The 57,671-nt window shown below is 47.0% G+C and carries 40 protein-coding genes (1 of these 40 running past the window's edge); 8 read left to right on the top strand and 32 right to left on the bottom strand.

Going from position 1 to position 57,671, the window contains the following annotated elements:
• The 9 genes from ACRBG0_RS07520 to ACRBG0_RS07480 all read right to left on the bottom strand — a co-directional run.
• A protein-coding gene (locus ACRBG0_RS07520) for a right-handed parallel beta-helix repeat-containing protein (protein ID WP_431486293.1) crosses the window boundary here: on the bottom strand, positions 1-636 show its 5' portion. 21 nt of this gene lie to the left of the window's left edge; 636 of the gene's 657 nt are visible here — the first part of the coding sequence; it begins with the start codon at positions 634-636; its stop codon lies off the left edge, out of view.
• Positions 637-1,174: 538 nt separating this feature from the next.
• Complete coding sequence (locus ACRBG0_RS07515; RefSeq protein WP_431486292.1) at positions 1,175-2,221, bottom strand: succinylglutamate desuccinylase/aspartoacylase family protein; 1,047 nt, start codon at positions 2,219-2,221, stop codon at positions 1,175-1,177.
• A 43-nt stretch (positions 2,222-2,264) separates the two neighbouring features.
• Complete coding sequence (locus tag ACRBG0_RS07510; RefSeq protein ID WP_431486291.1) at positions 2,265-2,744, bottom strand: hypothetical protein; 480 nt, start codon at positions 2,742-2,744, stop codon at positions 2,265-2,267.
• A gap of 403 nt (positions 2,745-3,147) precedes the next feature.
• Entirely contained in the window at positions 3,148-4,110 is a 963-nt protein-coding gene (locus ACRBG0_RS07505) for a c-type cytochrome (RefSeq protein WP_431486290.1), read from the bottom strand.
• A gap of 24 nt (positions 4,111-4,134) precedes the next feature.
• Entirely contained in the window at positions 4,135-4,614 is a 480-nt protein-coding gene (locus ACRBG0_RS07500) for a YybH family protein (protein WP_431486289.1), read from the bottom strand.
• Positions 4,615-4,833: 219 nt separating this feature from the next.
• Entirely contained in the window at positions 4,834-7,734 is a 2,901-nt protein-coding gene (locus ACRBG0_RS07495; protein WP_431486288.1) for a response regulator, read from the bottom strand.
• A gap of 162 nt (positions 7,735-7,896) precedes the next feature.
• Entirely contained in the window at positions 7,897-10,077 is a 2,181-nt protein-coding gene (locus ACRBG0_RS07490; RefSeq protein ID WP_431486287.1) for a hypothetical protein, read from the bottom strand.
• Positions 10,078-10,305: 228 nt separating this feature from the next.
• Positions 10,306-10,809, bottom strand: a complete 504-nt coding sequence (locus tag ACRBG0_RS07485) for an NADAR family protein (protein WP_431486286.1) — start codon at positions 10,807-10,809, stop codon at positions 10,306-10,308.
• Between the two features lie 89 nt (positions 10,810-10,898).
• Positions 10,899-12,284, bottom strand: coding sequence for a hypothetical protein (locus ACRBG0_RS07480; protein ID WP_431486285.1), 1,386 nt, complete (start codon positions 12,282-12,284; stop codon positions 10,899-10,901).
• A gap of 417 nt (positions 12,285-12,701) precedes the next feature.
• Between ACRBG0_RS07480 and ACRBG0_RS07475 the strand changes: the two genes are divergently transcribed.
• Positions 12,702-16,727 (top strand): DUF7619 domain-containing protein, encoded by a 4,026-nt coding sequence (locus ACRBG0_RS07475; protein WP_431486284.1) that lies wholly within the window; start codon positions 12,702-12,704, stop codon positions 16,725-16,727.
• 73 nt (positions 16,728-16,800) lie between these two features.
• Here ACRBG0_RS07475 and ACRBG0_RS07470 read toward each other — a convergent pair whose 3' ends face one another.
• The gene (locus ACRBG0_RS07470) at positions 16,801-17,292 is read right to left on the bottom strand and encodes a hypothetical protein (RefSeq protein WP_431486283.1); all 492 of its coding nucleotides are present in this window, start codon (positions 17,290-17,292) and stop codon (positions 16,801-16,803) included.
• A gap of 114 nt (positions 17,293-17,406) precedes the next feature.
• On the opposite strand from ACRBG0_RS07470, the gene ACRBG0_RS07465 reads away from it, so the two are divergent.
• Positions 17,407-17,832 carry a hypothetical protein gene (locus ACRBG0_RS07465; RefSeq protein WP_431486282.1) on the top strand — a complete coding sequence of 142 codons (426 nt, stop codon included), beginning with the start codon at positions 17,407-17,409 and terminating at the stop codon, positions 17,830-17,832.
• Positions 17,833-17,853: 21 nt separating this feature from the next.
• On the opposite strand, the gene ACRBG0_RS07460 is transcribed toward ACRBG0_RS07465, so the two are convergent.
• Together ACRBG0_RS07460 and ACRBG0_RS07455 are read right to left on the bottom strand one after the other, a co-directional pair.
• A complete protein-coding gene (locus ACRBG0_RS07460; protein WP_431486281.1) occupies positions 17,854-18,552 on the bottom strand; it encodes a LytR/AlgR family response regulator transcription factor in 699 nt (232 codons plus the stop codon).
• The gene (locus ACRBG0_RS07455) at positions 18,549-20,273 is read right to left on the bottom strand and encodes a histidine kinase (RefSeq protein WP_431486280.1); all 1,725 of its coding nucleotides are present in this window, start codon (positions 20,271-20,273) and stop codon (positions 18,549-18,551) included. Before ACRBG0_RS07455 ends, ACRBG0_RS07460 begins: the two co-directional genes overlap by 4 nt.
• A 155-nt stretch (positions 20,274-20,428) precedes the next feature.
• Between ACRBG0_RS07455 and ACRBG0_RS07450 the strand changes: the two genes are divergently transcribed.
• Positions 20,429-22,819: a TonB-dependent receptor domain-containing protein gene (locus tag ACRBG0_RS07450; protein WP_431486279.1), complete on the top strand. Its 2,391-nt coding sequence runs from the start codon at positions 20,429-20,431 to the stop codon at positions 22,817-22,819.
• A gap of 69 nt (positions 22,820-22,888) precedes the next feature.
• On the opposite strand, the gene ACRBG0_RS07445 is transcribed toward ACRBG0_RS07450, so the two are convergent.
• The 6 genes from ACRBG0_RS07445 to ACRBG0_RS07420 form a co-directional block, all read right to left on the bottom strand.
• Positions 22,889-23,992: a ligand-binding sensor domain-containing protein gene (locus ACRBG0_RS07445; protein WP_431486278.1), complete on the bottom strand. Its 1,104-nt coding sequence runs from the start codon at positions 23,990-23,992 to the stop codon at positions 22,889-22,891.
• 111 nt (positions 23,993-24,103) lie between these two features.
• A complete protein-coding gene (locus ACRBG0_RS07440; protein WP_431486365.1) occupies positions 24,104-24,931 on the bottom strand; it encodes a DMT family transporter in 828 nt (275 codons plus the stop codon).
• Between the two features lie 149 nt (positions 24,932-25,080).
• Positions 25,081-25,485, bottom strand: a complete 405-nt coding sequence (locus ACRBG0_RS07435) for a hypothetical protein (protein WP_431486277.1) — start codon at positions 25,483-25,485, stop codon at positions 25,081-25,083.
• 11 nt (positions 25,486-25,496) lie between these two features.
• On the bottom strand, positions 25,497-26,474 hold the full coding sequence (locus ACRBG0_RS07430; RefSeq protein WP_431486276.1) for a succinylglutamate desuccinylase/aspartoacylase family protein: 978 nt from the start codon (positions 26,472-26,474) through the stop codon (positions 25,497-25,499).
• On the bottom strand, positions 26,449-27,462 hold the full coding sequence (locus ACRBG0_RS07425) for an ATP-grasp domain-containing protein (RefSeq protein WP_431486275.1): 1,014 nt from the start codon (positions 27,460-27,462) through the stop codon (positions 26,449-26,451). Before ACRBG0_RS07425 ends, ACRBG0_RS07430 begins: the two co-directional genes overlap by 26 nt.
• Entirely contained in the window at positions 27,459-28,739 is a 1,281-nt protein-coding gene (locus ACRBG0_RS07420) for a hypothetical protein (RefSeq protein ID WP_431486274.1), read from the bottom strand. Before ACRBG0_RS07420 ends, ACRBG0_RS07425 begins: the two co-directional genes overlap by 4 nt.
• A gap of 373 nt (positions 28,740-29,112) precedes the next feature.
• Between ACRBG0_RS07420 and ACRBG0_RS07415 the strand changes: the two genes are divergently transcribed.
• The 3 genes from ACRBG0_RS07415 to ACRBG0_RS07405 all read left to right on the top strand — a co-directional run bounded on the left by ACRBG0_RS07415 (position 29,113) and on the right by ACRBG0_RS07405 (position 35,042).
• The gene (locus tag ACRBG0_RS07415) at positions 29,113-31,830 is read left to right on the top strand and encodes a S8/S53 family peptidase (RefSeq protein ID WP_431486273.1); all 2,718 of its coding nucleotides are present in this window, start codon (positions 29,113-29,115) and stop codon (positions 31,828-31,830) included.
• 221 nt (positions 31,831-32,051) lie between these two features.
• On the top strand, positions 32,052-33,326 hold the full coding sequence (locus ACRBG0_RS07410; protein ID WP_431486272.1) for a T9SS type A sorting domain-containing protein: 1,275 nt from the start codon (positions 32,052-32,054) through the stop codon (positions 33,324-33,326).
• Between the two features lie 126 nt (positions 33,327-33,452).
• Positions 33,453-35,042 (top strand): M28 family peptidase, encoded by a 1,590-nt coding sequence (locus ACRBG0_RS07405; protein ID WP_431486271.1) that lies wholly within the window; start codon positions 33,453-33,455, stop codon positions 35,040-35,042.
• 152 nt (positions 35,043-35,194) lie between these two features.
• Here the strand turns inward: ACRBG0_RS07405 and ACRBG0_RS07400 are convergent, their stop codons facing one another.
• The 8 genes from ACRBG0_RS07400 to ACRBG0_RS07365 form a co-directional block, all read right to left on the bottom strand.
• Positions 35,195-35,704 (bottom strand): GNAT family N-acetyltransferase, encoded by a 510-nt coding sequence (locus ACRBG0_RS07400; RefSeq protein WP_431486270.1) that lies wholly within the window; start codon positions 35,702-35,704, stop codon positions 35,195-35,197.
• A 99-nt stretch (positions 35,705-35,803) separates the two neighbouring features.
• On the bottom strand, positions 35,804-36,913 hold the full coding sequence (locus ACRBG0_RS07395; protein ID WP_431486269.1) for a glycoside hydrolase family 26 protein: 1,110 nt from the start codon (positions 36,911-36,913) through the stop codon (positions 35,804-35,806).
• A 252-nt stretch (positions 36,914-37,165) separates the two neighbouring features.
• On the bottom strand, positions 37,166-38,755 hold the full coding sequence (locus ACRBG0_RS07390) for a glycoside hydrolase family 43 protein (protein WP_431486268.1): 1,590 nt from the start codon (positions 38,753-38,755) through the stop codon (positions 37,166-37,168).
• 451 nt (positions 38,756-39,206) lie between these two features.
• Complete coding sequence (locus ACRBG0_RS07385; protein WP_431486267.1) at positions 39,207-40,754, bottom strand: sugar porter family MFS transporter; 1,548 nt, start codon at positions 40,752-40,754, stop codon at positions 39,207-39,209.
• Positions 40,755-40,816: 62 nt separating this feature from the next.
• Positions 40,817-42,436, bottom strand: a complete 1,620-nt coding sequence (locus tag ACRBG0_RS07380; protein WP_431486266.1) for a sodium:solute symporter — start codon at positions 42,434-42,436, stop codon at positions 40,817-40,819.
• 103 nt (positions 42,437-42,539) lie between these two features.
• Positions 42,540-43,865, bottom strand: a complete 1,326-nt coding sequence (gene xylA, locus ACRBG0_RS07375) for a xylose isomerase (RefSeq protein ID WP_431486265.1) — start codon at positions 43,863-43,865, stop codon at positions 42,540-42,542.
• 289 nt (positions 43,866-44,154) lie between these two features.
• Entirely contained in the window at positions 44,155-45,636 is a 1,482-nt protein-coding gene (locus ACRBG0_RS07370) for a xylulokinase (protein WP_431486264.1), read from the bottom strand.
• A 194-nt stretch (positions 45,637-45,830) separates the two neighbouring features.
• Positions 45,831-47,801 carry an FGGY family carbohydrate kinase gene (locus ACRBG0_RS07365; RefSeq protein WP_431486263.1) on the bottom strand — a complete coding sequence of 657 codons (1,971 nt, stop codon included), beginning with the start codon at positions 47,799-47,801 and terminating at the stop codon, positions 45,831-45,833.
• Positions 47,802-48,023: 222 nt separating this feature from the next.
• Here ACRBG0_RS07365 and ACRBG0_RS07360 point away from each other — a divergent pair, with 222 nt between their 5' ends.
• Positions 48,024-48,707 carry a Crp/Fnr family transcriptional regulator gene (locus ACRBG0_RS07360; protein WP_431486262.1) on the top strand — a complete coding sequence of 228 codons (684 nt, stop codon included), beginning with the start codon at positions 48,024-48,026 and terminating at the stop codon, positions 48,705-48,707.
• 402 nt (positions 48,708-49,109) lie between these two features.
• Here the strand turns inward: ACRBG0_RS07360 and ACRBG0_RS07355 are convergent, their stop codons facing one another.
• From ACRBG0_RS07355 to ACRBG0_RS07335, 5 genes are all read right to left on the bottom strand, one after another.
• Positions 49,110-49,742, bottom strand: coding sequence for a hypothetical protein (locus ACRBG0_RS07355; RefSeq protein WP_431486261.1), 633 nt, complete (start codon positions 49,740-49,742; stop codon positions 49,110-49,112).
• 88 nt (positions 49,743-49,830) lie between these two features.
• Entirely contained in the window at positions 49,831-51,156 is a 1,326-nt protein-coding gene (locus ACRBG0_RS07350) for a hypothetical protein (RefSeq protein WP_431486260.1), read from the bottom strand.
• A 114-nt stretch (positions 51,157-51,270) separates the two neighbouring features.
• Complete coding sequence (locus ACRBG0_RS07345) at positions 51,271-51,840, bottom strand: YceI family protein (RefSeq protein WP_431486259.1); 570 nt, start codon at positions 51,838-51,840, stop codon at positions 51,271-51,273.
• Between the two features lie 302 nt (positions 51,841-52,142).
• Entirely contained in the window at positions 52,143-52,277 is a 135-nt protein-coding gene (locus tag ACRBG0_RS07340; protein ID WP_431486258.1) for a hypothetical protein, read from the bottom strand.
• A gap of 204 nt (positions 52,278-52,481) precedes the next feature.
• Positions 52,482-54,212 (bottom strand): WG repeat-containing protein, encoded by a 1,731-nt coding sequence (locus tag ACRBG0_RS07335; RefSeq protein ID WP_431486257.1) that lies wholly within the window; start codon positions 54,210-54,212, stop codon positions 52,482-52,484.
• Positions 54,213-54,549: 337 nt separating this feature from the next.
• On the opposite strand from ACRBG0_RS07335, the gene ACRBG0_RS07330 reads away from it, so the two are divergent.
• Complete coding sequence (locus tag ACRBG0_RS07330; RefSeq protein ID WP_431486256.1) at positions 54,550-56,334, top strand: OmpA family protein; 1,785 nt, start codon at positions 54,550-54,552, stop codon at positions 56,332-56,334.
• A gap of 172 nt (positions 56,335-56,506) precedes the next feature.
• Here the strand turns inward: ACRBG0_RS07330 and ACRBG0_RS07325 are convergent, their stop codons facing one another.
• Positions 56,507-57,427, bottom strand: coding sequence for a mechanosensitive ion channel family protein (locus tag ACRBG0_RS07325; RefSeq protein ID WP_431486255.1), 921 nt, complete (start codon positions 57,425-57,427; stop codon positions 56,507-56,509).
• Positions 57,428-57,671 lie beyond the last annotated feature (244 nt).

Here is a 57,671-nt window from a genome sequence, read left to right as displayed (position 1 = left end):
CATCACCAAACCTTGCAGCTGCGTATCCATAGCAATTTGCTCATCGGGAGGCCAACCCATCATTCCGCCTTTTTCAACATGGCTGAAGTAGATAACGTTGCCGTTGCCATTCTCTTCGAAAATGTTCCCGTCCAGTAATAGGGATGGGCCTTGATAAATAATGCTGTATTCACTGTTTTCGTGAATAAAATTATTCAATACGCGCAGGTTATCCACATTGTAGGAAGCGATGCCTACGATGCCGCTACCGTTCAGGTCGCAGCCTTCTACCAATATATCCGAGCTATTTTCAAGCAATAAAACGTTGCCTGTACACCCTACCGGGCCTGACGGTTCTATGTGAGTTGCTTTGAAATTGATCAATCGAATGTTACTGCAATTAGCCACATGAATCACATGATCTGAAAGCGAATTCACGGTAAGCGTTGAACCATTACCATCAATGGTAATATCCTGTTTTCCATCCAGCAAGATCGTTTTGTCCAGTAGGTAATCTCCTTGCTTTAGTTTCACAGAGGTACCGGAGGTCAGTGTATTCAAAGACATTGTTAAATTGTCCGTCACCAGTAAGCCTGCACTACCGCAAGAGGCAGCCAATAAGGAAGCAACAAAAATAAAAAGGACTATTTTTTTCATAACAATTGGAAATTTACGGCAAGGTAGAAGATTACGAAGAGCTTGTTGCGGAATTTCGCAAACTGACGGTAAAGCAGTGTGAAGTTTTTTGGAGCATTCAGCGACGGAGTTAGTAAAACCAGCTTTTGGCATCCCCGCCACCTGCGGGGCGGCCGGGCTATCCGGCACCCTGCGGGATGCCTCCTATCCCTGGCTGTGCTCGCTCCGCTGCGCCGCGCTCCCCTATTCGGTCCGCACAGATTTGGACGCCCTACCCTATCCCCTAGGGTGTCCAATCTGCTGATAAATTGGCGTGACGATTTTTCAAATAAACGCTCCTGTTAGTCCCCAGACTAACATGCTATATCCCGCTGGTCTCCCGACCAGCATTGCACATACGCTGGTCGGGATAGTCTGGAAACTACAAGGAGCCTTCGTTTTTTTCATCTCTATCCTCTGTCATAATGATCCCACATAGTGATCCCTTCGGGCTACCAGAAATCTCCTGTCCGACTAGTCAGGCGGGTTCTACTCCTTTCGCCAACTGGCGACGCCCAACTCATCGCAATATCCCCAAATGAATGATCCGCCCGCCGGTCATGTTTACCGGATTGGTACTTTTGCCAATCACAACACCTGCCTCGGGGGCCAAGTAGGTCTCGATTACATCCCCAAAAGCATTCTTCAGAACACCGATTACCTCCCCTTTTTCTACTCGCTGCTTTAATTCCACGGGAATATCTAGTAAGCCTCCTTGTGTTGTATAAATCCAATAGGATTTCTTACACACAATGGCCGCATCTGGCTCGTCTTTCGCTGGTGAAGACATCATCTCCAACCATGCTAAAGTGTTTAAAATGCCATCCACTCCTCGCCATGTCATTTCCGGCTGGTACACTTGAGGGTCTCCGTATTCTACCGTAATGGTCGGAATACCATTCAGTACAGCTTCGGCGCGTAAGGTACGAGGGCTACCAGCGCCAGCACCAGCTGATGGGATGCCTTTATTATCGAGAATAATATCCGCATACTGCAAAACGGCCATCTGTGCCAAGGTCTCATCTGCCATATCTGCGCGGACATACATGCTGTTAATTCGGCCAAAACTAGCCGTGTGCATATCAATTTGGTAATCAAAATGCCGGACAATCTTATCAAAGATTCGAAAAGCGTATTGTTGGCTGCGGTTACCATTCTCTTTACCTGGAAAATTGCGATTGAGGTCTTCATCATCAATAAAGCGGCGGCTGTCCAGGTTCAAACTGACCACATTGAGGCCGGGGACGCCAACGACCGTGCCGCGCAAGTTGTCTAAATCTATCTGCTTGAATACCTCCTGAATGATCGGAATACCATTCAATTCATTGCCGTGGATCGCGGCGGTCAATCCCAGCACAGGCCCTTCTGCCCTACCTTTCGCCACCATAATGGGCACGTACACTGGTTGGCCCAATCCATTATCCACCAAATGGAGATAGTATTTACTGACCTTCCCCTCTGGAACCACAGCGAGATCTAGCTGATCGATGATTTGAATATCGCTCTGGCTATTTAAAAAACCAAAAAGACACCCCACACACAGAAACAACAACATGTACTTTTTCATAGCAGCAAATTCTAGTTCGGAATAATACAAAAACAAGCTCTTGTCACCATTTCAAAATCCAAACTTTTCTCATTGAAGAATAAGAATATTCATTAACTGAAAACAATTGAATTACACCATTATTCTTCGCAGATATAGTTCCATCTGAATAAGATGCATCTATTTCAGATATCCTACTTAAAATGTCAAGTGGACCTTCGTTCATATCTCCAGTATATTTTAGAGAGTAGGATGGGGGGATCTTGAACAGGAATTCATTATCAAGTCCAATCTTGAGTGAATCACAGTAGTTAAAGCTACAGGTTTCACTTTTATCATCACTTTTAAAAATCGTGAAGCCGCAATCATTATAGACAATACATTCAATTATGGTATCCTTCAATCCTCTCCACTCATCAGTTTCTTCCATTAACATGGCTATATCAACGTAACAATCAAGTTCATTTCTAATCTCAATAGTATGCCAATGTTCACAACATGTAAATAATACCAAAAGGGTTCCAACAAAAAATAATTTTTTCATCTTTTCAGAATCGTTAAGCTTTCTTGGTATTGCGCAGAAAATAAATCGCCTTTTGTTTTCATGCTCTTAATGACGGCTCAGTTTATTTTTTCACACAATACTTACGGTCTCATTTCCTAGAATGAAGATAGCCTAGTGCCTGTTATTTTTTTAAAAAAACATGAGTCATCCCGAATTTTGATGGTCATCAAAATCCGTGCTGACCAACCGCAAAACCTATAGTTAAAGAAGAAACCCCACGATTTCTATTAGTGAAATCATGGGGTTTTCTACAAAAGTCAGATAAATCAATCTTTTCAGCTATTTAATGACTCTTTCTAAGTTAAAGTCAGGCTGGATTTTGGCCTTAGCCAAAATTCGGGATGACTCATGTTTGCTTTTCAGCTAAACTATTCGCACATAATTATTGCTGTACCAGCCCTGACGGAGCGTTATTGTCCTGAATGGGGACCGTTTTCAAGTAAGCCCAAATCGCTGCAACCTCATCATCGGTAAGAGATGTAAAAGGCGGCATTGTTGACGAGAGCATCCGCCCATCGGGCCGGCGGGCCTGTCGGATAGCTTTGCCAAAATCATCCAGGGTCCACTCGCCCAAGCCATACTCCGGGTGCATGGTCAGGTTGGCAGAGATGGTTAAGGGGCCAGCCACACCTCCTACCGGGTTGCCACCACCATAATAACCCTCTGAGAGCGAAGGCTCATGATCATTATTCGTTTCAAAAGAAGCCGAGTGACACTGGTAGCAATTGAATACCGCATCCGCAAGGTATTTCCCACGCGTGACCAAGTCATCCAAAGGAGGAGAAGGCACCGGGCCTTCGGGCATCGGCCCAGGCTTAAAGACCATCCTCGTCAGTGCTTTCGCCAGAAAGTTCAACTTGTTGTCGGGCCAGTACTTTTCTACGGGTTGCACCAAGGGCGCATCCGACCTCAGGTAAGCAATTACACTGTACAGATCTTCATCTGACATTTTAAAATACGGCGTCATAAACGGCAACAACTGAGACCCATCGGGTTTAATACCGGTTCGGATAAGATGAACCAATTCTTCGTCGGTATAACGCCCCAAGCCAGCCTCGGGATGGTTCGTAAGATTGGCCACATAGACATCCCCAAAGTCCTTCTCAGGTAAGGGGCGCCCCGCCAAATTTCCGTCCTGATTGCGATGGCAAATCACACAATTCATGGATACGATGCGAGCACCTTGCGCCAGAGCAAGAGAATCGCCATAAGGAATCGTTACATTTTCAGGCAACCGAACCTCATAAACAGGAAGTGGAGCCAGAGAATTGTAGGTTGCAGCCAGGGCTATAAGCACCGCCACCCCACCCAACATCCACAATAGAATTTTGAATAACTTAGACATAATGATTGCGTTTGGATAAAGAAATTACCCTTCGGTGGGTGGTGCAAAGGAAACTACAGGGGTTACCTGAAAACCGTGGATTACCCAGCGGTTGTTTCCATCCATTTTAAGAATCGCCATCACTACACCTTTAATAGCACTTACTTCCTCTCCGGCAGCATTGGTACTGTTCGCATCAACATTCAAGGTTACTGCGGCAATGGTAGGACTGAGGTACTGTACCTTTTCTGCTGAAAAAGAAGCGTGCCCCGTTTGTCCTTCCAGGCTTTTGAAATAGCCTATATGTGATTGAATCATCGCTGGCCGGCCCTGCATCCGCATTCCCATCGGATTAATCAGTTCGCCATCTTCCGCAAAGTAATTTCCATAACCGACGGCATCGTAGGCAAAGAAGGTCGTAATAGCCTCTTGGACCGTCGCTACTGCGGGATCGCTCTGCTGTGCGGATAAACCAGTAAAAAGAGAAGTGCAAAAGACGAGCGTAAAAACAATGATGTTCTTCATGACAAAGTGATTTTAGGTTAATAAAAAAGAACACCACAAAGATGGGGGCAGCACCAAGGCTACCGCTAACAGTCTCGTCGCAAATCTTGACTCATTTGTCGCAAAACGGGGTAAAACGTTTATTATCAGCTATTTTTCTGCCACGGAGGCACGGAGACACGGAGGTTTTTTCCTTTCCTTACGGAAGAAAACAGGAATAGACAAGGAAGCACCAGAACCCTACGACCCCACATCACTCGGCAAGACCCCGAAAGCGGTCTTAAAGGATTTGGAAAAATAAGAGAGGTTACCAAAGCCTACCGCCAGAGCAATTTCTGAGACGCTGCCTGCTCCTTGTTCCAAAAGACTTTTCGCCCTTTGGAGACGAAAATCACGGATGATCACCGTTGGCGATTGGTCCGTAAGGGCTTTCAATTTGCGGTGCAGTTGGCTACGACTGAAGGCTACCGCAGCCGCTAGGTCTTCTACCGAAAACTGCTCATTATCGAGATTCGCTTCAATGGCAGCTTGGACTTTTTGAAGGAATTGCTCATCCGCAGAGGTAACTGCTATTTCAGCGGGTTGCAATACCATGGTACGCCCATAGCGCTCGCGGAGTTGTGCCCGCTGTCGGATAAGGTTCTGCACTCGCAGCTGTAGCTCTCTTCCATCAAAAGGCTTGGTCAGGTACTCGTCAGCACCGGTTTCCAGGCCAGCCAGCTTATGGTCTTGGCCCGCCTTGGCAGTGAGGAGAATAACGGGAATGTGACTGGTTCGCTCGTCAGATTTCAAAGCTTGGCACAGTTCAAAACCATCCATTTTGGGCATCATCACATCGCTCACAATCAGGTCAGGGGTGTTTTCGATGGCCAGATCAAGGCCTACTTGCCCATTTTCTGCGGTGATGATGTGGTAATTACGTCCCAGTTGTTCGGCGATATAGTTCCTTAGGTCAACATTGTCCTCTACGATCAAAACCGTCGGTACTTCATCGTTTACACCTACAGCGATAGCACCACTGGTGGCTGGCGACGGGAAACCAGGAAGCGCCAAAGGAACAGCCTCTGCCAAATCTTCCTCCAGTGCCGCTGTATCCAATTGCGGAAAATGCTCCGGCAAGAAAGGCAACAGCAATAGGAAGGTCGTCCCCTTTCCTTCTTCGCTCTTTACTTCTATCTTCCCATCCAGCATCGTCACCAGCTCCTGCACCAGCGCCAAACCAATACCGGTACCGCGTGCTTCGGTACCTTCTATCTGGTAGAAACGGTCGAAAATGCGATCCAGGTCTGCGGCTTTTATCCCTGGGCCAGAATCAGCAACGAGCATTTGCAGGCCCTCTGCTTTGGCTTCCGCCTTAAAAGTAACCCGCCCACCTTCCGGCGTAAACTTAAAGGCATTGGAAAGCAGATTGACCAATATCTTCTCCCATTTATCGCGATCAAAAACTGCTTGTGGCAGCTGTTCAGGGAAGCTTATTTCATAATCAATATGCTGCCGTTCGGCCAGGCTTTCAAAAGAATAAACCAGCGCCCGCAGCAGCGGCAACAAATCCCCCTTTTGCAAATGAAGCTGCACCTGGCCGCCATCAATTCGTGATAAATCCAGCAGCTGGTTTACCAACAACAAAAGACGTTGCGTACTTCGTTCGATCAATTGCAGGTAACGGGTCTTCATCGTCACTTCTTCCGGCACTTGCGCATCAAGTCGTCTATTAATTCCTTCAAGAGCTTGCTGCACAGGGCCTAAAATGAGGGTCAGCGGCGTGCGAAATTCGTGGCTGATATTCGCAAAGAAGGTAGATTTAAGTTGATCCAGGCTTCTCAATTTATCGGCTTCAGCACGTTCTAGCTGAACCTCCAAGGCAGCCTCGCGGACACGGCTTCTCTGCCGGTTACGGACGAACTGAAAAACGCTCATCAGTACCAACGCGAAAAGAGCGGCACCTAGCAAGGTGTAGTTCCGCAACCGATTTTGCCGATTCAATTCCAAGGCCTGTTCGGCCAACTGGGTCTTTTGTTGTTCATTTTGATACTTCCGCTCCAGCCCGGCAATGACCTCCAGGTTTTGCTCTTGTAGCAGGCTGTCTTGCAGTACTTTTTGCTGCTGCAAATGAACGTAAGCCTGCTGGTAATCTCCTCGCTGTGCGTAGAGCCTAGCCAATATTCCATGAGCATCCTGGGCCAGGTTCAATGGCCCATTTTCGCGCGTCATTTCCAGGCTACGGTTGAGGTAATCAATGGCTTCGTCATAACGCCCTAGGTTAAGGTAGGTTTCTCCTATCGCATTGTAATTCGGAGCGAGGTACTGTATGCGGTCTGTGTCTTCAAAATATTTATTGGCCTTTAGCAAATAAGGAATTGCTTCTTCATTTTTTCCGGCAATCAACAGGGCATTGCCCGTATTTTGATAAGCAATTGCAGCACTTCCAGCATCCTCTCCCAACTGTGCGCTTTCCAGTGCCAAATGGTGGTAAAACAAGGCACTGTCTAATTGATCATTAGTAGAAAAAAAATTCCCCAGATCAGTATAGGCATAATGCCATTCTGAGGGGTCTATATGTTGCTTGCGCAAAGCCAAACCTTTTCGCAAGTAGAAAAGGGCTTGTTCAGGCTGCTCACTTAGGTCAAATGCTTCCCCAAGGTCATTGTACACACGTGCCAGCCACTCATAGTTTTCTTCTGCCTCTAGCACTTCCACTGCCTTTAGCAAGTGTACAATTGCCAGATCCAGCTTGCGCATAACCGAATAGGTCGCCCCCATTGCATGGTGAATCGCTCCTACCGCAAACGTATTCCCGAGCTGCTGCTGAACTAAAATATGCATACTATCCTCTATCAAAGACTCCGCCATTCGGTCCATATTGTAAAACGCATAACTCCGGATTTCATGGGCGAAAGCCTCCCCTTTCAGGAATCCAATGGCTTTGGATTCGGCCATAATCTCATTGGCAATCCGTAGCGAGGTATCGCGCATATCGTATTCACGGGCCAGGCTCAGCTTTAGCCGAATCCGGGTTTCTGCATCTGGCTCGGTAGTCAACTCCTGTAACAAGCTATCACGATAGCTGGTCTGTCCGCTCAGGCTATTCCTAAACAGAAGGCTAAAACTTATCAGTAAAAGTAGTAGGGTAGGTATTTTCATAACGTAGCTCTTAGTTTTCAGCGATGCCTTCAGCTGATATCTCTCAACTAAATTACGTTAATCCTTAAACTATTAACTACATAAACACCAAAGGTTTATACCACATAGCCACATGAATTTTCAAAAAATGATGTGACTATGTGGTAAAAAACGTTTAACAAACTATACCGGCTCCAGCGCAAATGCTGCCAAATCCGAAGCATCAAAGCTATTCAGGATCGAGGTGCCGTTGGTATGTAAACCATCTACATGGAGGTGTTCCGCGAAAGCGGCCTTGTCTGGGCAAGTACCTAGCAGGGTAGCTACCTTGACTTTGTTGCGGTAAATGTCGTCTGCCCCCAGGGTGTAGTTGCTGGTCGAACCAATCACCATTCCGCCAGTATCAGCGCTGACCAGTGGGTCGCTGCTGTTGCCCCGTGCCACATTGAAACTAAAGGTGGCAAAATCATTGGGGTGGCTCGCCCTAATCCGGAAGTTGACATCAGAGCTGGCTTTGTCGTTGTATTTCACAAAACCACACTCGGTAGACGAAGCTCGCCCGTCCACTTCTACATTGTAGATCGTTGCGGTACTTTTTTGGTTATCAACCCGCACTTTCATGCGGAAGGGCCGGAAGCTGTCCTCTCCAGCGGATAACAGATAAGCACTATTGGCAGGCTGCGACTCCCCGATATTTGCCGGGTTCGAGATTTGATTCACGGTGTCGGCTACATTCTGGCGTACGCCCGCTGCGTTGAAAAACTCCAGCTTGAACTCGTAGAGGCCGTCGCCCTTCAGCGAGGTGGTATCTACGATCATAGTCACCGTATTCTGGTTCCATTCTGCCGTTGGGTTGTTGGCCACATCGGCTCCTTTTGGTGACACGGGTGGTATCTTGTACCCATGTTCACTACCAATAGGAAACGGCCCCATCGGGAAGTGTTGCGTCTGGAAAGTCGTAATCACGCCGCTGGTTACCTCTATGGTATAAGCTTTGCTCATCGTACGGGTATCCAGTGGTGCCCATTGCTGGTCGGAAACCGAGGCACTGATGAGTTTATCGTTGTGCGTCTTGCGGTACGACCACCGGTAATGAGTGACGTTGCCACTAGGAAAGCCGCTGCCAAACTGCACCACCAAGGCCAGGTTGCTCGCAAATGGACGTACATGCTTGTTCGCTAATCCATATCCCAGGCCACTGGTAGCGTAACGGGTCAGGCCCGCCGTACGGAAAGTCCTTCCCTGCTGGGAGATACTGGCTGCCAACTGCTGCTCAATGTGGCTCACTTGTGCGCCCCAGCCGATGGTTTTCACCCAGGCGACTTCGCCTGCCAGTGGCTCGAAGCAGCCCATCGGTACGCGTGGATCGGTAACGCGGATGTTTACCTCTTTGCCACATTCGTAATTCCAATGCGTATAGCAGGGGATCGGCGGCTTGTATACAGTGGTGAGTTCGCCGTGAATTTCGTACTCCACCCAGAAGTAGAGGTCGGCTTTTTCTTCAAAAATCTGCTGCCAGAAGCAAGCCTCAAAGCGGCCATTAAAGTCGGTACGCACAGTTGTAATCTCGTCGCAACGATAGAACCAGGGCCAGAACATGGGCCACAAGCACAGGTAAGGCATGAATACCGCCCGTTGGTCTACGATGAGCTTGCGCATCTGCTCGGCACTGGCATTGTTCAGTTGTAGGCGTACCTCCTGAGGCAGGTTAATGGTTGCCAAACTAGCCGCTTGCTGCTGAATAGGCTGCCCGCCGATGGACCTAAGTTCTTGCGAAGCCAACCGTGCAAACGGGCGCGGAGGCAGTGGCAAAGGTTGCTCTTCGAAAAGTGGGGGATCAATAATCGGGTACGGAATTGGAATAGGGATGCGTTCCAGGAGGATATCGCGAAAACGATCCAGAATATGATCAGGTACCAGAGGCACCAATCGCAGGAAAGGGTCTACCTCACATATATGCACGAGGGCATTGCACAGGGGCATATCTTGCCAGCTGCCGTCAATCAAGAAGCGCTTGGTCACGCGGCCCTGCGTACAGCAGCGGTACCACCACCAGCGCTGAACCAGCTGATCGGGAACACGAGAAATATCGATTTCATTCTTCTTACCCAGCCGAATGGTGGGTTCATAAGCTTGTAGGCGCTCTGCGGCGGCCAAACTTTTGGGTTCCAGCCCTTTGGGCGGTTCCGGCATCACAAAGACCCGCGCATACCGCAGTTCTTCGGGTTCCAAGTTGAAATAAAGCTTATCGCCTTTGGGGTGGGTGCGAGCCAGCAGGTGACCATCTCGGTTATACGCCAACGCGATTAATCCTTCGGGCAACTCCACGCAGGAGTCGTCCTTAACTACAGGTTTCTTAGCCATGGTTTTTGGGTTTTAAGGTTTATCCCTTTATACCCCAAAAGCAGGCTGCGTTACCAATCAGCAGTATATTTATTTTGCATCCCCCCGGCCTGACGGCGGGGCCGGGCTGTTCGCACCCCACAAGGGGGATGCTGCCATCCCTGGCTGTGCTCGTCCCTGCGCTGAGCTTCCCTCCTACGTCGGTACGCGGGTTTTGGATTAAAGCTAGGGCAAATTCATGAATTTGCCCTAGCCCAACCGCAGCAAGCGACGAAAGAAGCTTATCACCCTTTTAACCATTATTTGCGGCAGATTTTTTCTCGATTCCTCCTCCTCCAATTCCTCCCGAATAGCCATTATCAATAGGCCTAAAGTGTTTTCACCGGTATTCGTTTTTAGATCTACGCCCCAGAAGGTATCACCCCACCAATTGCCCTCTTGAATGAAACTGTCGCCGGTTTCTAGTAGTAATCCTCGGTAGGGTTCTTGCGAAAATTTCACCTCTAACAACTGGCCCATCACCTCCACTTTGACCGATTGCCAATCCTCCCTAAGTTCAATTTCCTTACTTTTCTTCTTTACGGTGCCCGCAGAATTATTCGAGTCCGCACAGAATTTTTTCCATTCCATGTCATTGGATTTAGCGCTCATGTAGGCGTGTTCAACGGAAGCAAATAGCATTCCATTGAAATGAATCTCGCAGGGTGCAAAATTACTTAACCATTTATGTTCCTTTTTAAATTCTCTAATCATGATTTATCATTCTAATACCTAAACAGCTCTAAGAGAGCTGTATCCAAAGCCAGGAACAACAAGCTTTCTTTTTTGGTTCCTTGAAGAAGCTACCCTACCTGCCGCAAAAACCACTCCTTTTCGCCAAAAACTTCCGCATCTTCGATGCGCTGACGGAAGGCGGTGCGGGCTGCTTTGTCCATCGCGGGGAGTTGAAGTAGTTGGCGGGTAAAAGCCAGCAGGTGATGGTAATGAGCCTTGCGGTATCCCAGGTCTTTGCTACGTTGTAGGTAAACACGGAGGCTTTCCAGCAGACTTTCCAGCGGGTTGTATTCCCCCAACTCGTAGTAAATCTTGAGTTGTAGCACGCGAGCGCCCAGGTAAATAAAAGACGCTTTGGTGTCTACTAGCACTAGCTGCCGGAGACTTTCTTCCTGCTCGCCTTGCTCGTAGTAGATTCTCCCCAGGCAGAAATGATAGAGCGGCACCCGGAATTCGGGCTTCAACGAGGGTTTGTACTCCTTTACGAAGCCGACAGCCCATGGGTAATCACCCAGTATCGCGGCCAAGACAACAATGTTGACATAAGTGCTTTCCAGCAGTACACCATCGTCGAGAAGGTAGCCTTGTGCCAAGCTTAGGCGGTAGAGGGCAAAGGCCTCCTCTGCGTAGATTTTAGCTCCGGTGTTGAGTTTGCGGATGTAGACATTGATGACGAAGGTATACAGGTCGCGCATCTCATAAGGTGGAAAATATTGCTGGTAACTTTCAATGGCTTCCCGAAATCGGCTGAAATAGGTTTCTTCCTCTTTGGCATTGATGGCGCGATAGCAGTAATAATAGATGGCGATGGCTGGCACCTGCAAATAAGTAGGATGGCTCTCGACATAAGCCAAGACCTCGGGCAAAAGGCCAATGGCGTATTGCTCGGGGTTGATGGTCTGCCGAGAGAGGGCGTTGCAGGCCTGTCGGAGTTTGGCGGCCAGAAAGTAGGCGTCGAGTTCGTTGCTGACTTCTTGCAGGTTGGTTTTGGCTTTGCGGTTGCTGCTGAGGATATAATCGTAGCGCTCGAAGGAGAAGTCGTGCCGATTTTGGAGGTAGGCCGTGTCACGAAAATCCTGCTTTTCGAGGGCCAAGCCTGCATCTCGGATGGCTTCGGCAAAGTATTTCTCTTGCTGAAGTTTGCGGTAGGCTTTGGCGAGGTGAAACTTGGTTTGGGCTTCGTCTTTACGGATTTGCTGGAGCGCCAGAAACTCTTCGAGCAGCTTGAACAGACGAGAGGCCAGCAGGTTCCATTGGGTTCGCGAGAACGGCTGATCGGGGAACAAGGCCTGCCAGTGGTCTTCGGCTGGGGCTGCGCGCCCTTTTCTGTCTAGCCAATGGCCCAACAGCTGTTTTAAATCCTCGCGCTTGTTGAATAACGGAGAATCGACGAAATGGCGAAACTGGGTTTGCTCGCGGGAATTGAGCTGGTGAAGGACTTGGAAGAGTTTCATACTTTATTGATTATTTGGCCTAGCGATGTGCAGTAGCTGGCCTACAGGGCCAGGCCCGTAAGGGCTGAGCGAATAGCGAACTACGAAACGTAGCGCCCGACCGTTAGGGAGGGAGGCCCCGTATAGAGAAGGTACAAGACGAGGTAATCGCGCAGAGACGTAGAGCCCGCAGAGGTTTTTAACAGCTGATGATCAAGTGGATGCACCCCGGTAATTATTCATTAGGCACTCATTTTATCCAATTATCAAATCGGAATTCAAACATTCAATTAATTCGTACTCAAATATAGCTTATACGCTGTTTTACAGGTAATTAAATTTTACAAAATCTGTATTAAACAAAAATAATGTTCTTTTGAAACCCGATAAGAAGAGGCACTTTTGTAGTGTTGGAAAAGTTTTTAAAAAACAATGGCGATGAAAAAGGTGCTGATCTTGTGTTTACTGGTTGTTATTGGAGGCTTGCAATTGTTGGCGCAAACTTGCCCTATGGGAGATATTGTCTTGACGAGTCAGCAAGAAATTGATGACTTTGCGGCTACCTACCCTGGCTGTACCAGTTTGCAATATGACCTTAAGATCAGAGAGACTATTCCCGGAGACATTACCAGTTTGGCCGGACTGAGCCAGCTTACCGAAGTAGCCGGATACGTATTTATTGATGCGACGACGAGCCTCACGAGTTTATCCGGGTTGGATAATTTGACGGCAATCTACAACAACCTGTCGCTGTACGATAATGAAAGCTTGGTAGACCTTACGGGGCTAGAAAATCTGACTTTGATTGGTGGTGACCTGCGCTTGATTTCCAACTTAGCACTCACCTCTGTTGATGGACTCAACAGCCTGGGCCTCGTTGGAGGCGACGTAAACATTGCTGACCAGCAGCAGCTAAACAGCCTTGCTGGCATGGAAAGCTTGACCAGCGTTGGGGGAAAATTCAGATTATACACCAACCCCGTTTTGCAAAATCTGGCGGGTTTGGAAAACCTCAGTGCTATTGGTACCGACCTGGAGCTTAGTGATAATCCTGCTTTAGCAAGCATAGCCCAATTGTCATCTTTTACCAGCCTGGGAGGAAGCATTATCATTTACAATGCTGCATTGACTTCGTTGGAGGGCTTAGAGAATTTCACCTCCATCACAGGAGACGTCCAGCTAACGATCCTGCCCCAGTTGCAAAACCTTGATGACATCGCGGGGATTAGCAGCATTGGAGGGAACTTTACGGTCAGCCAATTATCACTCGTTGAACGCTTGTTTACCAATTCCTCACTTGAATCGATAGGGGGATTACTCAACATCGTAAGCAATGAGCAGCTCCTCAACCTGGAAGGCCTAGAAAACCTAAACACCGTTGGTAGCCTAGCTGCTGTTTCGAATCCGGCGCTCGTTGATTTCACCGGACTGGAAGGGCTCACGGAGGTTAATTACCTGTTTACCATATCGGGTAATGAAAACCTAGCGTCTTTTAATGGCCTAGACAACCTCGCCTCGATAGGGACAAGGTTACTGATTCTTCAGAATGATGCCTTGACTAACCTAGAGGGGCTCTCCTCACTTGGTAGCGTAGGGACAGATTTTGAGATCAAAGACAATGATGGGTTATTGAGCCTGAGCGGTATCGAACAACTTACGACGATTGGTGGCCATGTCATTATTGACAAAAATGCCGAATTGGTGACCTTGAATGGTCTGGAAGGTATCACTGTCATTAACGACCAATTGGAAATCACGGCGAATGGTGATCTGACAAGCATGGTCGGGCTGGACAACCTCACCAGTATTGGCGCCTATTTTATTTTGGAATACAACCTTTCGTTGACTAGCCTTTCCGGGCTCAATAACTTGAGTAATATTACCGGTCTTCTTTACATTTACAACAACGACAACTTAACTAACCTGAATGGACTGGAAGGCCTGACGAACCTACCTGGATCGCTGAGAATACATGGCAACAACGGCCTTACCAGCCTATCGGGATTAGATAACCTGACAACGATTGGTGGGGGCGTGGAAATTTGGAACCACTCTCAGTTGACTGATCTTACTGGCTTCGGATCCCTGGAAAGCATAGGAGGGTATTTTTCACTCCTTAGCAATCAAAACCTGGAATCGCTGGCTGGATTGGAGTCGCTGACCACCGTAGGCGGTTATCTATGGATCAGGAATTTTTCACTGGCAGACCTTTCTGCCCTCAGTAACCTGACCACCATCGGTAGCTACTTACAACTGGATGGCAATGATGCGCTGACCAGCTTGCAAGGGACAGAAAACATCGACTTTACGGGAATCGACCGGATAGAACTCCTTGATAACCCACTATTGGCCGTTTGTGGGCAAGAAAATATTTGTGATTATATCGTGACCGGCGGCAACGTTATCCTCTCTGGAAACGCCGACGGGTGCAATGAGATTGAAGACCTTTTGCAAAACTGTTTTGCGGATACACCACACAAAAGCCTGGTAGGAAGAGTGGTTGCAGATACCGACCTAAGCTGTAGCGAAACCAACGGGGAAGAAGGCATTGCCAATTGGCTGGTGGAAGTGAGCAGTGCTACCTTTAATTACGCGGTCTCTACGGATAGCCAAGGTTACTACTGGCTGCCTGTACTCCTGGGGGATTACACGCTAAATGCGATTTCTCCTTCTGTTTTTTGGACTTCTTGCTTTACAGATACGCTTTTGCAAGTGACAACACTTGGAGATTCGACGACTACCGATTTCTTCATGCAGCCGCAAGGTGACTGTCCGTTTATAGACTGGGATGTGACGATCCCACCGCTACGGGTTTGCCAGACGCGAACGATCACGGTTGACTATTGTAACAACGGCGCACTGCCTGCCGAAGACGTGATCTTCACCGTGACGCTGGACCCTGTATTGACGATAGACACTGCTTCTGTGCCTTACACGGAGGATGCGAACGGCGTACTCTATTTCGATTTGGAGACGCTTGATCTATTTGAGTGTGGCCAATTTACCATAGATGTCTTTCTGGCTTGTGAAGGGGTAGAGATCGGCGATTTTCCGTGTGTGGAAGTTGCGCTTCTTTCAGATGAACTCTGCGCACCCGACCCATTGTGGGACGGTTCTTTGATCACGGCCAGTGGCTACTGTGAGAACGATAGCATTTATTTCCAGCTGGAGAACATTGGCGCAGGCGGCATGTCGGCCCCTGCCCAGCTACGGGTAGAGATTGTGATCGACGACATCATTCTGATGCTGGAGGTTGATGATTACCAGTTGCCTGCGGGTGCTTCCCAGGTGCTACAATACGAAGTGCAGGGAGAAGGCCTGAGACTGGAGGCCGACCAAACGCCCGGCCACCCGGTGTACAACGAAGTATCGGCAGTGGTAGCGAATTGCAACAGCACATCGGACGGCAGCTTCGTGATGCAGCTTCCGATGAATGACGGCGACCCTTTCTATGGTGTTTTTTGCGCCCCGGCTGTTAATTCTTACGACCCTAATATCAAGACTGCTTTGCCGGCCGGGGTGGGGCCAGAACATTTGATCGACAAAGACTGGACGCTGAATTATATGATTCAGTTTCAGAATACGGGTAATGATGTCGCTTACGAAGTGGTTATCGCAGATACGCTCTCTGAGGCATTGGATTTGAGCAGCATTGACGTTAAAGGAGCCTCTCACCCATTTACCTGGGAGCTTACACCGGAGGGGGCCTTGGCCTTTACTTTCGCTGATATTTTGCTGCCTGACAGTACGACCAACGAGCCAGGGTCGCACGGTTTCGTGGCGTTTTCGATCGCCCCCAAAACGAGTATTTTGCCCGGTGAAACCATTGAAAACACAGCACATATTTACTTTGACTTCAATGATCCTATAGTCACCAACACAGTTGATCATACCATCCGCAAACCGGTTGTAGCGAGTAGCGAGCGGCTGGATTGGTGTGCAGGTGAGCTGTATTATGGCCTGCCTATTTTGCAAGATACCAGCGTGGAGATTTTCGTCTCTTTCGTCGAGTACGACAGTATACATTTTGTGCATTTCAATGTTTCGGAAACAGCCTTCTCTGTTGATCTGGAAATCCCTGTGGGTGAGTATTTTCAGGATATTTTGATCACCAACGATACCAGCATCACCATCGGCTATGTTGCCATGAATGGCTGTGACAGCCTGGTGACCTATTCCATTGATGTGCTCACGAATACTAATAGCCCTGACGCATTTGCGGGCACTCAAATATATCCTAACCCTGTACGCGGCAACCTTCAAGTAATGCACCAACAAAACGGCAGTTCACAAACCTGGATATTAATGAACAGTATGGGACAAGTATGCTGGCAAGAACAGCTAAAACCTTACCAAAAACTGAACCCGATAGCCATGAGCAAGTATCCCGCAGGCATCTATTGCTTACAGGTTACAACGGAGCATGGGACGCGGAGCTGGAAGGTGTTAAGGGTTGATGGTTGATGGTTGATGGATGGCTGTTGCTTTTTCTAGGCAAATTCATGAATTTGCCTAGAAAAAGCAACAATTATTAAGCTTACTGATTGTGGTGCTTCACTGTTTCCAGTACAAGCGCAACATCGGCCTTGGTGGCCCAGCTGAAATCGAGTTTGGGGCTTGTCCATAATTCGCCATTAGAGGGCTGGATAAAAAACTGCAACTTCCGCTGCCAAGGCAAAGACTTGTAGGTGCCGATCACCTTTACCTGGGTGTCTTTAGCAATGGTGATAGTCCTTTTTTTCTTGGGGTTGTAAAAATACAAGAAGCGTGCGTCTGGCACGTAGAGGTCTATGGCTAACTGTCCTTCGCCTTTTCGTAATTCAAAGAGGGAAGGTTTTTGAAGAAAGTCAAAAACCAGCAGCGTTAATAGCACCGGGAGGCCCACATAACTGGCAAGGTTCTTAATAATCAATGGAGCGCCTTCAAAAAAGGTTCCGTAACCGACCACCAACAGCAATGTTAGTAAGATAATATTCCGGAGACTTGTGTAACGCCTGAACCAGTTTTCGTTAGAGGTGATAATTTTCATAAAGAGAGAGGGGTTTACTTTATAATGCTTTTTTGTATAAAAGATACAGTGGAACTGCCTTTGTTTCTTTGTTGTTGGTCGGTATACTCATAGCATGGATAATTTTTAAATAAAATGGGACAAATACTATTCGCAAATTTTTTAGAGGATAAAAGAGTTTACCAATTGGCAAGACTTTTCTGGCTGCGTCATGTCAAAAACATAGCAGAAGAAAAAGGGCTAGCATTTCACGCTTACCTCAATACGGAAAGTGAATTTGATGGAAATCCTCTTTTCAATGCTTACTTTCCGAGTATAAACAAAGCCATCCGTATTATTCAGGTAGACCCTGCTGAAGCAAGTGCAGACATAGATTTAAAAGCGTGGCTTGACAATATAGCGATTGGTAAAAATGATAAAAACAAAACCACAGAGTTAGTTATTGACACAGTCTTATCTGAAGGTTCTAAATTTCCGGGCAAGCAACTTATCACGCAGTGGATAGAGGGTACAATCACTTCTGATCAAGATATTGAAAATCTTATTTCAAATATTGGTTAGTCTTACCATTACTCTGTCCCCCTACCCAAACCACCGTTTCTTAATTTCCTTGTAGCGCGTCCGTCCGATGGGCAGCAATACTTGGTTGTTTAGGCGTAAGCTGTATTTGCTACCGGGTTCTATCACTATCTCACGTGCTTCCTGCATAGATACCAAGTAGGACTTATGGATGCGTACAAAGTGCTCGGGTAGGAGAAGTTCCAGGTTCTCCAGCGTTTTGTTGTGAATAGCGGTAGAGTCGTCCTTTAAATGAAGTTCGGTATAGACACCTGCCCCTTGGATATAATAGATATCAGCTATTGGAATCAGTGTACGGCGGCCTTTCTTCTGAATAGCGAGGTACTTCAGAGAGCTTGCTGATTTTTCTCTTCTTTGTAAACGTTGGAGCGCTTGCGCCAGGCGTTCTTCGGTAAAGGGCTTGGGCACAAAATCCAGCACACCATACTCAAAAGCCCGGATGGCCTGATCGCGATAAGCAGAAATAATGATGGTAGGAAAGGGTTCGGCAACTACCAACTCCAACACTCCAAAGCCATCTTCCCCATTGAGGTTAAGGTCCAGAAAGAGGAGGTCTATTTTTTGGTTGGCAATGACCTCTTGGCCGGCCCGTAGCTCATCGCAATGTTGGATAGCTTTAATCTCCTGCCCCAGGATACTGCGCAGCATTCGCTCAATCCGGCGTGCGATCCGATGCTCGTCTTCGATGATCAGGATTTTCATACGTGCTGGATTCGGATGATCGTCTGCCAGCCTTCGGCGGTCGGTTCATTGATCAGTTCCCACCGACCTTGGTAGCTCTCTTGCAAGCGGGCTCGGATGTAGCGTGAGCCGGTACCTTGCCCCGCTTTGTTGTTTTTTGCCGCTGTTGAAGCAGGTCTACGCTGCGCCAAGGTGGTGAGGGTGTATTGGCGGTAAGCTGCTGTTGTTTCATAAGTTAATCGAAAGGTTATATTTCCATTTTCATTGGGTAAACCATGTGTCACCCCATTTTCCACGGCTGTATGGATGATAGCGGGTGGGATGATGTCGTTGGGGTCAATCCCTTCTTGCTCCCATAGGTACTTGATCTCTTTGCGGTAGCCCATGACTTTGAGGTGGTTTTTACACAGGCGAATTTCTTGCCTGATAGGGATTTGCTGATAATCGGCAATTTCATTGAGCAGCTCGAACTCATCTGCCAAGGCATGAATAAAAGCGGCTCCCTCTTTGGGCGACTCCTCCACCCAATCTATCAATGACGTCAGCGTATTCATTATAAAGTGAGGCTTGATGTTTTTCTTGAGTAACTCGTTCTTCAGACGTTCCGAACGGACCAAGGATGCCTCGTAAGCTAAACGTTCGTCTTTGCGCTTCAAGCTCATTACATAGAGCATCGTGAGGACAATAATCACAAAAGCAATGAAGATACTCACATCATAAGACGACATATAGTAATAGGGAATCCGTGGCATAAAATTCACTACAATGAAGCAAAGTACCAAGCCGGTCATTACCCACATTGCGCCTTTTTTCTTTTCGTAGATCGCATAGCCAACCAATAAAACTGACCATACCCAAGCCAAGGTTGAATGCTGTCGGGCAATCCAATCAAAATGACTATAGTACTTGTATTCCAGCGTACCGATTACGGCCAAAATGATTCCTAAACCTGCAAGTTTCCACGGAAAATTAAAATGGGTCATAAAAAACAATGGGATCAAAATACCCAGCGAAAAGTGCAGCCCATCGATGACCTCTAAACGCGTACGCTGAAAAGGGTAGGCGTAAACATGGTACAGTTTCAGGTATTCCATGAGAATGAGGCCCATGAAAACAAAACAAATCACACTAAAAATCAGGGTAGCATATTCCTTGGGTTCTGTTGCAAAAAAGAATAGGAAATAGATGGCCGTCAACAAAAAGCAGCCTGCCAGCATAAACATATACTTGCTCACTTGCAGCGACCCGCGAGTAAGCCTAAAGTAATCGTCAAAGAAAACGTAAGAATGCTGACCAGGTTGCTCGAAATCTTTAGTGCTACGCAAAGCTAACACGTGCTCTCCATCTCCTACCAAGCTATCGGGCAACAAGCTGAACCATTGGTAATCGCCCGGTATTTCGAAATAGCCATCTTCTCCGAGTCGGCCATTGGTACCTAAGTAAACGCCATCCCAATAAGCTTCATAAGCAGCAGTAGAAAACACCTGAATACCACACCCTCTACGTATGACTTCCTGCTTGGGGAGTTTTACCTTCATCCGTGACCAAAATATTCCCTTCCCCGTAGGATCTTGGTACTGGCCATCCCAGTGGCTATCATCGTAAGAGAGCTCTTTCCATTCCGTAGAATCGCCCAGCATTACCTCTTGCCACGCGTAAGTAGGGTTGTCTTCCCGCTCTTGGCACGATGATAAAACCACCACCAACAGGATGGGTAAAAGGATATAACAGAGGTTTTTCATACATCAAATATAGGGACATTCTTTGGCCTCCGATGCGCCGTTGGCAAGCGCATAGAGCAGTTGGCAAACTTTTGCTTTTACTTCAAGCAAGAAGCACCGATAATTGTGAAAGTCGCTGGTCAACAACCGACCATTCACGAATAAATACACCCGATATGAAACTGTTCATCCAACTATTCACCTTCCTTTTCTTTCTTCCTCTTTCGCTTTCTGCTCAGGCAGAACCGTCAACGGAAGGTGGGATCATCAAAGGCAAAGTATTTGACGAAAACCGACAAGCTATTGCTTACGCCACCATCAGTATTATGGACACTGAGGGCACCTTGATAACGGGTGGCATCACCGACGAAAAAGGCAAGTTTTCACTCGACAATATCCCCCTGGGGCCTCATACTGTTGAAATTCAGTTTTTGGGGTACCAGGTTTTTCAGGAAGCTTTTGATTTGCAAAAAGACAAGGAAACGCTTGCACTGGAAGACATCTACCTTGCTCCTACAGGGGTAGCGCTCGACGAAGTGGTCGTAACGGCTGAACGTTCGCAGTACAGCCTTCAACTCGACCGAAAAGTGTTCAATGTAGGCAAGGATGTCCTTGCCCAGGGCGCCAACGCTTTGGATATTCTCAACCAAGTGCCGCAAGTGGCAGTAGACCCCAACGGCACCGTTACGCTGCGGGGCAGTAGTCAGGTGCAGATATTGGTGAACGGTCGCCGGACTGGCCTGACGATGAACAATGCTATTGATCAAATTGATGGTGCAAATATTGAACGTATTGAGGTCATCACCAACCCTTCGGCCAGCTTCGACGCCAGTGGTTCGGCGGGGATTATCAATATTGTTTTGAAGAAAAATCAGGACTACGGTTTTAAAGGAGAGTTAGGTGTGACAGTGGGTGCGCCCGCCAACCACATGGTTCGCCCCAACCTGCTCTACAAAGGGCCCAAGCTTAACTTTTTTGCCAATTACCGCTGGCGTTATTCCGACTACAACGGCATTTATACCTCTGATCAGCGGAATTTCTCTGGTAGTGAGATCACCCGATTGGTGAAAGATGAGCGCGAAGATCGCCACGACGATGGGCGTTCTTTCTACGTGGGCGGCGACTACTACTGGAACGATGACAATAGCGTCACTCTCGCCTTTTTTCGGGCCGACACCAAGGATACCGATTTCACCGCCCTAAGTTATGATTTCAAAGAAGAGCAAGCTACCTCTACCCTACTGCGCGAAGGCAACTCGCTGGAAAGGCGCGACTACAACCAGCTAGAAGCCAACTACACCCGTACCTACGAGCAGCCAGGGCAACGGTGGACCATTGATTTTCAGTATGACTTCTGGAACAGTAACAAAGACTGGGAGCTGAGCACTTTTGGGGATCAACTACCCGCAAATGTTGCTACCGGTATCCGCACCAATTCGAAAGCAGGCAGCCGCGACTATGTGCTTTCCACCGACTACTCTTACCCTTTAGGGGAAACGGGCAAGGTGCAGTTTGGCGCTAAACTGGAAAACCGCATCGTCACCAACGACTACCTCGCCGAGAACCAGATAGATGACCAATGGCAGGTATTCCGCGATTTTGACAACGAAGTTGATTATACGGAGGCTATCGGTGCCGCCTATTTGGAATACCAAAACAAAATGGGGGAGATTGAATACAAAGTAGGCTTGCGCAGTGAGTATACCCAAATCGACATTTCAGATGCCGAAAATACTTTCACCCAAAACAAGGAATACCTCAACTTGTTTCCCTCCGCATTTTTATCCTACAACATTAGCGAAAACAGTGGTATCCAGGCCAGTTTTTCACGACGCATCAACCGGCCCAGCTTGTGGAGTCTTTACCCATTCAATGAGGTACGCGACATCAACGTACTCCAAACCGGCAACCCAACCCTCGACCCTACTTATACAAATGGTTATGAACTTACCTTCACCCATCGCCATGATAAATACTCCTTCAATCCGGGCCTTTATTACCGTAGCAGTAGCCAGCCTTTCCAGACTTTCCTTGATCGTACCGAGGATGACCTTTTTGTCTTGCTTCCCATCAATATCGACCAATTACGGGAAACCGGTATAGAATTCACGGCGAGTTACCAGCCTATTGCCGCCTTGCAGTTGAGCACTGATTTCAACTTCTACCACTTCGAAGATGAGGGTAGCTACGAGGGGCAAGACCTCTCTGCCGACGGCACCAGCTGGCGTGCCCGGTTATCTGGCAACCTGCGGCTTCCTAAAGACTTGCGGGTGCAACTCTACTACCTTTATGTAGCGCCTCGCAATGAGGCACAGGTGAGTACACTATCCTTTTCGGAACTGTCTGCGGGCCTGAGCAAATCATTTATGGAGGATAAAATCGGCCTGAGTATCCGCGCGTTCAACCTACTTGATTCCAGCATTCGTCGTTCGGTTGCCAAGACCACGAGTTACGAATTAGAGCAAAGTAGCCGGCGCTACGGTGCTCGCTTTACTTTTACTTTCGTTTACAAATTCAACCAGACGGAGAAAGATCGAATGCGCAATGCGCAGCGGGGGAATAGGTAGAGGGTCTACCCGTTGCTAAATGGCCTGGAGCATTTAGTAACGGGTATCTTTCGGCGAAAGCCTGCTTATTTATTTCCAAGGTCCATTCTTGGTAACATTAAAAAAGGACTCACCATTGAATTGATAAAGGCCACCGCCGCCGCCAACCCAAAGCCGGCCTTCTCTATCTTCATAAATGGCTTGTACGGCCTTGATTCCTAGGCCTTGATTTTCCCTGTAATTGGTAAAGGACGCTCCCTGCCAGCCGCTGGCAAGCAGACGGGCATTGTAGCGATACACGCCAAAGCCTTCAGAACTGAACCAGATATTTCCTTCTTTGTCTTCATAAATAACACAAACTTCATTGTTGCCAATACTATCATTCGCAGTGTAATTGGTAAAGGTCGTGCCATCATACCGGCTTACTCCTCCATGCCTTGTTCCAAACCAGATATCCCCATTGCTATCCTCCATTATGTTGTCAACGCTGTTGTCGGTCAGTCCATCTTCTTCCGTGTATTGGACAAATGATTGACCATCATATTTAAAAGCGCCATAGCCATTTGTGCTAAACCACATATTGCCCGCACGATCTTCTGATATCGACCAAGTAGTCCCTTGGGTGATGAATTCGCCGGTCAATTCTTCAGGATAAGGAAGCTTAAAAGGCGCCCAATTTACCCCATCAAATCGAAATATGCCTGCTACGGAGCCTGCCCAAATATTACCTTTACTGTCCGCGAAGATGCTCCAGAATCGTTGGCCTCCGAAATATTGCTGGTCTGTATAATTGGTAAATTGTTTTCCACCATCCTTGTTACTTGACCAGTCGTATTTCACAATGCCCTGGTCGGTAGCAAACCATATATTTTTCTCGGGGTCCTCTGTGATGCCTGTGACTTGTTGACCATTAAATCCTTGTGCATTGGAGAAATAAGAAACGCTGTCTCCATCATAGTGTGCTACTCCATAACCATTGGTACCCAACCAAAGGTGCCCGTTTTCATCCTCAAAGATATTACGGATGTATTCCGCTATCTGTGAATCAGAATAGGTCTTTATAGCAAAGAGTGATTCGGTGGTTAGTGGGTTATCCTTTGATAAATTTGGCCTTTCTTGCCCACTGCAAGAAGTGGTAAAAACCACTATAAAAAACAACGGATAGATCTGCGTGTATAAATAAGCCTTATTCATTCTTTTTTTACAAAAATATAAGGAAGTATAGTTCTTTGGGTCTAACCAGGTGTAAAGAAGCTGTGAATGAGTTGTGAAATAATAATGCTATAGCAATATTCATATACATTGTTAGTTATTCGGCGAATACTTCTCTTTCCCATAAATATTCAGCACCATTCCGATAACGATAAGAATAATCCCCAGCATAGGTAGCAAGGTGTAACCTTCGCCAAAAAAGAGGTAGCCCAAGATGAGGGCGTACACCAGCTCCATGTACTTGAAAGGTGCCAGCACACTGGCCTCAGAGTGCTTAAAGGCGATGGTCATGAAGACCTGGCCAATAAGGCCAAAAATACCAATGCCAATCACGGAAGGCCACTCACCTGCCAATGGCATACGCCAATATTGGGCAAAACAAAGGCCTACCAGCATACAGACGATCATGAAATAATTGATGATCGTGAGGTAATGTTCTTTATCACTGAGGTAACGAATAAGGACAAATACCATGCCCAGAAAAAAGGCAGAAGTAAGCATGAGACCAAGGCTGAGGTAATCAATTCTGAGGTCAAAGCCTTTGATGATTATTACACCGAGGAAAGCGATGGCGAAGCTGATCCACTGCAAAGGGCTTACTCGCTCTTTGAGGTAAAACCAGGCCAATACAGCTCCGAAAATAGGCCCTAGATAACGAATAGAGACTGCCGACCCCAGCGGGATTCGTTGTAGAGCTATAAAAAATGTCGCCAGAGAAACTACCCCCACCAAAGACCGGGCAAGCAATATTTTAGGGTTGCTGCCGACTATACTTATACGCCGATAAACCATGTAGGGGAAAATAAAAACAAAGGAGCCAAAGGCACGTAAAAACACGACCTGGAGGGGATGCATTTCAGAGAGTTCTTTCGCCATCACATTCATAATAGCAAAAGAAAGGGTCGCAATCAGGATATAGATAATTCCTTTGGAGATAGGCCTTGATTTTAACCGAAGTTCTGAAATCTACACACCGTGAATCAACCTAAAGGCGTGGGAGACAGCGTGTGAAAGCTAGAGATATTGACGCTTATGACGTCAATACCTCTAGCAAGCACTATCAAGAGTGTTTAATCATCAAAGTCATCGCCCGCTTCATCAGCCAATTCATCGCTGAGTTCATCGGTTAATTCTTCGGTATCACCCAAGTCATTGTCATCATTAGCGTTGAGATCATCCAAAAAGTCGAGGTCATCGTACTTGTCGGTGTATTTTGCTTTCGCTTTTGCTTTCAGGACACCATCGTCATCGTAATCATCATCTTCTTCGATGATATTACTCGCCCGAACGGGCGTCATTCGAATCAGGTAGTAATAATCTTCTGTTTCGAAAGGCAGTCCCATTTTACGTTCACCATCTCGGTTGACAAACGAGATCAAGTGTTGACTAAATCCCCGTGGATAGACCAATTTGATTTGTTCGACTACTTCCTCCGGAAGTTTTTCGTAATCCTTAATCACTTTTGGCTTGCTCATGCTCTAAAACTTTATTTATGAATTCCAAGGTGTAATATACGCCCACCTGTTTGATTTACCGGGCTTACGCTTTTGCCAATGACAATGCCATCTGACGGTGCGAGATAATCCTTAATCTTATGGCCAAATATATCTCTAATTGTTGCAATTAGCTGGCCTTTTTTCACTTCTTCCCGTAAATCTACCCAAACGGTGAGTAATCCGCCCACATCGGTATAGATCCAAAAAGAAGACTTACATAAAACGGTAGGTTTAGCAGGTATTTCTATTTCATCGTCTACCATTTTCAGGTGACAAAGGACATTGTGTATTCCCGTAATACCACTGCGAATCAATCGTTTCTGGAAGGTATTCGGGTTACCAACCTCCAAGGTTATCGCTGGAATGTCCATTTCTGCTACGGCCCCGCGCAAGGTACCATCCGAAGCGGGGTTATGCACAATAATGTCTGCATTTTGCAGCATTGCCAACTTATTCACTACCGGATGATCCATGTCGGCACGAATATAATAAGAATTGACTCTTCCTTGACTAGCTGTGTGCAAATCGAGTAAATAATCGAAGTGTTTCACTAGGCGATCAATAAAACGGTAGGCATAAACTTGGCTTACGTTACCACTTTCTTTGCCGGGCATAATATGGTTGAGGTCGACACCATCATTGAATCTCCGGCTTTTACGAATAAAAGAAGGTACGTTTACCACCGGCACGCCAACGATGGTTCCACTCAACTCCTCAATTTCTACCTCATTAAACAGGCGCTGAATAACCGGAATACCGTTTAGTTCATTACCGTGCACAGCAGCGGTGAGTCCTAAAACGGGACCATCTTTCAGGCCACGAGCGACCATGACCGGAATACAAATAGGGTTGGCAAAACCATCCGAGATGATTTTTAGCCAATAATTGCGCTTGGTACCCCGGGGAGTATCTTCCAGATTGAAATCCAAAATCATCGGCAGGTTATCCTGCATAGTGGGCATCAGCATACTGAAATATTTTATCTATTGTTGGTTGAATAACGGGGCGGCCCGTTTGTTGTTCGGCTTGCGGAAAACCTCCAATACTGAGGGTGTTAACTTCCGAAAGCACTCGTTTACCTTCATCATCCACCAAGGTATCAGCACCATAAATAAGGATGCCCGCTTGTTGAAGTTTGGGGTTTATTGTTGCAATGATTGCTTCTTCATCCGGCGTCACCTCTGTGGGTACCGAAGTACCTCCCTGGGCAACATTGCACAGCCAGGAATCCGGTGCAGGTAACCGTAGTGATGCTGCCATAATCTGGCCGCCTACCACAATAATTCGTTTATCACCTTGGCTTACATTCTTCAAGAATTTCATGGCCAACATCCCATCCGTTTGAAGGATATCTTCTATTTCTTTCAAATAGGTCGCCGTATCGTGGATAGTCGTTCCGTCGTCCAGCTTGTCACCGTCAATTTTTAGTAATCCACGCCCGCCATATTCCTTTAAAGGTTTCATTACGATGGGAAACTTGGCTGCAAAGTTCAGCACATCAGCCGTGGAATGGCACAAACGCATGGAAGGACTTACTTCCGGGAAATTGAGTAAAAACTGCTTGGTGCTCGTCTCCAAAATCCCACGAGGGTGGTTTACAATGGCTTTTCCACCCAAAAGATCCGCCAACCAAGTCAGGAATTCATCACTGATAGGACGGGGCAGCCGTAAGAAGACGAGGTCATAATCCTGCGGGCTAACCGTCTTGAGGTTTTTTACCAGATGGTCGCCATTTATGGTATAGGAAAAAGAATCGGTGACCGTAGCCGCCTCTAATTCTTGTCCTGTTTGTCCATTAAAAAACGGATCATTTCCAGCCCACGATCGGCTGGCAATATCAATCCCCGCACAACGGGGATGAGTACGCATTTGCCGCAGCAAAGCGTAGATAGAATTTTCGGCACTATGCCCTCGATGGTCTGTCAGGACGAGTACCTTGTATTGTGCTTTTATCATAACATAATTTCATCCAGTAGCGTCTGGTCATTGTTCAATGACTTGAAAAGACGCATCCGAAATTTACCTTTACTATTGTAGAGGGTTTTACACATTTTATCAATAGCAATAGTGGACAATACGGTTTGAATATAAGCCTCTATAAGGTCATCAAGACCAAGCCCCAGTTTATTAAAATCCCGTCGGTCCATCAACATTAGACGATTGGTATCCGAGCCCCATTCATTTTCTGCGTGCTTGATAGAAAGGTTAGTACCAAGCATGCTCCACGAATCGCTACCACTGCTGATCTGATCCGCGAGGGGTTCTGCTGCCCGGCGCGAATAGACACACAATGGTTTGATACCGTCTTTGGTACTGCTCACCATTAGACGAAGATCAGTTACATAAGTTTCTCCTTTTGCGGTAGGAATTGTACCAACGTGGTAAAACTTACCTGCACTACTGGTAGAGCTCCAATTGTAGTTGCCAATCAAGCTTTGTACGATGAAGCGCTTGTATTCCATATCCAGCTCCATAAAGCTGTCTAACTCCTGTTCACTAATGATCGTGTAAACGCCCTGTCCTGCATTACTGTAGGGAATCTTTATTACTGCTTGGCCCCCTAGTTTTTGCACCCATAGCGGGATTTCTTCTCTGCTAACATCCCAGATCGTTTCCGGGATATTGATTTTCAACCCACACTCTCGCAACTCTGTATTGTAAATATCGTAAGCTTTGGCCGCTACCATCTTATTACGCCCTCCAGCCAAGCAAGCCACAATAGGGTTGAGCAACTTGGTTTTACACTGTAGTGGAAGTCGGTTCCAGGGTTTTTGGGTAACATAGCGAAAAGCAGCCCGTAGCGGCACCCATTCGCCGCCCTGTTTAACGTATACCCAGTCTTCTTCAATTTTAATGTGGGTATTAGCTTCTCCTTTATAATAAGGAATGAGCAAAACCTCTTCCTCCATAACATCTGCAATAACGGCTGCATAACCGGAGGTCTCCATGAAGTTCTTATCATAGATCAGGCCAAGTCTACCTTCTCCCATACCTTTTTTCTTTTTCAACAAAGGCTTGAAGGTACGTTCAATGAGGAGGCGATAAGAGCCGTCTTCCTTATTGTCATCCAGGAGTGGCATCGACTTTTGTCCAGAAGGGCAAGAGTTGTTTTCAAGGATGACCATCTGTCGTTTTCCTGTAGCAGAAGTAGCATTGATCAAATCCGCGCCACTCCACAGAAAATATTTACACTCATAGTCCAGGACTTCTTCCAATTTTGCTCGTTTCACCATTGGGTGAAGATGACAATAGCGAGTGATAATCCTCTCTTTGGAAAGATTAAGGAAAAAACTCACCATTGGATGAATAGTAGCATTGAGTGCTTTAGGGTACCAATGGTTCTCGCTACGAAAGCTTCCAGGTTGGACTGGCTGTATGTTGGATGGATTTTCGATAATAAAATGTTTTAGTTGGGAATAGGGAATAGCAAATTTTCCGCAAATATGTTCGCTTTATCCCAAGTAAACTAGTGAAAATAAAAATCGTCGTTATTTTTTTCCCATACGATCGTGAATATCACACCAGCCCTTATTTGGAAGAGAGAGATCGCATTTTTGAAGCATAGAATTTGAACATCACTATTAATTACTTCAAACATATACGACCATGCGATTTCTAACTATTCTCTTTTTCTTTCTTTCTTCTTTATCTCTGGCCACAGCACAAGCTTTTGTTGCCCCTCAACTTACCGAAGCACTGAATTTAGGCCAGCCTTTAGAAGTAGTCGTAACCTTTCACGGAGATGATGCTCCTAGTATTGCTAACCTTGGCTTACTTGAATCTATTGGAATCACCCAAGGAGCTACCTTGCAATCACTACCTATTGCAGGTGTGATCGCTACCCCAACACAAATTAACACGCTCGCTGCTAACCCCAGTGTACGTTCTTTGTTTTTGAATTATGATATCGATTACGAAAACAATCGTGCGACAGCAATTACCGGTGTTGACCAATTAAGGACCGACCCTATCATCACCGCTCAGAATGGGGGTTTGCCCGTATCAGGCAGGGGGATAGGAGTCATCGTTAACGATAGCGGTGTAGATGGCACCCACCCTGATCTGGAATTTGGTGCTAACCTGGTTCAAAACGTTGCAGCCCATGCCAATCTCAATTCCTATTCTGGTATTTTGCCTTATACGCCTATTGAAGACGTACCTAATACCGACGCTGCCGGAGGGCACGGCACCCACGTAGCAGGTATTGTAGGAGGCACTGGCATGGCATCACAGGGCCTTTATGAAGGAGTAGCCCCTGGCGCCGACCTTATTGGCTACGGTGCAGGTGCAGCAGTAGCATTGCTTGATGTCCTTTCTGCCTTTGATTATGCTATTGTCAAGCAATTCCAGTATGGTATCCGGGTAGTGACCAACTCATGGGGTACAACCAGCGATGCAGGCACAGATTTCAACCCTGCTGATCCTATCAACGTTGCCACAAAAAAATGTACAGATCGTAATATTGTAATTGTATTCTCGGCGGGCAACTCTGGTGCTTCCTCGGGAACGATAACAGGAAACTATAAAAAAGCCCCTTGGGTAATTTGTGTTGCTGCCGGCGACAAGCAGGGGCGTCTGACGGATTTCTCTTCACGTGGTCGTGCCGACGTAGGCGGCACAGTGGTCGTTGATGGTCAGACTTTCACTTGGGAGGATCGCCCTACGGTCACTTCGCCAGGAAAAGCAATTATTTCTACCAGAGCTATTTCTCCTATTGGTGTATTGGGTACCCCCGACGATATTGAAACAATAGAACCTGCCCACCTGCCTTACTATACGACACTTGATGGCACCTCTATGGCAGCACCTCACGTAGCTGGTATTGTAGCACTGATGCTGGAAGCAGACCCCACGCTAAACCCCTACGAAGTAAAAGCTATACTACAACAGACGGCTACTAACATTCCTGGCCGTGCAGGTTGGGAAGTAGGCGCAGGCTACGTAAACGCTTATGCTGCGGTAAACACCATTTTTGGCAATGCCAGCAATTACGGAAGCACTTTAAATATCAATCGCAACTTTAACAGTAATGTATTAACAGCAAGTACTACGGAAAACTTTACTGTAGAGTACCTCCCTGGCGATACCGAACAACTTACTTTTGAAGTAGCTTCGGGTACGACGACACTGGAAGCCAAGACCGTTATTGGTGGTGTATTGGGTGAAACCGGCAACCTCTTGAACTTAGTGCTATTCTCACCTAGTGGACAACGTTATAGTGCAGGTATTCCTGTAACCTTTACGTTGAGTGTTGGACGCGGCGTAGCTGTAGCCAGCCCCGAAGCCGGTACCTGGACGCTAAGCATTGAAGGATTAAATGGCTTGGCCTTACCTGAAACCGTAGAGGGGACTATCACCCAAAGTGTTATTTCCGGTGCTACCGGGCTGGATGATGTAAATGGTCATGCCAACGAGGCATCTATTCGCCTGGCAGTGAGTAACCGCTTGATGGACAGCAATGGTAATAATTTTGAACCAGAAGCTTTATTAACCCGCTTGGAGCTCGCCGATTACCTAATGATGGGCCAAGGTGTTCGTCAGTACCTTTCTCCAACCGGTACACTACAATTTCCTACGCTGAATGGCAATGCCAGCTTACTAGCCGAATCCGTAATGGCTATCGGTGCTGCTTTGCGGGATGGGGAGCTAAACAATAGCCCCTTGATGACAAGTGCCACCAATGGTTTTGAGGTAAATGGTACCGTAACACGCGCCGAACTAGCCTACACCCTGGCTCAATGTCTCGGCTTAGAGGACTATGCCAACTCTCTCGCTAACGACCCTATCACTGTAAACGTTGATGGCGAAACCATTGACGTAGAAGATGCAAACGACATCCCTACAGCCTTACGCGGACACGTACAAGCTGCCCTGAACCTTAATTTGATCAATGTTTACTACTCCATTACTCAAAATCCTTTTGGTTTAGGATTTACCATTCACGCACACTTTCAGCCAAATGCGGAGATCAGTCGTGTCGAGTTTGCAGTAATTGCTACCCGTACTTTTGACCAGTGGGTAAACCCTACCCAGAATTTTACTGTTCCACAAAGCGACACTTCTGGCGCTGGTTTTGAGCTAAGTGTCTACCCAAATCCTACAACTGACCGCTTATTTGTAAAAACCAACATGTTGGATAACGAAACATCAGGCAAAGTAACTCTCCTCAACAATGGTGGGCAGGTAATTTACCAAAACCAGACACTGCTTTTCCCTTACGGGGAAATACAATTAAACGTAGCTTCTTATCCTAAAGGTCAGTACTTTTTACGCCTGGAGACCGAAGCTGGTGAGCAGTATACCAAAACCATTGTACTGAATTAAATCAGGACGGATAGAACACAAATTTAACGGATTGAATAGGATTTTCACGGCTTTAAAGTTCGTATAAACCCTATTCAATCCGTCATATCCGTGGCTCATCCAGTCAACTAGTGCCTTAGGCACTAAATGTTCGTACTAAACGAACGAAGGATAGGCCAAAGGTGACACAAGGATTATTATACAGCATGCTATGGCAAAATCTAGCTCAGAAATGTACTACTATGAAATATCTTTTCGCGGTTCTTATTACGCTCCTTTTTCAGCAAACCATCATTGCCCAAGACAACTTCAACGAAGATTTCGACCTCAATCTTGGCACACTCAACAACCAGAATCAATGGAGCGGCAATGCTAACTTTCAAGTGATTACTGATGCTATGACGCTCGCCGATTACCCGCAAAACAACGCCGACGGGCAGGTCTTGCAATTACAGAGTAGCGGTGGAAATATTGGTCGCGACAACTTATTAGCAACCTCTTTTGCCAGTGGTGCTGCCTACCTGTCTTTCCTGGTTCGAATTGACAATGAGAGCCAGCTACCTACTTTTCCTGATTATCAAATGGCGGTAGAAAAGGAGGCCTTCGCGAGTACTTTTGCCGGATTTGGTTTTTATAAAGACCAGTTAAATGGTGTGATAAAAGCCGCCTTAACGACGCAGTCCATAGCCGACCAAGTTACCAGCGTTGCTACTTTTGCTGAAGCTACCGTCTACCATGTGGTTTTGAAATACGAGTTTGTAGTCGCAGGCAACGACCTTCTCAAGGTGTACATCAGCCCTGACTTCATGCCTCAAGAGCCAGCTTCGCCAGCTTTAACAACCACTGTGAATGGAACAGGTTTGCCTGATCAAATCGGTCGTATTTTGATCAATGCCCCAGCAGCTAGTAGTAACATGATGGTTGTAGATGGAATACAACTTGGCAACGTCTGGAATGGCGTTTTTGACCTCAGCCTGCTTCCTGTAGAACTTTCTGAGTTCCGTGGAGAAGTCACAGACAATGGCACTCAGCTTTACTGGCAGACCCGCACAGAACACAACAACCAATCTTTTATGGTTGAACGCAGTATTGATGGCAAAAGCTTCAATACCATCGGCGAAGTAGCTGGTAGCGGTGATAGTCAGCACACCATTAACTATCAATTTACGGATACTAACCCTGATTTTGGAATGAATTATTATCGCCTTACCCAAATTGATTTTTCGGGAGAGCGCAGTCAGAGTGAAATCATTGCCCTAAATAGCACAACTAAACTTATACGAATCAACCTCTACCCCAACCCTACTAGTAGTTTTCTTACTGTTGATTCTCAAAACATCGATGCTGATAATATCTCCATCCGCAGAAGCGACGGAACTATCATGCCCCTATACCTTCAAGAACAATCTACCTACCATACACTGATCGATGTACGCAACTATGAACCAGGATGGTATGTAGTTGAAGTACATAACAGCCAAACGGGTTCCTTCCGAGAGGTCTTTATTGTGCAATAAGTCGTTAGTATCCTTCCTTCTACTGATTACCTGCCCCGTTTCACTTCTCTTTCCATTTCCATTTCCGATTTTACCCTAACTTTAGGAGGTTTAACACCATTGTTTCACTTGACTTAATCATGCATTATGACTAATCGCTTACTAGTGCTCGTATTTTTGTTGACCTCGATCTTCACCATGGCTACTGCCCAGGAAGAGGTGAACAAGGACATCAACGATCTGATCCGCAAACATGGTCTGGACCAAAGCCAAGCTATGGAAATTGCGGGCTGGATCACCGATGTCTACGGCCCGCGACTGACTGGCTCGCCAATGCTGGACAAAGCTACCGAATGGGCCCAGAATACCCTCACTGAATGGGGTATGGCCAACGTACATCTGGAAAGCTGGGGCCCTTTTGGACGTGGCTGGGAAATGACTCATTTTGAAATGCACGCCAACGGGCCCGGCTACTGGCCGATCATTGCCTACCCCAAAGCTTGGTCTCCTTCAGTAAAGGGCACCGGAGAGGTCATCTACCTCCAGGCAAATAAAGAAGAAGACCTGGCCGCTTACAAAGGAAAACTGAAAGGGAAGTTTGTGTTGTTCGACACGACGCGCCAAGTGGAGGAACTCTTTGAGCCAGCCGCTAGAAGACATGATGCCGAAAGCCTGTTGGAACTGGCGAATGCTCCTGAACCCACCCCACGTCCACGCCGCAATTATCGTGATCTAAGTGGCTTTACTTTCAACCAGAAGCTCTGGCAATTTCTTGGCGAAGAACAGCCTTTGGCTGTTTTGACCCGGAGCTACAAGGGCGATCTGGGTACCGTATTTGTATCCGGCGCCCGGACGGCGGAAGGCAGAGCCCAAAATGTGGATCGCGAAGTAGTGCCTCAATTCACTTTGGCGGTAGAGCATTACAATCGAATTTTCCGAAACCTCCAGCGCGGTATCCCCATACAGCTCAGTGTCGAGCTGGAGGCTCACTATACCAACCCGGACGGGATGGAGCACAACATCATCGCTGAGATTCCCGGAACCGATTTGAAAGACGAAGTGGTCATGTTTGGTGCTCACTATGACTCTTGGCATACTGGCACCGGCGCTACCGACAACGGCGCTGGCTCTACGGTGATGATGGAAGCAGCCCGCATTTTACTGGAAACGATTAAGGAAAGTGGTATCCAGCCCCGCCGTACCCTACGCTTGGCGCTATGGACGGGCGAGGAGCAGGGCTTGTTTGGATCCCGTGGCTACTCCAGAGAACATTTTGCGGAGTTTCCACCTGATAACAATACGCCACAAAGCTTGAAACCCGAGCAGGAAAAAATCTCTGCCTACTACAATCTGGACAACGGTACTGGTAAAATCCGGGGTGTTTATATGCAAGGAAATGCCGCTGTAGCGCCCATTTTTCGGGCCTGGCTGGAGCCTTTCAAAGATTTGGACGCTAGCACGCTGAGTTTGTCCAATACTGGCGGCACGGATCACCTGGCCTTTGATGCTGTTGGTATCCCCGGCTTTCAGTTTATCCAAGAGCCTATGGCTTATTTTGCGCGTACCCACCATTCCAACATGGATAATCTGGATCATCTGGTAGAAGCCGACCTGGCCCAAGCAGCTACCATCATTGCTTCTTTTGTATTCCATACAGCCATGCGGGATGAGATGATACCGCGGAAGCCTTTTGAATTGGAGACAACGGCAGAGGATAACGGTACTAGCGAAAAATAAAGGAGCGTAGAGACATGCGTCAGCATGGATTTTGATGATCATCAAAATCCGTGCTGACCAACCACATAATTTATATGCTATAGCCTGTCAAATCAGGCCGAATTTTGGCTAAGGCCTGAAAGTGTCATACGCTTTTATCATCAGCTTACTACCTACGGCAACAATCCATACTTCACCTCATCAAATACCTTACCATTCTTGAGTACTGCTGCTTTTGCTACGCCTTCTTTTTCAAAACCATTTTTTTCCAACACCCGCATAGAAGCCACGTTGTAGTCATATACTGATGCAAAAATTCGCCGCAGGTTCAGTTTCTGAAATCCTATTGAAATCATCTCCTTTACCGCAGCTGATGCTAAGCCGAGCCCCCAATAAGGTTCTCCGATCCAGTAGCCCAGCTCTGCGGTACCTTCGTAGACATCCTGCCCGGGATGTAATCCGATTACCCCAGCCAATGTGCCATCTAATGTAATAGCTCGAATAGTAGGGCCATCGGGGCTACTGGCCAGGAGGATAAACTCATCCGCATCCTCTTCTGTATAGGGGTGAGGCATCCGGTTGCGGACATTGTTCCAAATATTTCTGTTGTTTGCCAAAAGGGCAAAAGCTTTGCGGTCGGATGCCTCTAAGGGACGAAGGGCTATTTTGTTATCTTCTATCATTCTACTAAAGTATTCGTATTGGCCATTAACGTTCTACTCGATAGCAATAGTTCCCTCCAAATTAGTGCTTTTGTGGTTCTATTATTACAAACGTCTTCTCTATTCGCTATCATTTTCCAGCCCCCACAATTCATCAAACAACATAGGCGAGGCTTTAAGGTAATTGGCTTTACCCGTTTCCTCCAACCATCGTTCACTAATCATCTCACTGCTCTGCAATCGCGCATCAACATCCTGGAAAGTGGGGTTATCAAACCACATTCGGTGCGATTTCCAATGGCAATTGATATAACTTACCGCTTTTACAACATCAGGATTATCACTAACGGTTTTAAAAAAGGGCACAAACCAATGCTCCCAAGCCTCCTCTGCTTTCGCTGGATCAGAAAGAATGGTCTCCTTCGTTTTGCCATCCGTTTTGGTGGTGGCAGTAGAAATGGTGGGAGTAGCTTCCGCAATAAAAACAGGTTTGCCATGCTGGCGGGCAAACTCCACCATATTGGCTTCCTCCCAGCGGGAAAAGAAAGAGTAGGCACACCAGTCAACATACTCATCACCTGGGTACCATGATGCTAACAAATCTAAAGGCTCATCGGCTCCGTGCGACTGCCAGACGTAGGCGACATTGGTCACCCCCATCTCATCGTACCTGTCTTTTATTCGCCGAAAGGCCGTGATGAAATCTTCCCGATTATAATGATTCCATGAGCCACTAAACTCATAACCTATTCGTAAAAATACCGGCCGCGGGTGCAATGATTTCAGCCATTCCCCAAAACGGTCTACCATCTCATCTTGCTCACCGCGGGCAATCTCTCCTTCATGATTGACCATCCAAAAGCCAATCGCCAGGGCAGAATGTTTAAAATCTTCATCGCCCAACTGAAGCGACATGTTATTATCACTATCGCCCCAATCATCGGTTTCCCAAATGCCATCCAAGCCTTTCATCACGTAGCCAAAAGAGGTATCACCGGGGGAGATGCCCGAATACATGGTAAAACCTCCTGGTGTGGGAAAGTGATCGAAATAGCCGTCATTGTAATCTTCCAAACCACCTACCGATTCCAGGTCTTGACCTACAAAGAGGATACATTTCCCATCGGCGGGTTCAAATTTCGCCAGGGCGCGTACTTCTTCCGTTGGCTCCGAAGAGGTGTTTTCTTCTACCGGTTGATTAGGCTGACAGCTGCTTAACAGGATTAACAACCCGAAAGCGAGGTTTTTTTTAACACATAGCCACATAGTTCTTTTTTTGTATTACTTAATTTTTATCACAGAAACAGGGAGTATCCCCAATAGTGTGTCTCGCGCAGAGACGCAGAGACGCAGAGTTTTTTATTACTGGTTATCAAGTAGATACATTTCGACAGTTTTAGTTAGACACAGTTGACTGGACACTTTCCGGAAACAGCACGAAAACACATTGCCACATCATTTTTTCGGAAGGCCATTTCGCCGTTATGTCGTAATACTTTGATACTCAAACCAGGCGAAATCTGCGTAATGGTTCTGGCCACTTAGGTCTTGACAGCATAGGCCAACAAAAGCCCCCGTGAAGGCCGGGCGATAGCGATTGGTTTCATCACGCACGTAATCATCCGACAAGATACTGCCGTCTAATACCGGGCCACAGCGTTGCCAACCAGCCCCATCCAGCGCGTAAAAACACTGTATAGCCGAACGTTGCCATAGCAATTTCAACCTGATTTCGCCCTCGTCTGGCAAGGGTACCGGAACTGTCAGCATCTCTTCAGTAACATATTTATCACAGCGCAACAGTTGTAGCTCACGGCCTCCCTGGTCAGTTCCTTGTACCAGTAAATAGTACCAGTGATAAGTATTGTAATAAGCGACCAAGCCCGCCATTTGCTGGAAACTTCGGGGCTGAAAATCAAGCGCCGTAGCCACTTCTGTATTAAAATGCTGTAATCGCCGAGCCAGTAGACTTTGACGATGCAAAGAACTCAACGATTCCTGCCCATAAAGGCGGAGAAAACCTGGGCGGTCTGCTAACGTACACCAATCTTCTGTAATCGGAATACGCAAAGACTGAAAGTTGATATCAAGGGACTTCGTCGTAAATGCTATCCGTGTATCGCTTGATACCGAGTGGTTTCCCTTCTCTGTTGATAAGGGAATATTTTCCCTGACCAGCTTATTTCCTTGCTTTAATTGTGGCCATTCATTGTGCCAAACAACCTCCTCCAGCACTGTTTCCCTACCCAATATACAGCGCCCTTTGCGAGAAAGCGGACGCCCCGCGAGGGCAACGATATACCAGTCTCCAACTGCGGATTCCACTAAATCGGCGTGACCCGTTTTCTGAAAAGGAGCTTCGGGATTACCCCTTGCCGTCATGATGGGATTATTGGGATGAACCTCGTAAGGACCTAACAAATGCCGAGAACGCGCCATGCTCACAGCGTGCCCGTATTCGGTGCCTCCTTCCGCAGTGATGAGGTAGTAATAGCCGTTGCGTTGGTAAAGGTGTGGCCCTTCGGTAAGCCCCAATTCCGTTCCCGGAAAAATAGCCTGTGCAGTGCCGATTAACCGCTGTTCCGCAACAGAGAATTCTTGCAAAACAATGCCCCCGAAAAACTTCCCTTTCCGGTGATCGACCAGCATACTCAGGTAGTATTTCTTGCCACTGCTATCATGGAACAGAGAGCCATCAAAACCACTACTACTGAGAAAAATGGGCTCCGACCAATCGCCTAGGATATCTTGCGTGGTCACCAAATAGTTCGGGGTGTCTTTCCAGACGCCTTGAAAGGATTTCACATTGGAATAGACCAAATAGAAGGTCCCATTATCGTAACTCAAACAAGGTGCCCAAACGCCACCACTATCCGGCACGCCCAACATATCCAACTGCGACTTTCGGTTCAGCGGCCGCGACACCAACTCCCAGTTTATCAAATCTCGCGAGTGATAAATTTGTACACCAGGAAACCACTCGAAGGTAGATGTTGCAATGTAGTAATCCTCTCCTACCCTAATAATCGAAGGATCTGGATTAAAGCCTCGCAGTATAGGGTTTTTGATCATTAGAAATTGATTTTTAGCAGGGCTTGTAAGAAAACGTCGCTGCCTAACTATTACATGACGTAGGTCTAACAAACTCTTATAACGAATGCCTTAGGCACTAAATGTAATCTTAGCTTGAGCTTTGGCATAGCCATTCCTTCGGAGCAGCCCTACGGTTGTTTAGGATCAAAAAACACCTCGGAGAGGTGGAATATTGGAGAAAATCTTAATTTCCAACATTATCGCTCATGTTAGTTTCCGAACTATCCCGCTGGTCTCCCGGCCAGCAATCAGCTTTACCCCATCTTACGCTGGTCAGGAGGCCAGAAAGATAAAGTATCGTAGTCTGGAGACTACGACAAGCCTACATAATTGAAATGTGTCCCAACCGTAGGGCTTCAGCCCGAGCGTGGATTTTACGCTCGGGCTGGAGTCCGAACTACGGTTAGCTAATACCTGACACCAGGTACACTTACCTGGTATATTCCGCCTCAATAGCTTCTAGCGTTTTGCCTTTGGTTTCTGGTAAAATCTTTAGAAAGAGGAAGAAACCGACGGCAGCTATCACCCCATAAATCAGGAAGGTCGTCGCATTTCCTAAGGTCGCAAGCTCCCATGGGAATATCCGCGAAATCAGCCAGCTGGCGAAACCGTTGATAAACCCAACGAAGCCAATGGCTAGACCTCGGTATTGGTTGGGATAAAGCTCTGAAAGCATCACCCACATGACTGGGCCAAGAGAAAAAGCAAAACAAGCGATAAACGCCAGAATACCAATCATCACCAAGACGGCATTGATCTTGGTAGCCTTCTCCAGAATATCTCCTTCGTATTTCTTGTAAACTTGTTCACCAATAGCGCCCTTCATGGCATTCTTAAAATCCAGATCATTGGTAAAAGTTTGCCCGTAATAAGGGGTCAATGCCGCAACGTCGATTTCTTCCGTCAGTGATTTTGCATCGTTTTCCGTAAGGGTATAAGTGGCCTGGCTAAAGCTAAACGCACAAAGCAACATACTGGCAGCAATACCCCCAATACCCGCCAGTAAAAGAGGCCGACGCCCAACCCGGTCGATAAGGAAGATAGCGATGATCGTAAAAATCACTGTCGTTAAACTGAGCCATACGCCAGATGCAAAAGCAGCATCCGTACCAATACCTGTTTGCTTGAAAATAGAGGTAGCGTAAAAATATACCGCGTTGATACCTGTCACTTGCTGTAGTATGCCGATGGCAATTCCTACCCACAAAATGTACTTGAGCGCTGGTGCAAATAAGTCTTTGATTTTGGGCTTTTCCGTGTTTTTATTCTCCCGGATACTTTTTTGAATATCTTCTGCCTCTTGCTTGGCAATAGCTGAACCATGGAGCTTGACCAACACCTCTTGACCTTCTTCTTTCATGCCTTGTAGATAGAGCCACCGTGGGCTGCGCGGCACAAAAAACAACAGTACAAAGTATAAGATCGCAGGTACAAACTCTACACCCAACATCCATCGCCAAACAGTTTCGTCCGTAAGGCTACTTGCCGGATCATTGTTTAGGTGATTGAGATAGGCGTTGCAAAGAAATGCAGCGAAAAAACCCAGTACAATATTCAACTGCTGAATAGACACCAATGAACCACGCTTCGCTGCCGAAGAAATCTCAGCAATAAACGTAGGCGCAATGATCAAAGCTGCCCCGAAGGCCAATCCACCAACTAGCCTTGCAACATACAGTGCCTCGTAAGAACCTGCATAAGCAGACCATATTGCCGATAATGCGTACAGAAAAGCGACTGCTTTCAATACCACTCTCCGCCCAATTCGATCACTCAGACGCCCCGCTACCAGCATCGCAAACATAGCCGCCATAGTAGGAGCCGCCACAATACTGCCGTCTTGTGAGTCCGTCAATTCAAAGAAAGGACTGGCAAAGTTCATTACGCCAGAAATGATGCCAGCATCAAAACCAAAGAGAAAGCCGCCAAGCGACACCACAACCGCTAAAAAAACTGTAAACCTGGAAGAGGATTCCATACTGAGAGTAGTTAGTTAAAGACTTTGCCAGAATTACGGCATTGCCCATTATTGTTTTGAAATTATCCCGTAAAATAGGATAGAATTCCGATGATCACAATAATAATGAAAATGGAGCCCGTAATATCTACCCAATTATAGCTCGCCTTGTTATCAGCCTTGTCCTCCTCGCTCAGCGTCCCAAAGGTGAGTCCGGCCAATCGAGCCTCTGAAGGGCGCTCCGTAAGCAGACTTACACTAACCATTATCACCACACAAATCAGGAAAATAACGATCGCGAAATGAGAGAAAGGAATCGCTGCAATGCTCCCCAGGAAACCTGTAAATGCAGTGCCCTGGAAAGTGGTAATGGTATCCAATACCAGCCGGAACATACCAATAGCCAACCCGACATACAAGGTAGCCATCGCTCCTTTGGCGTTCATCCGTTTGTAAAATATGCCCAACAAAAAAATCACCGTAATAGGCGGCGCGATGTAGGATTGTACCGACTGCAAATAATCATACAAGGTTCCAGGGGCATTTCTCATTACCGGAATCCAGGCAAAACCCAGTAAGACAATGAACGCAGTGGCGATTCTACCCGTCGACACTAGCTTTTTTTCAGAGGATGCCGGGCGCAGTTTTTTGTAAATATCGATGGTAAATAAGGTAGAGCAAGAGTTAAACACTGAAGCCAGCGAACTCATCAAAGCCGCCAGTAAACCAGCTGCTACCAACCCCCGAAAACCATCAGGCAAGAGAGTGCGCACCATTACAGGTAGTACCTCATTGGGACTTTCGTACTGTAGCACTCCTTGTTTGCTTAGCGCAAAAGCGACCATACCAGGGACAAGAAACAGAAATACGGGAAGGATTTTCAGAAAACCTCCCCAAATAGCACCTCTTCTCCCTTCTGTAAGGTTTTTAGCCGTAAGGACTCTTTGTACGATATACTGATCGGTACACCAATACCAAATTCCCACAATCGCACCACCAAAAACCATCCCCGTCCAGGGATATTGTGGATGATCCATCGGCTTCCACATATTGAAATGCTCGCTCCCCACAATCCCCTTCAAGCCGGTCCAGCCTCCGATCGCTTCGTGGTTCAGACCAATCAGCGTAACCGCTGCTGCACCGGCAATCAGCACCACCGTTTGCAGTGCTTCGGTATAGACCACAGCCCGCATTCCCCCTGCTACCGTATAAATGCCGGTGATGACGAGGGTTAAGATCGCTCCTGTCCAGAAATCAATATCCAAAAGGGCCTGAAAGACGATCCCTCCAGCATAAATAGAGACAGATACCTTGGTAAGGATGTATCCCAACAACGACACAACAGATAGAAACCAGCGTGCCTTTTCGTTGTACCGTTTTTCCAAAAATTCCGGCATCGTAAACACCCCACTACGCGCATAAAAGGGCAGAAACACCCAACCTAGTAGTAAGACAATCCAAGCATGCAGCTCGTAGTGTGCCAACGGCATCCCACTTTCTGCGCCTGCTCCGGCAAGGCCCACCAAGTGCTCCGAGCCGATGTTAGAAGCAAAAATGGAAGCCCCCACAATAAACCAACCGACATTACGGCCAGCCAGAAAATAATCCTCGGAATCTTTTTGTTTCTTAGAGATTACCCATCCGGCAATCGCAAATAACACAAGGAAATAGCCGCCGATGACGAGCCAGTCTAATACTGCCATGACTTAGTATTTTGATGGAGACAAGCGATACTGTTTTCTTTTAGTCAATTGTTTCGTAAGGTTTCCTAAATCGAAAAATGTATCACTTGTTTTTCTCCACCTCTTATGCAAATTGGTTGATAATATTTTCAAACAGCTCCTGCTTGCCAGAACGCTGCTGTGGCTCACCATCTCGCTGAGCAATTTTAGCCAAATCAACAAAACTTAATTGACCATCAGCAAAGGCCTTGCCCTCACCGCTCCCAAAGGAGCTATAGCGTTCTTCCCTCAGCTGCAAATAGGGCGATTGTTGCAGTACGGCATCGGCTGCCAACAAAGCCCGTGCAAACACATCCATCCCCCCAATATGAGCATAGAAAATATCGGCAAGGTCGGTAGAATTGCGGCGCGTCTTAGCATCAAAATTGATACCTCCACCTTGCAAACCACCACCTGTGAGGAAAACCAGCATCGCTTCCGTAAGCTCCATCACATTGTTGGGGAATTGATCGGTATCCCAACCGTTTTGGTAATCACCACGGTTGGCGTCCATACTTCCTAGCATACCGGCATCGGCAGCTACTTGCAGTTCGTGTTGGAAGGTGTGCTGCGCAAGGGTAGCATGGTTGACTTCAATATTGAGTTTGAAATCATCTGCTAAATCATATTCTCGCAAGAAATTGATCGACGTTGCCGCATCAAAATCATACTGGTGCTTGCTCGGCTCCATCGGCTTGGGCTCGATAAAGAAGGTACCCGTAAAGCCTTGGGCCCGTGCGTAATCTTTAGCCATGTGCAGGAAGCGAGCCATGTGGTCCAGCTCCTGTTTCATATCCGTATTAAGAAGCGACATATAGCCTTCGCGGCCACCCCAAAAAACGTAGTTCTCTCCGCTCAGTTTGATGGTTGCATCCAGCGCTATTTTTACCTGAGCGCCGGCATGGGCTACCACGGCAAAGTCGGGGTTGGTCATCGCACCATTCATGTAGCGAGGGTTCGAAAACAAATTGGCCGTACCCCAAAGGAGTTTTACCCCGCTGCTCTTTTGTTTCTCCAGCGCATAGTCGGTGATCGCCTCTACCCTGCGCTCACTTTCGGCCAGCGTATCGCCCTCGGCTACCAGGTCAAAATCATGAAAACAGTAGTAAGGGACACCCAGCTTGGTAATAAACTCAAAACCGGCGTCCATTTTGTCTTTGGCTTCCTGTACCGCATCTGTTGCTCCCAGCCAGGGGAAATTCTTGGTAGGTGCACCAAAAGGATCACCACCTGTGCCGCAAAGGGTATGCCACCAAGCCACCGCAAAGCGAAAATGCTCGGCCATTGTTTTACCCGCGACTACCCGGTCGGCTTCGTACCAACGGAAGGCCAGCGGGTTGTCAGACTCCCGGCCCTCAAAAGAGATTTCACCAATACCTTTGAAATATTCCTTACTTCCTGTTGTTATCATCGTTGATGGTTGTTTTTTGAGAGTGTTCAAAATTATTTGTCTCGCGCAAAGCCGCAGAGGCCGCAGAGATTTTTATTACTGTCACCAAGTAGATACATCTTATATAATTATTCATTAGATCCACTTTAATAGACAGTCTCTTTTTGGAGCTAGATGAAATCGTTTGGTTGGAAAAGCGTAGGCTAGACTTTAGTCCGGCCACAATCGCAATATCTTCCCGCTCGGACTGAAGTCCAAGCCACGTCTTAAGCTTTCAACCTCAAACGATTTCATCTAGCGCCCTCTTTTTTTACAAAATATTCTCAAGATCACTACGCCATGCCTGGTAAGCGTCCTGATAGCTGCCATTTCTATTGACGGGTTCGTAAGCGGTCACCAATTTATTTCCGGTCATTGCTTCTCGTACACTGCTGTAAATTCCGGCAGCTACGCCAGCAGCTTTGGCGGCACCAATGGCACCTGTCGTTTCCAAAACTTCGATCCGACTTCCTAACAAATTAGAAATCGTACCTGAAAAAACGGCCGATTGAAACAGGTTATCATTGCCTACTCGCATGACCTGCAAGTTGAGCCCCATTTCCTGCAATATTTCCATGCCGTAAACAAAGGAAAAGGCAATGCCTTCGAGCGCTGCACGATAAAAATGAGCACGCTGGTGGCGGTTAAACTGCAAATTATTAATCTTAGCGCCAGGAGCTTTATTACCCAGCATTCGCTCTGCGCCATTACCGAAGGGTAAAATCCGCAAGCCATCGGCTCCTGGAGAAATAGCGGCGGCAGCTTTTTCCATTTCAGAATAATTCATGCCATGCTCCGCCATCTGCTGTTTTATCCAGCTGTATTGAATTCCTGCACCATTGATACAAAGCAAAATACCCACCCGAGGAGTTTCACTACTATGATTGACGTGTGCAAAGCCATTGACCCGCGATGCGGGATCATAAAGAGGCTGATCAACAACACCATAAACGACGCCAGAAGTGCCTCCGGTAGCCGCCACTTCGCCAGCTTCCATTACATTCAACGAAAGTGCATTGTTAGGTTGATCGCCTGCCCGATAATTGACGGGGATGCCACTGATCAGCCCTGTTGCTTTTGCAGCAGTGGTCGTTACCTCTCCTTGCAAAGAGAAAGTACCTACCAATTCCGGCAAAAGGCTTTTATCAAAACCATAATAATCCATCACCAAGGCTGCGGGCGTATTCTCCTGAAAATCCCACAGGATTCCTTCAGACAAGCCGCTGGCGGTCGTCCGTATTTCGCCCGTCAGCCGCATAGCGATATAGTCGCCCGGTAGCATTATCTTATGGATACGCTCATAAAGTGCAGGTTCATTATCTTTTACCCACTTGAGTTTGGAAGCGGTAAAGTTGCCCGGAGAATTGAGCAAGTGTTGCAAACATTTTTCACTGCCAATTTCTTCGGAAGCCTTGTCACCAATAGCGACGGCACGACTATCGCACCAAATTATAGAAGGGCGTAATACTTCCTGCTTTTCGTCCACAAGTACCAGTCCGTGCATCTGGTAAGCAATACCTATGCCTTTGATCTGTGCAGGATCAACACGTGTACTTTGTAGCAATTTCTGGGTCGCCAGACATACATTGGCCCACCAGGTCTCAGGGTGCTGCTCGGCCCATCCCGGTTGTAATGCGAGCATGTCCAACTCCGTTTCCGGCGATTGCGCTACAGCCAGCTGCTTTCCCGTTTGAGCATCAACCAAAGCCGCTTTGATAGAAGAGGAACCGATATCGTAACCTAGTAAATACATAAACATGAGTATTGCGCAGAAAATAAACTGCGATTTTCGTGCTGTTCCTTAGCGATTGGTATTGAAATAAAATTCTAATTATCCTTCTTATTGCCAAACAAAGAACGGAAACCCTGGATAAAAATCCCAGTTAAGAGGCACTACAAAACTTCGCCACAGTACTCAAAAAACTACGTCAAAAATACGCCAAACTATTATAGCCTACTCAAGTAGACTTTTAATTTTTGTTTTCCTTTTACTGCTAACTTCTTACGTAACCGATAACGGCCTGTCTCTACGCCGCGCGTCGACAGGTTAAGTTGGCGGGCAATTTCTTTGGTACTGAATTTTTCTTTTAAAAGAATACAAAGCAACTGGTCTCGCTGAGAAAGAGATGGGTGGCTTTTATTTAAACGATCCAGAAAATCGTGATGCAAGACCCGGTATGTTTCTTCGAGTGATTCTTCTTCTAATATTGCTCCGAACTGACGATCTAGCGATTTTACTTTTTTAAGCAGTCCAGGTTGGCTTTCCCCATTGGGTGTATCTTTGACCAATTGACTGATTTCAGCCAAAAGCTGCTTACTTTCTTTGACCTGAAGGCGTAAGTTGGCGATGGTCCGAAGTTGTTGCCGTTCTTTTTGTTGTAATAAACGCAAAGCGGCTGCCCATTCGTCTCGTGCTGATATTGGGTCATTCGTTTTTCTAAGGGCCTTTCCCAAGTGGCTCTGCCAGTAGCTGTAGGCTTGTTGATAAGAAGAACTATCGGTAGCTGGTTCGAAGATGCTTACTATTTTGGGCTCCGCCAAAGCTTCCTCCAATGAGGAATAGACCTCTGCCGAAATACCTGCTGCACGGGCCGCACCAGTAGCGCCATTGGTATCCAACATTTCTATTCGACTACCGATGAGGGTCGCTATTGTGGTGGAAAAAACCTTCGACTGGAACATATTGTCATTTCCTACTCGAATGACATCGACGTTGAGTTTTAGTTCTTTCAGCAGGTTAATACCATGTACAAAAGAGTACGCGACTCCCTCCAACGCAGCGCGGTAAAGATGCGCACGGGTGTGGCGATTAAATTGAAGGTTGAAGATATGCGCATTAAGTTCCCGGTTTTCCAGCATGCGTTCTGCGCCATTCCCAAAAGGGAGTATACAAAGCCCATCAGCGCCTACTGGCACAGAGGTTGCCATCCGCTCCATGTCAGCGTAGCTATGCGAACTACGGGCCACCTGGTGCTTGAGCCAGCTGTACTGAATGCCCGCGCCATTAAGGCAAAGGAGCACGCCAATTCGATTAAAAGCCTGTTCGTAATTGACGTGCGCAAAAGCATTAATTCTCGATTTCGGGTCGTAAACCGGATGATCGACAATGCCATACACCACCCCGGATGTGCCGCTGGTGGCAGCTATTTCTCCGGGATGCAATACATTAAGAGCCAAAGCATTATTGGGCTGATCTCCCGCGCGGTAAGTGATCGGAGTACCCACTGCCAGCCCTGACTCTTCTGCTGCCCGAGCGTGTACTTTTCCTTGTATACTAAACGTGGACACCCGAGGAGCCAACAAATCTTCACGTAAGCCAAACTGCTGGAGGATTTTTTGATCCAAGTCCCGTTTCTGAAAATTCCAGAAGATGCCTTCACTAAGGCCGCTGATGGTAGTATTCACCTCGCCGGTAAAACGCATTGCGATATAATCTCCGGGCAACAGCACATTGGCTGCCTTTTCGTAAACCTCCGGCTCATTATCCTTTACCCATTTTAGGCGAGAAGCCGTAAAATTACCTGGTGAATTCAGCAACTGCTCCTGGCAGTATTCTGGCCCCATCTCTTGAAAAGCCTGCTCACCGATGGGCACAGCACGGCTGTCACACCAAATGATAGAAGGACGCAAAACTTGTTGTTCGGCATCAACGAGTACCAAACCGTGCATCTGGTAAGCAATCCCGATACCTTTGATCAACTTGGTATCGATGCCCGTCTTTTCCAGCAAGCTCCGAGTAGCGCGGCAGCAATGGAGCCACCACCCTTCGGGTTGTTGTTCGGCCCAGCCGCGTTGGCGAGAAATCAAATCCATCTCTTCTCCAGGCGACTGTTCCAGACCTATTACTCGACGAGAGCCAGCCTCCACTAGGGACACCTTTATGGCAGAACTTCCAATATCGTAGCCGAGTAGGTACATAGCAATAGCGTTTACTACGTCAAAAGTACGTCGTTTTAAGAAAAATATCCCTGTTATAGTGCCGTGATACTTTTGTTATACTTCGCCGCTAATTTTGTTCCTATCAAATCGAGCAACCAAAAAGCGCGAATTATTTATCAAAAACATCCAGTAACATAGTTTATCTCGTAACTATATATAACCGCTTTAGTCTCGGCTTCAAACACAAAAACATCAACAATAATGGGAACTTCCTCTTTTGCCTACCTCAACGAATTTGCTACCAATCCTTCAGCAGCCAATACCCTACAAGATGCCTTTGATCCATTATCTGTGCGCACCTTGGCTCGTGGCACCTATCTCTTCTTGCCAGACGAGCGAGCTGATATGGTTTATTATATCCAAGAGGGCCAAATAAAGCTGGGTTCCTATGGTGCTGGTGGCAAGGAAATCACCAAAGCTATTTACCGAACAGGAGAAATCGTAGGCGCGATGGCCTTACTCGGAGAGCAAAAACACCACAACTTTGCCTGTACCTTGGAGCGTGTGAAAGTGCGCGTCATGAAGGTCTCAGAGCTACAAAAGAAAATTCGCCAGCATCACAGTCTTCACCTCGAATTAATGCGGCTTGTAGGCCAACGCTTGCTAGCCACAGAACATCGCCTGGAATCTATGGTGTTCAAAAACTCTCGGAGTAGAATCATTGAATACCTACACCAGTTAGGCCTAAAACAAGGGCAACGAGTAGGCTATGAGATCCTTGTTCGCAAATTTTTCACCCATCAGGAAATTGCTAACCTAACGGCTACTTCCCGCCAGACAGTAACTACCATCCTAAACGAACTACGCAATGACAACATCATCACCTTTAATCGCAAACGGTTACTGATTAGGGATATGGAGTTGCTGGCGAAGAAGGTGGGGTGAAATTTTACTGTACTAGGTACTTAGTACAGGGTATAGGGATTTCGAGAACCCTAAATGGGTACAATACCAAGTACTATCTGCTTTTCACCTAGCACAAGAAGATGTAAACGTTCAAAAACCTAGTGCTTTGTCAAGTTTGAAACTTTGGGTTGATGCTTGGTGACTTGTTCGTTACACTTGGTAGGTGATGCTCATCCCGATCCTCGGGATTCACGGCGGTGCTCGCTAAAGCTCGCGGTCAGCGCGGCTGCCGCCGACGCAGTCGGTACCACCGCGAGGAACGAGCACCACCGTGATCCCGACTTTTAGTTGGGATCACACTGCCAGTCCGGCGTAAAAGTGCAAAACCCAAGCTTTTGAACACCGCATATTCAAACTTGACAAGCCACTAGTCATAAATCACTAATCAGCAGAAAGCACCAGTACCAAATCCATATTGATGGTGATGCAGTTGTCTACCTTAATAGCCCCCAACATAGCGCTGGGAGGTTCGATATTAAAATTGGTAAGATAAATGGGCTTGGCCCCAACGAAACGGTAGCGTTGGTAGCCAAGGTGAGTACCTCTAATGTGCATAATTACCTCCTTGGCCTCGCCGGCAATTGTCAGGCGCAAGCGAGCTTGTAGGTCTTCCCATTCATGGCATTCTCCAAAGAGCTTGTGATCATGGGCTTTTACGCTCAACAATTGAATATCTACAGAAGGGTGCTTATCAGCGGCCAGGGCTTCGTACATGTCTTTGTTCATGACCCGATTACCACAATCCAGTGCCTGCACCGGCAATTTTAACAGGCTATTTACGAAAGTAAAACCATTGCCTTCTTCGGCTGCCATCGTAAACCTGCCGCCCTGAAGAGAAGAGGTGCAATGGCAGGTAAAATCAACGACGTTGCTACTGCCTTCCAAATACAACTTACTTTCCGGATCAATGGTATAGGAGAAAGAAGAACCATCTAGCGAAACAGGCGCAAAACCTGCAGGTAAGAAAGCGGTAAATACTCCAATTGAAAATAATGCAAAAAGGAAGCTTTTCATGGTTCTACTCACTAGCAGAAAGCCTCCCGGAAAGCGATACGCTTGCGGGGAGGCTTTCGTCGTTCAAAATTTATTATTGTGCTGTTGCTTAGAAACCAACCGAGGCTTCTACCATCACACCTTTGAAGTAACCTTCATTGAAGATGTTCTCACTTGGGTAGTCCTTGTACTGCTGATCTACATAAGATAACTTGAGCAGTAAATTAGGCGTTGGGAACCATCCTGCGGCAATCTCCATACGGTTTACGGTAAGATCCATAGGCTCTTCGCTACCGTCGGTTATTCTAGAGCTCAAGGCACCGGTAACGGTGTTGTAACGAGCACCTACGTACACCTGCTCGCGGGGCAGGAAGCGGTAGATACCTTCTACAGCGATCTGACTTACTTGCCGCTTTTCAGGGTTTTCAGCACCTTCTTTACGTGGATCACTGCTGGCGTAGCCCTGAGACTGCTCGTAGGTTGCGAACAGTTCAAAACCTTGAACTTTTACGAAGGGATTAATCTGGAAGCTGGTTACGTTCGTTGTAAAGCCAGGGTTCAAGCGACCAGAGAAATCTCCCTGTGAAGCTGCTGATTCCATTACTTCGTAGAAACGAGATCCTGTACGGTCACCACCATATAAAGTATTGCGACCTGATTCAGAGTTCATGTAAATACTACCTGATAAGCGGAAGCGGGTGGTCTCATTCAGCTGCTTGTCAAAAGCCAGTTTGCTATAGATCGAAGGCTTGCGAGTCCCTTCTTTAACGCCTCCATTGATCAAGCCATTTGAAGCACCTACCATTACCATGAAGTTCTCGGTAGGGAAAGCGTATACCTCACCACCGACCTCGGTAGCAAAAGCGTCCATGACGTAGTTGCCTACGAAGGGGTTCCAGATAGCGTTACCATTATCGGTACGACGGAAGTGCTGATCACCGTAGTTCACCTCCATATGCCCAATCTTCACCCGCAGGTATTTGTCGAACCAATCGGAGTTGTTAAACATAGGCAGTTTATCCACCTGGATGTATCCTCCTTTTACCCAGAACTCTGAGTGGTGGCGAGAAGACATATAGTTTTCTAAAGATACCCGGATACCATCCTCAATTTGAAAATCAAGATTAAGGTTGGCGGTAGCCAAGTTGAAGCCACTACCCAAATCGTACAATGCATTTAGGTTGGAACCGTCTGGGCCAAGGATTTCGTCAGCGCTATTGCCGTGCTCTAGTCCTTGGTACTGCTGTGTAAAGCTACCTCCTACTCTCAGGAAACGCTTCTCAAAAGTCGTATTCATATCCTTTGCAGGCTCAAAAACGTTGACCCCGTCTTGATCGTAAGGACGCCAGTTTGCAACCTGTGCGGAAGCCTGTTGCCACATGCCGAAGCTAAGTAGCAAGATAAAAAGTGAACGGAAGAAATTAGTCGTTTTCATAACTTAAGTATTAAGACAATGAATGATTTTATTAGTTGGTTGTTCGTTGATTGTTGGTGGTTGATTGTAGGAATGTTTCCGACTTCCCACCTCCGATCTTGTACTTCAAAATGTTTAGTTAGGACTGAGGGTCAGGTTGAAATTGATGGTCACATCGTCACCTGTGGTCATAGTACCCAATAGGGCCGTTGGTGGATCAATCCCGAAGTCCGTCATTTTCATTGGGTAAGCTCCACTCACTTGATATTGGCCGTCGGCCAATGGAGTGATCATTACTGCTAAATTGATTGTTTTGGTAACTCCTGCTACCGTCAAACGGCCTTTCGCTGCTACTTTTGTACCCTTGTTAGTAATCGTAGCACTGGTCATCGTAAAGACGATATTGGGGTGCTCCTCTTCCTTCAGTGCGTCGTAAGTTTTGCCATCCATAATCCGGCCCTTGGTACTAATAATACCATCAACTGGAATATTGACTTTCACGTCACTTAGTTCACTCAGCACACCATCGGTGAAGTTGAAGGTTCCCCGCCAACTGATCTTCGTCACAGCCGATTCCCAATCGTGCACGTTAGAAGTACCAGAGATGCTAAAATCAGATTTAATCAGTCGATAAGACTGCCCGCTTAAAGGGGCGACGACTAGCGTCGTCAAGAGTGTAAGAAGGAAAAAATTTAAAGCTTTCATTTTGCTTTGCTTGCTGGTTCAAGGCAAAGATGCGGGCTTCTCAATGGCATTGAGATTACTTTAATTATCTATTCAAAGTGATTTATATCACACAAGGACAAAATGAAACGAGCCCTATTAATAACAATGGCCTCCCCTCCACGAAACAGCACTATAACTACCCTTTAATCAACGGCCTATTTGCCGTAGTACTATCAATAAAACAATGCCATCAAATTGATAAGAAAGTACATAACGGCCTCCGAAACCGAATACACAAACTTAGCGTATGCAGCTGGCTTCCAAGGTCAAAGCCCGTGAGGTTATATTCCTGCCAGGTGGCGTTCAAAATCAAGGTTGAGTTGTTGCTGCGCACAAAGTGTGCTCTCCAACAACACCAGGAAATAAACCAAGCTACTCATCTCCATCCATCGTTGATTTTTGACAGTATTTTTCATTGCTTCGCAGTTGTATTTGTTTCTCTATTCAGATGCCCAACCAAGGCCAAGTATTGCGCAGAAAACAAAGTGTGTTTTAGCTTCGCTGCTTCTTCGAGGTTTCTCAAGTTTTCCAAATAGTTAAAAACACTCTAAATGAATCACTCATTCAACTATTATGATATAGTAAAAACACATTTTATTTTCGTGCTGTTCCTAAGCCCTCTATTTATAAACGATTTCCGTATCCGGCAAAGCCTTCCGCAACCTAGGAATGATAGCTGGCGGCAGCGGGTTGTCTGCAATATTCAACACCCGCAAATGCTGCATTCGGAAGAGGCTACGCGGCAATTCCGTCAGTTCATTGCCTGAAATATTCAACTCTTCCAGCTGTTCCAGCATTTTCACATCGGCAGGCAATTCCGTCAACTTACAATCGTACAACGACAATTTCCGCAGGTTCTCCATCCTCAGTATCGTCGTCCAGGCTGAGGTAACCTCATGGTAGTTCAGGTTCAGGTCTTCTAAAGCAGTGAGTGCAGGTAGGGTTTGAGTAAAATCTCCAGGCAAAGGAAATACCTGCTGACGAAAAATCATCCGCCGCCGAGCGCCGAGGTTTATTCGTATCACTTCCTCCTTCGCTACTTCGGCTACTTGCTCCCAACGGGTAAACACAAAATCAGGGCTCAACCAATACTTCCCCGTAGCTAGCCATTCCAGTCGGTAGGCAGGCACATAGGTCCCTTCATTATAGTTGCAACCTACCACACCCGGTATTGGCAGCCAAACTTCACGGCACGAATCTTGCCAGACCACTTGCCCACTGGTATCCAGCAATTGATAATTCCTGACGTTCCTGTAGCGAGCCAAACTGCTAGGCGTATGCAACACGGGGCCCCGTTGTCTCATCGTCCCTTCACAAAGTTTTGGATCATCGGGGGCACCTACGATGGCCAAGCCGTATCGAAAACTATTGGCATAGCAATAACGCGCAGCAATGGCCCACTCTCCCTGCCGGTCAAGGTACCCCAGTTGGCCTGTAAGCGTATCATGGGCCAGCGCTCTGCCATCCTCATAATCGAGCAAATAATCAAACTGTGGCGCTTTCACCCACTGCCCATTCGTATTTAGAATCCCCAACTTACGATCTGTCTCGGCAGTACCTACAATCACCCTACCTTCGCTAAAAGCATTGACACCTCGGTACGTTATCTCCAAATCCGGATACAGCAAGCGACCAGTAGTATCAATGATCTGTAGTTGATTTTCTTTTCCTTTTACCAAGAGGTAGCCACCTTCACTAAAAGGCCGAGCCGAATTGATTTGCCATTGGTTTACCGTCGGGTTTGCCAGCGTATCCCAGGACAGCTCCTTGCCACTGCGACTCTTCAAGTGCAGCAGATAACTTTGTTCCAAAGTGTCTTTGAAAAAGAAACAGTCTTTACCCAAGTCCACTATCGCTTTGTAGACAGGAGGTACAAAAAACTGCCCTAAAGTATCCATTAACCCCTGGTAAGCGCCGCGCCCTACTACCGTCAGCCCTCGTTCATCAAACTTACTCAGCATATTCAACTCCCTGCCCAGTACATAGCCGTCTTTGTGCCACAGCACCCCTCGCTCACCATCCATAATTACCAAAAGCAGCTGGCTCCCCATTTCTCGGGCCCACGTAAATTGAGGTAATTCTTCAATACTCCCATCCAGGTGCAGCAAGGCATAGTCATTCGGTGCCGGATACTTACCGCTTTTCCATAGTAGGATTGGCCATTCTTTTACCGGAGCCATAGCAGCATCGTGCCCCGATACGCGCCATCCTCCCGGCAGTTCGTGCAACGTTTTTCCTTCCGAAGTTACTATCCAGCCCCCCTTATCACCTGCATAAGCACGTACATAAATGTGTTGCCCCCACAGACCAAAACATGGCAATAGGGCGAAAAGTAAAAACAGATTTTTCATTAGATTGGTTATTGGTTTGATGGTTGATGGTTGATGGTTGATGGAAATTTAGGTATATTTAATACTTCCGACTTCCCACTTCCGAACTCCGATTTTAACAAGATTGATGGCTGAATTTTTAAAAATGGAACTTATATAGTTCGAAAGCCTCAAGTGCCTTTGGTGGTTTAAATTCCCATGTATCCGGTTAAAATTGTGAATTAACCTATGGGAGGCCCCCTTATAATCCCTTATATTTCCTGATATGGTTCAAAAAAGCCCCTCAAGCACGTTACCTTTTGGGTAACTTACGTTATTAATGCAAGATATTACCTTTCTAACCCAACCCCTTTTAACTATGCGCCATTATCTTTTACCTTTTTTATTGCTCTTTACCACCTTTGGTAACCTGCTCGCGCAGGAAAGTACAACTGCCGAAGCAGAAGCACAGCAATTCTCTGTCTATTTTGCCAGCGCCAGTGCCGAACTAGATGCTGCTGCTCAAGCGCAGCTCCAAAACCTCATCGATCAGCTACAAGGTATGGGCGATTATCGCCTAGAACTGGCAGCCCATACGGATAGCCGAGGCACCAGTCGCTACAATGATCGTCTGGCACAAGAGCGCGCCGAATCAGTTACCAAATTCCTGGAACAACAGTACATCACCACCGATGGCATGCGTACCCTCGCCCTCGGGGAACAGGAAGCTGGCAACGACCGCAACTCCGAAGAACTTCAGCGCGACAATCGACGGGTAGATGTTATCGTCAGTGGCTGGTATTGGCAAAGCATAGGCAGCTTACGCGACAGCCTCGCGAAACCACTTGCACAAAAACACACCATTGATGCTGGCCAAGACCAATTGATCGAAGGCCAGAAAGGTGGCCGATTCTTCCTCACCGCGAGCAGCTTTGTTACCGCTAACGGCGAAGAAGTTACCGGCCTCGTTGATATAGAACTTACAGAATGTTATTCCCTCGGCGACATGATCAGCCAAGGGCTTACAACAACGGCACAAGACCGCATCCTGGAATCGGGTGGTATGCTGGAAATCAATGCTTACCAAAACGGACAGCGCTTGCAACTGAAGCCAGGCAGCTCTATTGCATCTTCTGTACCTACCAATGAGTTTCGCCAAGACATGTCGCTCTTCTATGGACAAGCGCATGGTGAAGAAAACCAAGATATCGACTGGACCAACTCGGAAGCTCCTGTACAGAGCAAGCTGCCTCGCCTGACCTTTGCTCCCGGGCCTGTACGCCCATCCTGGATGACTTTTGCACTTATTTACCTCAAGCAACCCGACGACGAAGCAGACCCACGTCTTCCCAAAAAGCCCAAAACTACCAAGCCTGTTCGCCCACGCGAACCCAACTATGACAATATTGCCTACTACCCACAAGGCTTGGAAAAAATCTTCATGGGCAAAGCCACCCAAGAGGAACGTACGGCAGAGAAAAGAGAAAATCGCCGAATCCGGTACGAAGCATCTATCAAGAGTTATGAAGAAAGGATTGCCAATTACAACCAGTCTTTGGTAAAGTATCGCTTGGCGATGGCGGAATACGAGGAGTTGCGTAAAGGTGAAATCGACGAGAATGGCTTTATCACTACTGGCCCTATGTACGAATACCTTAAAGCCAAAGCAGATTCTGCCTTTGCAGCCGACCAACGCCAGTACCAGCGTGACAGCACAGGCTATGAAGGATATCGCCGTAGAAAAACGGAAGCTTACGAACGCCAGGTAGAAGCCCTTGGGCAGGTAGATGCCAGCGTTGTCAGCACCTACTTCTTCAATATCAACCAAATGGGCTGGGCCAATATCGACCGCTTCCTGAAGACCGTAGAAACGACGCCACTGGCTGCCCGCGAAAACGCCACAGAGACAGATGCCAAAGCGATGGTCTTCCTCATGATTCCCGAGCGAAACATTATCCTTCGGATGCCTTACCGCGACCAGAAAGGATTCGTCTTATCTCGTGTACCGATAGGAGAAACGGCCAAAATCATGGCCATCAAAGTGCAGGACAAGAAGGCTTACCTCTCCAGCCAGGAAGTCATCATCACCGACGATCTCTTGATCACGCTGGATTATCGCCCTGGCCGCTTGCGGGATATCCGTGAGGAACTGGCAGGGATATAATTTTTTTACATAGGCTTTTGAACCACCAAGGGCACTTAAGGTTTTTTATCATATAGCCACATAGTTTTTTGATCTATGTGGCTATGTGATAAATACAGGTAGCGCTTAGTCCCGTTTTATGGTTGAAGGATTTTTTATCACATAGGCACATAGTTTTTTTTTACAGAGATGACTATGTGGCGGAATTATCGCCGGTTTGAATTTTCACCGGCGGGATTTGCACAATCTCAAAGGTAGCCGATGCCAGGCGTACCTTCTCTTCGCTGGCCAGGAAGGCCTTTCCGATCTTTTCGTTGAGGAGGTGTTTCGTCATTCTCCGCTTTTTGTAATCAACGATATAGCGGAGGTTAAACTGCATCCAATTGTCCGTCATGGTGATGGCCAACGTAGGGTTTACGACCGCATCTTCGATGTAGTATTTCTTGACCACCTCCTGCCATTTCTCAATAGATTGGTTGACGTAGTCAGAAAGAGTTTCTGTCGCAATTTCGACGACGATAGATTTTGCCAGCTCTACATCGGAGCCGTAGCGGATAGGCAGCGTAAGTTCATCCCAAACGAAAGGAAAATCCTGTGAATAATTGTAGATCGGCCCTTTGAATACAAAAGCGTTGCTGAGCTTTACGATCCTACCGCTATAATTATCGCTGCTCACCCACTCTCCTATCTCCATCATGGTGGTGTAGATGCTGTCCACATCAATCACATCGCCTTTGATCCCGTTGATTTCGATCCGGTCTCCCGGCTTGTAGACCCTCACCAGGAAGATGTAAAAAGAACCCGCAATACTCAGAATCAGCTCCTGCAAGGTAATGGTGATACCCGCCGTAAGCAAGCCGATGGCCAGCGTAAAATCCTGGATATTCCCTGTAAAATAAGAGATGGTCAGGAGGATGATAAATAGATAACCGATAATCTCTACGCCTTTCTGTGCCTTGTACCGCACCGAGATATCCGGCAGCCGCCGCTTGAGGAGTCGCCGCAAAAACGAAATTCCCAATACAATGACCACTACCCACAGCAGGTACTTTAGTAGTTCCGTGGCTGTTGCGTGCTCCGTCATCCACGTTTTCAGGTAATCCAGGCTTTCCATAGGCGTTGTTTTGTAGGTTCGTCAAGAACGGTAAAAAAGTAGAATTAAGGAAGAGGATAACTCAGTGGTGGGGATGATTTTTGTCAAAAAGGGCGCGTGTTTGATGGTCACAGGGGAGGTTCCTTCTTTAGTTTTTTTTGCCGCGGAGACGCGAAGACACGGAGGTTTTATCCCCGCATGACATGGCAATACTAGACTTAAGGGAAAAAAGTGTTAAAAAATAGGGCGGTGTGTCACATGTAAT

It is taken from the genome of Lewinella sp. (assembly GCF_050633125.1).
Classification (GTDB): Bacteria; Bacteroidota; Bacteroidia; order Chitinophagales; family Saprospiraceae; genus Lewinella.
The sequence above is the reverse complement of the archived record's forward strand: the minus strand, read 5'-3'. Positions and strand labels throughout refer to the sequence as shown.

Excerpts from the sequence above, each read along its gene's own strand:
- ACRBG0_RS07510 (WP_431486291.1), bottom strand. The coding sequence starts at position 2,744 with ATGAAAAAATTATTTTTTGTTGGAACCCTTTTGGTATTATTTACATGT.
- ACRBG0_RS07495 (WP_431486288.1), bottom strand. The coding sequence starts at position 7,734 with ATGAAAATACCTACCCTACTACTTTTACTGATAAGTTTTAGCCTTCTG.
- ACRBG0_RS07335 (WP_431486257.1), bottom strand. The coding sequence starts at position 54,212 with ATGAAAAATCTGTTTTTACTTTTCGCCCTATTGCCATGTTTTGGTCTG.
- ACRBG0_RS07370 (WP_431486264.1), bottom strand. The coding sequence starts at position 45,636 with ATGTATTTACTAGGTTACGATATCGGTTCCTCTTCTATCAAAGCGGCT.
- ACRBG0_RS07445 (WP_431486278.1), bottom strand. The coding sequence starts at position 23,992 with ATGAATAAGGCTTATTTATACACGCAGATCTATCCGTTGTTTTTTATA.
- ACRBG0_RS07475 (WP_431486284.1), top strand. The coding sequence starts at position 12,702 with ATGAAAAAGGTGCTGATCTTGTGTTTACTGGTTGTTATTGGAGGCTTG.
- ACRBG0_RS07340 (WP_431486258.1), bottom strand. The coding sequence starts at position 52,277 with ATGAAAAATACTGTCAAAAATCAACGATGGATGGAGATGAGTAGCTTG.
- ACRBG0_RS07485 (WP_431486286.1), bottom strand. The coding sequence starts at position 10,809 with ATGATTAGAGAATTTAAAAAGGAACATAAATGGTTAAGTAATTTTGCA.
- ACRBG0_RS07480 (WP_431486285.1), bottom strand. The coding sequence starts at position 12,284 with ATGAAACTCTTCCAAGTCCTTCACCAGCTCAATTCCCGCGAGCAAACC.
- ACRBG0_RS07455 (WP_431486280.1), bottom strand. The coding sequence starts at position 20,273 with ATGAAAAACCTCTGTTATATCCTTTTACCCATCCTGTTGGTGGTGGTT.
- ACRBG0_RS07355 (WP_431486261.1), bottom strand. The coding sequence starts at position 49,742 with ATGAAAAGCTTCCTTTTTGCATTATTTTCAATTGGAGTATTTACCGCT.
- ACRBG0_RS07450 (WP_431486279.1), top strand. The coding sequence starts at position 20,429 with ATGAAACTGTTCATCCAACTATTCACCTTCCTTTTCTTTCTTCCTCTT.
- ACRBG0_RS07410 (WP_431486272.1), top strand. The coding sequence starts at position 32,052 with ATGAAATATCTTTTCGCGGTTCTTATTACGCTCCTTTTTCAGCAAACC.
- ACRBG0_RS07500 (WP_431486289.1), bottom strand. The coding sequence starts at position 4,614 with ATGAAGAACATCATTGTTTTTACGCTCGTCTTTTGCACTTCTCTTTTT.
- ACRBG0_RS07380 (WP_431486266.1), bottom strand. The coding sequence starts at position 42,436 with ATGGCAGTATTAGACTGGCTCGTCATCGGCGGCTATTTCCTTGTGTTA.
- ACRBG0_RS07490 (WP_431486287.1), bottom strand. The coding sequence starts at position 10,077 with ATGGCTAAGAAACCTGTAGTTAAGGACGACTCCTGCGTGGAGTTGCCC.
- ACRBG0_RS07325 (WP_431486255.1), bottom strand. The coding sequence starts at position 57,427 with ATGGAAAGCCTGGATTACCTGAAAACGTGGATGACGGAGCACGCAACA.
- ACRBG0_RS07350 (WP_431486260.1), bottom strand. The coding sequence starts at position 51,156 with ATGAAAACGACTAATTTCTTCCGTTCACTTTTTATCTTGCTACTTAGC.
- ACRBG0_RS07345 (WP_431486259.1), bottom strand. The coding sequence starts at position 51,840 with ATGAAAGCTTTAAATTTTTTCCTTCTTACACTCTTGACGACGCTAGTC.
- ACRBG0_RS07435 (WP_431486277.1), bottom strand. The coding sequence starts at position 25,485 with ATGAGCAAGCCAAAAGTGATTAAGGATTACGAAAAACTTCCGGAGGAA.
- ACRBG0_RS07405 (WP_431486271.1), top strand. The coding sequence starts at position 33,453 with ATGACTAATCGCTTACTAGTGCTCGTATTTTTGTTGACCTCGATCTTC.
- ACRBG0_RS07505 (WP_431486290.1), bottom strand. The coding sequence starts at position 4,110 with ATGTCTAAGTTATTCAAAATTCTATTGTGGATGTTGGGTGGGGTGGCG.
- ACRBG0_RS07330 (WP_431486256.1), top strand. The coding sequence starts at position 54,550 with ATGCGCCATTATCTTTTACCTTTTTTATTGCTCTTTACCACCTTTGGT.
- ACRBG0_RS07420 (WP_431486274.1), bottom strand. The coding sequence starts at position 28,739 with ATGGTGAAACGAGCAAAATTGGAAGAAGTCCTGGACTATGAGTGTAAA.
- xylA (WP_431486265.1), bottom strand. The coding sequence starts at position 43,865 with ATGATAACAACAGGAAGTAAGGAATATTTCAAAGGTATTGGTGAAATC.
- ACRBG0_RS07390 (WP_431486268.1), bottom strand. The coding sequence starts at position 38,755 with ATGATCAAAAACCCTATACTGCGAGGCTTTAATCCAGATCCTTCGATT.
- ACRBG0_RS07470 (WP_431486283.1), bottom strand. The coding sequence starts at position 17,292 with ATGAAAATTATCACCTCTAACGAAAACTGGTTCAGGCGTTACACAAGT.
- ACRBG0_RS07430 (WP_431486276.1), bottom strand. The coding sequence starts at position 26,474 with ATGCTGATGCCCACTATGCAGGATAACCTGCCGATGATTTTGGATTTC.
- ACRBG0_RS07400 (WP_431486270.1), bottom strand. The coding sequence starts at position 35,704 with ATGATAGAAGATAACAAAATAGCCCTTCGTCCCTTAGAGGCATCCGAC.
- ACRBG0_RS07465 (WP_431486282.1), top strand. The coding sequence starts at position 17,407 with ATGGGACAAATACTATTCGCAAATTTTTTAGAGGATAAAAGAGTTTAC.
- ACRBG0_RS07515 (WP_431486292.1), bottom strand. The coding sequence starts at position 2,221 with ATGAAAAAGTACATGTTGTTGTTTCTGTGTGTGGGGTGTCTTTTTGGT.
- ACRBG0_RS07360 (WP_431486262.1), top strand. The coding sequence starts at position 48,024 with ATGGGAACTTCCTCTTTTGCCTACCTCAACGAATTTGCTACCAATCCT.
- ACRBG0_RS07385 (WP_431486267.1), bottom strand. The coding sequence starts at position 40,754 with ATGGAATCCTCTTCCAGGTTTACAGTTTTTTTAGCGGTTGTGGTGTCG.
- ACRBG0_RS07425 (WP_431486275.1), bottom strand. The coding sequence starts at position 27,462 with ATGATAAAAGCACAATACAAGGTACTCGTCCTGACAGACCATCGAGGG.
- ACRBG0_RS07415 (WP_431486273.1), top strand. The coding sequence starts at position 29,113 with ATGCGATTTCTAACTATTCTCTTTTTCTTTCTTTCTTCTTTATCTCTG.
- ACRBG0_RS07365 (WP_431486263.1), bottom strand. The coding sequence starts at position 47,801 with ATGTACCTACTCGGCTACGATATTGGAAGTTCTGCCATAAAGGTGTCC.
- ACRBG0_RS07460 (WP_431486281.1), bottom strand. The coding sequence starts at position 18,552 with ATGAAAATCCTGATCATCGAAGACGAGCATCGGATCGCACGCCGGATT.